Source organism: Paludibacter jiangxiensis, from assembly GCF_001618385.1.
In the GTDB taxonomy this organism is placed as follows: domain Bacteria; phylum Bacteroidota; class Bacteroidia; order Bacteroidales; family Paludibacteraceae; genus Microbacter; species Microbacter jiangxiensis.
In genome coordinates, this window is sequence record NZ_BDCR01000004.1 from 1 (window position 1) to 57,671 (window position 57,671).

Sequence of the window (57,671 nt, forward strand, 5' to 3'; positions counted from 1 at the left end):
CTGTTCCTGAAGCTGCTACGCTGACTGCTACCGATAATTGTGATGTAGCTCCCGTGGTAACTTACAAGGAAGTACGTACCGACGGCGTTTGCCCGAGCACATACACCCTGACTCGCACATGGACAGCAACCGACGCCTGCAGTAACAGTGCATCGAAGACACAGGTGATCAAGGTACAGGATACCACCGCTCCGGTTTTGAGCGAGGCTCCTGCTGACGCTACCGTGGAATGCAATGCCGTACCTGTAGCTGCAACACTAACAGCTACCGATAACTGCGACGCAGCTCCTGTGGTTACTTACAAGGAAGTGAGCACCGACGGCGCTTGCCCGAGCAATTACACCCTGACCCGCATCTGGACAGCCACCGACGCCTGCAGTAACAGTTCTTCAAAGACACAGGTAATCACCGTTCAGGACAAAAAAGCTCCGGTTTTGAGCGAAGCACCGACAGATATTACCGTAGAAAGCAATGCTGTTCCAACCGCGGCTACACTGACAGCGACAGACAATTGTGATGCAGCTCCAGTGGTAACTTACACAGAAGTAAGAACTGATGGCAATTGTCCAAATAATTACACACTAACACGCACTTGGACGGCCACCGACGCTTGCGGTAACAGTTCTTCAAAAACACAAATAATTAAAGTACAGGATACGGCAGCCCCTGTACTGAGTGATGCTCCTGCTGATGTTACCGTAGAATGCAACGTAATACCAGATGCAGCAACACTTACAGCTTCAGATTACAATAGCACGGTCATACCTGTAACTTACACAGAAGTAAGAACTAACGGCGTTTGCCCGAGTACCTACACTCTGACCCGCACATGGACAGCAACCGACGCTTGTGGAAACAGCTCTTCGAAAGTTCAGGTGATCAAGGTACAGGATACCACCGCTCCTATTTTGAGCGAAGCTCCTGCCGACGTTACTGTAGAATGCAATGCAGTACCTGTAGCTGCAACGCTGACAGCTACCGATAATTGTGACGTGGCTCCTGTGGTAACTTACAGTGAAGTACGTACCGATGGCGTTTGCCCGAGTACCTACACTCTGACTCGTACCTGGACAGCTACCGACGCTTGCGGAAACAGCGCATCGAAAGTTCAGGTGATCAAAGTTCAGGATACCACCGCTCCTATTTTGAGCGAAGCTCCTGCCGACGTTACCGTTGAATGCAATGCTGTTCCTGAAGCTGCTACGCTGACTGCTACCGATAATTGTGATGTAGCTCCCGTGGTAACTTACAAGGAAGTACGTACCGACGGCGTTTGCCCGAGCACATACTCCCTGACCCGCACATGGACAGCTACCGACGCTTGCGGTAACAGTGCATCGAAGACACAGGTTATCAAGGTTCAGGATACAAAAGCTCCTATTTTGAGCGAAGCTCCTGCCGACGTTACCGTGGAATGCAATGCCGTACCTGTGGCCGCAACGCTGACCGCTACCGATAATTGCGACGCAGCTCCTGTGGTTACTTACAAGGAAGTCCGTACAGACGGCGTTTGCCCAAGTACCTACACTCTGACTCGTACATGGACAGCTACCGATGCTTGCAACAACAGTGCATCGAAGACACAGGTGATCAAGGTACAGGATACCACCGCTCCGGTTTTGAGTTGTCCTCCATCTCAAACCGTATTTGTCGATGTGGATAAGAACTTTGCTACGGTTACCATTGCATCACCAACTGTAACCGACAATTGTGGTCAAGTTAAGTACAGCAACGATTTCAACCACACGATGAATGCCAGCGGTCAATATCCGATAGGAACAACCACCGTGACCTGGACGGCAACCGATGAATGTGGCAATACCACCTCGTGCAAACAAACAATAACAGTGGTGGATAATCAGAATCCGCTGTTTACAAAATGTTTCACAGGTCAGAATGTAAGCTTCACCTCTCAGAGTGGCGTTTACACCTACACCATTAAAGGTACAGGATGGGATGCAACTGCAACCGACAATGATGCTCTTGCTTCGTTGACATACGACATGACTGGCGCAACAACCGGTTCCGGAACGACTCTTGACAATGCGATACTTAATGTAGGCCTTACCAACATTAAATGGACAGCAACGGATAAATCCGGCAATACGACAGTTTGTGAATATGCGATCACGGTTATCTACGGCAATGTTCCGCCGATAGCAGTTGATGATAATGTATCAACTCCGGAAGACATAACCGCTACAGGTAATGTTCTCGCAAACGACACCGATCCGGACGTAACGAATGTCCTCACGGTAACAGGCTTTGTATGGAATGGTACCACTTATTCGCCGGGGACAGCCACTTCGGCAGAAGGGACGCTGACCCTCAATGCAAATGGCGGATTCACCTTCGTACCGACGTTGAATTACAACGGTACAGTTCCGGCTATCACTTACATGATAAGTGACGGCGTGGGCGGCACAGCTTCTGCAAAACTGATTATCACGGTAACGGCGGTCAATGACGCACCGGTAGCCAGACCTGACGTATACACCACACCGGAAGACACACCGGTAAGCGGTAATGTATTGGCAAATGACTCTGACGTGGATGGTGATCCGCTTTCGGTAGCCAACATCGTTGTAGGCGAAAAAGTCTACACAACGCCGGCTTCTGTCAACGTCTCTTCAACGGGTACTCTTGTGGCTGCTGCCAATGGAGCATTCACATTTACACCGGCTCTTAATTTCAACGGAAAAGTACCGACTGTCTTCTATCGTGCAACTGATGGTTCGGCTGTTGTTTCTTCAACACTCGACATTACGGTAACGGCAGCGAATGACAATCCTGTTGCCAATGCAGATGTGAAAAGTACACCGGAAGACACTCCGTTAAACGATAACGTACTGACCAATGATGCCGATGTGGATGGCGATCCGCTGACAGTGACCGGATTTACAATCGGAGGTACTGCTTATAGCGCCGGAGCTACAGCTACAATGACAGGTATTGGCACAATAATTATCAATACCAATGGTAGCTACACCTTTACTCCGATGGCTAACTACAATGGTTCTGTTCCTGTTATCACTTACAACATCAGCGATGGCAATGGTGGCACAGCTTCCGGCACGTTGACAATTACTGTCACCTCGGTTTCTGATCCTCCTGTTGCAGTCAATGACAATGTGACGATGATTCAGAATACAAGTACAACCATCAACGTATTGTCCAATGACAGCTTTGGCCCGGATGGACCATCCACCACTGCAATCACAGCCACAAGCGCGGCTCACGGAACGGTAACGGTAAATAACGGCGGAACGCCGAACAATCCGACAGACGACAAGATTGTTTACACTCCGACAACCGGATACACAGGTTCCGACTCGTTTACCTATACGATAGCTGCAAGCAACGGTCTGACATCGACGGCTACGGTAACCATTACGGTGAGACCATATACAGATATGATGACCTTCAACAAGAGGTCAACCTCACCGGTAAACAACGGAGATGGCACTGTTAACTGGAAATACACCATATCGGTAACCAACAAATTAACCACTGACTCAATTACCTCGATACATATTACCGATGACCTGAGCAGGGTAATTTTAAGTCCGATGGAATTCCGGGTGGTTGGTATTACGGCAACCGGCAAGTTGAAAGCAAACGGGCTCTTTGACGGCGTTACCCGCACCAACGTATTGCTCGATGGCAGTGCAGTGGCACCTAACAGCACGGAAGAGATCACCATTGAAGTGCACACCACATTGAACCGGTTCTTTGGAACAGTCTACAATCAGGCTGTGCTTGACGGATCGTCCAGGACTACCGGAGCCATCTCCAATGTCTTATCTGATGACCCATCGAACACTGAAGGTGCATTCCCGAGACCGACAAAGACGGAGATACCTGAGATTCTGATTATCCCGGATGCGTTTACGCCTAACCAGGATGGTCATAATGATAAATTCACAATCATTCACTCCTCACGAATCACTATCTCTCTGGAAGTCTTCAACCGTTGGGGTAATAAGGTTTACGAGAGCAACGATTATCAAAACGACTGGGACGGTAAGGGCAGCGGACATCTGTTGGGTCAGAATCTGCCAAGCGGAACATATTATTACATCATAGTGATCCGCAATACAGAAACGAATAAGGTTGAAAAACTAGCAAGCTATATCACATTGAGACGTTAACAGCAATACCGGCAAAGTGGAGTTGTCTTTTAGTAAACGAAAGCACTCCACGATACCGGGAAACGTTAACTATGAAAATGGCAGAGACAGGCATGAATAACCATTAAAATTTACGACAATGTTACATACTCTGACTTCCAAATTATCATTGATTCTTACCACAGGTTTGCTGCTGCTTTGCGGCACCCTGAAGGGTCAACAAGAGCCGATGTATTCTCAATACATGTTCAATATGATCCATATTAACCCGGCTTATACAGGTAATCGCGCAGTTGACAATATAACAGCCTTGTATCGGGCTCAGTGGATAGGTATTACCGGAGCACCCAGAACCGGGTCCATCACATGGGACAGACGCATTGAAGGCAGCAATGAAGGCATTGGCCTGCAGGTCTACAATGACCAAATGGGCATTGAAAAGACAACCGGCGTACAGGCATTCTATTCGCACCGTATTCCTTTCAACGACGCATTCCTGTCTTTGGGTGTAAGCGGAGGTCTTTTAAACTACAGGGCAAACCTTTCAGAAACCAATCCGCTGGATCAAACCGATCCACTGTTGCAAAACGATGTGAGCGGATGGTTGCCCACTGCCGGATTCGGGATGTTATTTGCCACCGAAAAATGGTATGTTGGTCTTTCTGTTCCGGCCTTGTTGCACACAAAAATAGAAGCCGAAAACCAGTTGAACCAAAAGAGTTTCGGAGCCAACAATCACTATTTTCTCACCGGCGGTTATCTCTTTACGCTTTCACCGGTCATCAAACTCAAACCGTCTGTTTTGATCAAGGCCGTAAAAGGGGCTACCGTTCAATACGATTTTAACCTCAACGGGTGGTTCCATGATATACTGGGTGTGGGAGTCAGTTACCGGACAGGCGATGCTTTCGTGGGCATGGTGGAATTTCAGGTACTTCCGCAACTGCGTATCGGATACTCATACGACTATACGATTTCCGATCTGAAAAGTTACAACAAAGGAACGCATGAAATTATGCTCAGACTCGAACTGGGTGGAGCCAGCAAAGAAGTTCAGTCTCCCAGATACTACTAACCGGCTCGTGTCATAATAATGCGTCCTAAAATAGGTGAAAGCCAAAGTAATACAGATCAAGTTTATAAACCAGATAATTAGCACAACTATGAAAACTATTACCCAAATATCCAACCGCATATTGACATCATTATTACTTTTGCTGGCGATGGGTAGTTTTACCTTGTTTGCCCAAAGCGGAATGAACATTACTGCAGATATCAGTCAGGGTGATGCGGCTTATGTGGCAAAAAAATATGTTTTAGCTGCCGGTTATTACGAAAAGAGTATTGCCAGGGGGAATGTTTTAACACCGGTATACTGGACAAAACTTGCTGACTGTTACTGGCAAACCAGATCGTACGATAAATGCAAAAAAGCATACGACCACCTACTCGCAAAAAATTCAGGTTCTCTTTCCAATACGGATCGTATCCGTTTGGCTGAGATTGCGGCACGCGCCCACCAATACAAGAAAGCAGGCGAATGGCTCAAAGGTATTCCGGGATTCGAACAAAAAGCCGAAGCTTTCATGGATGCCGGCAAACTGGCAGAAATGGAAAAAGACTCCGCCGACTGGCAAATGAGTTTTCCGGACATGAACACTCCCTACAGGGAATTTGCACCACTACTCAACAGCAATACATTATTATTCAGCAGCAACCGTCCTTACGCATCCAAAACAAGAGCTTTCGACTGGGACGGAGGAAACTATTCGCGCCTGTGGCAGGTAGATAAGAACACATTGAGCACTCAGCCGGTATCCTCATTAACCGGCAAACAAATTACTGACCTTTCAGCAATACCAACCAAATCTAAAGAGAAGAGGATAGCGGGCGTCTATGAAGGAGCAGATACAAAGGCTTCTGCGCCCGCTTTATCGGTAGCTTTTCCACGCAATTACCTGCAGGGAAATACTTTTGTGGGTTCTCTTGTGGAAGGGTTGGACAATGTGCCTTACAATGCAGGCGGTGTTTCAATCGACAAAAACAATACCATTTATTTCTCGGCCAACTATGACCACCCCGATGCGAATAAAATCAACCGTATCCGACTGATGCAGGGATCATACGACGGCAAAAAGATAACCAACATCAAGGCTTTGCCATTTGGCGATCCCAATCAGTATTCGGCAATGCATCCTGCGGTAAATCCGGAAGGAACATTGTTGGTATTCAGCAGTGATATGCCAAACGGAAAAGGTGGTTACGACCTGTATGTTAGCAAAAGAAACGACAGCTCTCAATCGTGGGGCGAACCCCAAAAACTGGATGTGATCAATACTGCCGGAAACGAAGTGTTCCCGTCCATTACCGAAGACGGCTACCTGTACTACAGCAGTGATGGACGTCCCGGTCTGGGAGGACTGGATATTTACCGCATCCCGTTGAAAGACCTTCTTGCCGGAAATGATAGTTCGGAACACCTGAGCTATCCTATCAACAGCAATACCGACGATTTCGGATGGACACAGGGAGCGAGCGCCTCAACAGGATTTTTCACCTCCGATCGTATCGGTGGCAACGACAATATCTTCGGATTCAACTACGAAAAGAAAATCTATTCTTCTCTGATAGAAGGTTATGTAAAAGACAAAAGAACGCTCCAGCCAATCAGCGACGTATCGGTTTTTGTTTTCGACCCGAAAGAACGAAAAGTATATGTGCTGAAAACGGATGCTAACGGTAAATACAGCATGGAAGTCAAACATCCGTCCGATATAATTGTGAAGGCTGTTGCCAATCCGTGCAATTACGCCATCGAAGGAGTGAAGCAAAACTGCAACTGCGACTGTCTCGCCATGCAGGTGGTTAACCCCTCGAAAGCTACAATGGTTCAGCCGGCACCACGCGATTTGCTGCTCGACAAGTTTGCCATCGGCATGAAATGGAAACTGGACAACATCCATTACGATTTCGACAAATGGAATATCCGCGCCGATGCACGTCCGATTCTTGACAGTCTGGTTACCATCATGAAAATCTATCCGATCGACATAGAACTCAGCGCCCACACAGACTGTCGCGGTTCCTACAGCTACAACGACACACTGTCTGACAAGCGGGCCAGATCGGCTGTTGCATACATTGTATCAAAGGGCATTAACCAAAATCGAATAATAGCAAAAGGTTATGGAGAACATCAACTGCTAAACCGTTGTGATAACGGCGTTTGGTGCAGTGAAGCAGATCATCAGCTTAATCGTCGAACAGAGATTAAGGTGTTAAGTTACAGCTCAGACAAAGAAACACCGGGAGCTTTCGACCCGAATAAATTCAAAGCGGGAGAACAGCTCGATCCAACTATACTTCCGGCCAATTTCTTCGAACAATGCAAGTAGAATTTTAATCAACAAAATGATCTGCGGAAGTTAGGGAGTGCTTCTCTTTGGGAAAAGAGAAGCCTCCTGTCTTTTACGGTACAGACCGGGCATTAGCCATCAATCCGGTTAAAACTTATAATTACGCTATTAAAAGGCACATCTCAATCGGAGAGCACCTCATACATAGTAAAAGTCAGAATAATGCCTTGTTTTAACAAGAAAACTTATTGCCATGAAGAATTTTTACCCCCAGATTAATTTCGTTCAAACTGAAACGGAATTAACAACCAGAATTACATCCTCATCTTCTGTTAACAAGCTTTTGGGCAAAACCTGTTTTTTGCGTACGTTGATTAGCTTGCTCCTGTGTTTTTATATAGGTACCTCATTTGGACAATCGGCAGGTGACTACAGATCTGTGAATTCGGGTAACTGGACAGATCTAAGTGCATGGCAGCGATATGACGGAACCAACTGGGTTACACCAACAGCAGCACAAGGATATCCCGGGCAATATGCAGGAACCGGAGCTGTAACAATTCAAAACGGGAATAATATAGTTTTGAATGTCGTCTTTGCTTCAACTCAGACTTTTACAAGTTTAACAATAGTAGGATTAGACAGTTCCAACTGGAGTGCATTAACTATAGATGGAACACTTGGAGATTCCAAAAATCAGTTGTTTCTGTACCTCAGCCAATTAACAATAAATAATTTCGGGAGGATTATATGGATTACCAATCCTGCAGCATTAATCATCCCACAAGCTGCTGTTCTTACAATTAACGGAGGGGAATTGCGGGGCAACGCAAGTAACGGATCTCAGCGTCTTGATCTTGGAGATAAAAATACAATATTTGCTACCAGTGCCACAGGAAATGGTCCCGGCACTTATACATTCGATCAGATTAATGCTGTTTCAACTTCATTAAATGCACTTCTTTCAGCACCATCGCCATTGTGCTATGGAGATAACATTGTTCTTACATCGGCCTATTCAATTCAGAGTAACATCGGAACCACCACACCCGGTGGATCCACACCCGGGATTGCATATTCATTATTGGAAGGCGGCACATTGTTAAGCAGCGGAACTTGGCCTTTTGCCAACCCATTACAAACCATAAATGCAATATCTGTCAACGCGTTATCTGGGAAAGCCCCCGGCACGTACACCTACACACTGAAAATAATCACCTATTTAGGTAGTGCAATCTTTTATAATTCCAAAGATATTACTGTCATCGTTCGGTCTTCCGGCACCTGGTTAGGTGTCACAAATACCGACTGGTTCACCGCGAGCAACTGGTGTGGAGGAGTTCCGACTTCATCCACAGATGTATATATTTCCACAGGTGTAACATATCAGCCAACTATAGTATATTCTTCATCTTTCCCGGATGGAGCTGTCTGCAAATCGCTTACTATCCATAATGGAGCAAAGGTAACCATTGCAGCAGGGTCCTCTTCAACGACCCCGGGAGGCTCTTTAAACGTGCAAAATACAATCACAAACAATGCCGGAGTTGACGGGTTGACCATAAAAAGCGCGGCCAATTGCCCCAATGGTACACTTATATTTCATAATGCGCCATCAGCTCCGGTATTGGCAACCGTTGAAATGTATAACAAAGCATATTACGATCCGGCAGGGCCAGCCGGATATAAATACAAATGGCAGTTCTTTGGAATTCCGCTGCAAGGTCCGGTTCCTCCTTTACCAACCTGCTACGGTTCATATGTACGTGAAAACGATGAATCGCAGCAAACTTCATCGCACACCGCAGTGTGGACCAACGCTTCTTCGCTGAGTTCGTTCAGAGGATATGAGATTACGCAGACGTCGCCTAAAACCCTTTATTTCCAGGGACAATTGACAAACAGCAATTATGCATATCCGATCACATGTAGTCCTTCTGGCGCGTATCCGGGCAATAATATTCTTGGAAACTCCTATACGGCAGCTATTAATATAAGCACAATGGGCTTCGGAGATAATACGGAACAGGCTGTATACTTGTATAATACCGGGTCTTTTGCAGACTGGCAATCAAATAGCGGAGGAACAGCTAATGGAACCAATCCCGGTCAGTACACTGTTTCTACTCCCGGCACTGCCGGCACTGGTGGAATTCCGGCAGAGATTCCTTCAATGCAGGGGTTTATGGTTAAGTGTACCGCAAATAGCACCTTCACGTTCAATTATTCGTGGGTGAAGAGCAATGCTACCGTTCAACGTGTCAAAGCTTTCAGAACAAATGAGCAACCCAAAATATTCACCATCATCGACGTACAAGGTAAGCGATATGGCGACCGCATGTGGATATTCACAGATCCTCTTTGTTCTCATACGTTTAACAACGGTTGGGACGGAAGAAAATTCCTGGGTTCAAGCCTGACTCCTCAACTGTATGCTGTAGAGCCGGATGGAAGCTACCAAATTGAAGCTGTTGATGATATAAACAATACTTGTCTGGGATTTAAACCCGGAGAGGATGCTTCATACACGCTGACATTTACCCATACAGCCAACACCTTTGACCATTATACCCAAGGTATCTATCTGGTTGATTTAGTTACCGACAAGGTCACCAATATTAGTCAAAGCGGGTCTCAGTATACATTTACAGTCTCTTCTTCCGACCCGGAGAATCGTTTCAAAATTATTACCGGAAAGACTTCGAAAATGAGTGCTTCAACTGTCTTACCAACCACATACAGTAGATCAGACATCAACGTATTTAACAATGGCAGAACAATAATCATAAATAACAATAGTAGTACATCCGGTCAATTATCGATTTATGACATGACGGGCAGGCTGGTAGAATATATTGATTTCGGAGCAATGGAGGAGAAGATTGTGAACACACAGCTTCCTTTTGGAGTTTATATTGCCAAAGCATCGACAAATACAATGAAAATCACAAAACGCCTGATCATAGGAAAATAGTACGAATTCAAATTGCAAATCATAACAGGAACATATAACATGGATTACTAATCAGGTGAATTTGAAACGGGGATTGATGATAAACCATGAAAAAAATCTTCCGATTCAAAATGAAAACGGAAAACTATAAATATAAAATCTACACTGTAATTCTGCTTCTATTATTATCCTTATCGACAATCGCCGGAGCTGAATACCGGGGAGATGTGCCGGGTTCTCTGCTTCCCCGTTTTTTTCATTCGTTGTTTGCCAGAAAATCCGGTTCGCCAACATCGTTTACCCATACGAATAGCATCTCTTATAATTTTGCATATCTTCAACAGGGGCATATCACAACCAAAGCCAGCAAAAACACCGACAGTAGTGGGGAACAAACCGATATATGGTCTGTTAAGACTACTTCCAAACATCATTTTACATCCAAAGGATTAAAAACAGAATCACCACAACAATCACACAATTATGTATATGCAATTGTTTCAACGAGACAGGACGATCATCTAAGTACTGCGTTGTTCGCATCAGCTATGGCTGTTTCTTTGTCTTCTTCCAAAGGTAGCACGGGTACTGAAAGTTCGGCTTCGTCAGGCATCACTTCTTTTCCTAAACCTTTTGACAAAGTCAACATATTAACATATGCTCAGTATGAAGGAGGAACTGACCCGGGTGGAGATCCCGACACGCCTCCCCTGGCAATTGGTGATGGCTTCGGTATATTGTTTCTGTTCTCCGTTTTGTATATGCTGCTTAAGAGAAAACAATTGTGCTTTCATAATGACGTAGCGCTTACTGACAAAAAAGAAAACACAACGCAACAGACTTAGACGACGAAGAAGTTGAAGTAAACCCCTAAATTCTCTGAAGAGGACTTTAATACAACACCCCAATCTGATTACTTTCAGGTTGGGGTGGTTTGGGTTTATACATGATAGAGATAAATTCTGTGCAATTAATTGAATTTGTTAACATAAAAGAGGCCTATTTCAAAGGGAATTTGTAGATTTGTACAACTTATAGAATGTTTTTGAACTAGGAGTTTTATCGTAATAAAGGATGCGTGATAGGCTCGTTTGATATTACTCGAAAGTTGTTATGTGATTTGATCATAGATTATTACGTTTAGGATGTGGAAGTAATAGAAAGTAATGACGATGTTGAATTATTATTATAAAGATACGATTAGAGGCTTCTGCGATAAGAATGTCGAAACGATTATTGGAGAAATTATACTCAATAATCAATTCGATTCTAGTTTTAATCAAAATAAGGCTTGGGAAAAACAAATTGAAATTCTAAAACCTATTGTAAGCGATTTCTCAGGAACAATCATATTCGAATTTTCTATTCCACGACTTGGTAAGCGAATTGATTGTGTATTAATAATAAACAATGTTGTGTTTGTTATTGAATTCAAGGTCGGTGAAAAAGAGTTTCTACATCACAACTTAATACAGGTCTGGGATTATGCATTAGATTTAAAGAATTTTCATCAACCGAGTCATGATGCATTTATAGTTCCAGTGCTCATTGCAACAGAATCGAATGGATCATTCCACGAGATAAGTTTTTCCACTCACAATGATAATCTTGCATATCCTTTAAAGACAAATAAGAAAGAGTTCAAACAGCTACTTGAAACAGTTATTAATCTATATAGTAACCATGAAATAATTAATAGTGGTGAGTATGCCTCAGGGAGTTATAAACCAACACCTACGATTATCGAAGCTGCTATTTCTTTGTACAATAGCCACAGGGTGGATGAAATTACCAGAAATGATTCAGGTGCTAAAAATTTGAGAACAACCACGTCTTATATTTCGGAGGTAATTGATCACGCTAAAGCTAAAAATAAGAAGGTTATCTGTTTTGTTACAGGTGTACCTGGAGCTGGAAAAACATTGGTTGGACTTAAGGTCGCAACAGAACATCTTGACAGATCAAATGGAAATTCTGCCGTATTTCTATCAGGCAATGGACCTTTAGTTGCAGTTTTGCAAGAAGCGCTTGTTCGTGACAAGGTAGAGAGAGATAAAGAGCTCAATATCCGAACAACTAAAGCAATTGCACGAAACAGTGTAAAAGCTTTTATCCAAATCATTCATCATTACAGAGATGCATATTTAGTTGACAAAAAAGCTCCTGATGATCACGTCGCTATTTTTGATGAAGCGCAACGTGCTTGGCATAAGGAACAAACGGTAGCTTTCATGAAGGCGAAGAAAGGTCAGGATAATTTTGATTCATCGGAGCCTGAATTTTTAATATCGTGTTTAGACCGACATCAAGATTGGGCAGTTGTAGTTTGTTTAGTTGGAGGTGGACAGGAAATTAATACAGGAGAAGCAGGTATTTCGGAATGGCTAAATGCCATTCAATGTAAATTTCCTAGTTGGGAGGTACATGTTTCACCAGAATTAAAAGACAAAGAATATAACGCATTTGATACTATAGAAGATTTAAAAGAAACATGTAATGTTTTTTTTAAAACAGACTTGCACTTATCAGTCTCTATGCGGTCATTTAGGGCGGAAAATCTTTCATTGTTTATTAAACAAATATTAGACATTGATATTATTGGAGCTCAGAAAACATTACAACAACTTTACAATCAATATCCAATCGTATTGACAAGAGATATTCAAAAGGCAAAAACTTGGATTAAAGAGAAGGCTAGAGGTTCAGAAAGATATGGCATAGTTGTTTCATCTCAAGCTCAGAGGCTAAAGCCTCTTGCAATTGATGTTCGTACGCCTGTTGATCCTGTTCATTGGTTCTTGAATGACAGAGATGATATTCGTTCTTCCTATTATTTAGAAGATGTAGCTACTGAATTTCAGGTGCAAGGGTTAGAATTAGACTGGGCTTGCGTTGCTTGGGACGGCGATTTGAGATTTTCGGATGCAGGTTGGCAAGGCTATTCCTTTGTGGGAAATAAATGGCAAAACATCCGAAAAGATGAACGAAAGAAATATCAGCTTAATGCTTATCGAGTACTATTAACTAGGGCTAGACAAGGAATGATAATTGTTATTCCAGAGGGAAACAAAGAGGATCATACAAGATTGCCAGAGTTCTATGATGAAACATTCAATTATTTCCAGAAAATTGGATTGCATGTAATATGAATTATGGATTAATAACCTGATTATTAGTAGTTATACGTGTTTGTAGTGTGCCTGTGGTCATTTAGTGCTAACCGATTTTCCTTCTAAGAAATCTAATCTTACGGTAGGAAATATTTTCCGATTATACTCAGTTTGCAGAATTATTGATTTTTGCTGTCTGCACATCACTTCCTTTTCCTTCGGAGAAAGTGCACAAAGTGCTGCTAATTTGACCTTGATGTGCAAAAATGTTGAAAAAAAGCAAGTAAGTCAGTGAACTATTTTCTCTGATTTCTGATTTTGTTTATTTACATTTGTGCGTTTTATTAACCTTTAAAAAATCATGAAGAAATTACTTTATTTATTAGTTGCATTTGTAGTTGGATATTACAATTGTGACGCGGCAAATCCTGTGCTGACGATAGAAGGCGGACAGGTTCAGGGCGTAAAAGCCGAAATTGAAGGAGTGACTGTTTATCGTGGAATTCCGTATGCAGCACCTCCCATTAAAAACCTCCGTTGGAAGGCTCCTCAGCCGGTTATTCCATGGCAGGGCGTGAAACTTGCAGATAAATTCGGGCATCCGGGTTATCAGGCCGTTCACTATCCCGGTGGTTATACTACAGAGTGGGGCTATGGTGATGAGTCGCCTTATAGCGAAGATTGCCTTTACCTGAATGTGTGGACAAAAGCTCCCGGTAACATTGGGAAAAAGCTTCCTGTGGCTCTGTGGATTCATGGTGGCGGTTACAGAGAAGGATGGGGTTCGGAACCTGAATTCGACGGACAGGAGTGGGCTAACAAAGATGTTGTGTTGGTTTCAATCAACTATCGTCTTGGCGTTTTCGGATTCCTGACACATCCCGAACTCTCGAAGGAAAGTCCTAACCACGTTTCAGGTAACTATGGTATCCTCGACCAGATAGAATCTCTCAAATGGATTAAGAAGAATATCGCACAGTTTGGCGGCGATCCAGATAACGTTACCATATTTGGTCAGAGCGCCGGTGCAGGTAGCGTAAAAACACTCTGCGAATCTCCGCTCGCAAGAGGCTTGTTCAAAAAAGCGATTATTATGAGTGGCGGTGGTATCACAACGACTCCGCCTCCGGCAGCAGCTCCGGGTGCACCTGCTACTATGGCTGCGTTTGCCCCTATAACTTTTGAACAGTCGGAACTCCAGACTAAGGAAATTATGGATTGGGCAGGGCTTACAAGCCTTGAAAAAATGCGCGCCGCTTCTACCGAAACCATTTATACGCTTGGAAGTCTGTATAACTCAGTGACCGGGAAACGTACCCGTATGGCTGCTATGCCTGTCGTTGATGGTTATGTTTCACTCCAGAGCTTTGATGCTGCTGCGGTTGACAACAAACTGGCGCAGGTTCCGTACATGATTGGTTACACGTTGAACGATATGGGTAGCATGGCTCCGGGTATTGCTGAGTTCTGTCTGAACCGCGAAAAATTGGGTGGTAAGGCGTTTGCGTATGAGTTTGCCCGTCCTTTGCCAACTGATGGCAGAAGTGACGTGCTTAAGGGCGCATTTCACTCTTCCGATCTTTGGTTTGTGTTCAAGTCTCTCAAGCATTGCTGGAGACCCTGGACGGCAGGTGATTGGGATCTTTCAGAAAAGATGCTGACTGCCTGGTCGAATTTTGCCAAATACGGTAATCCTAATGGAAATGCTGGTGGCAAGTGGGCTCCTTATACCAGGGAAAATCCGAAGTTCATGGTCTTTAAACTCGATGCAAGCGATAAAGAAAATTCAGGCATGGGCGAACCCTTAAAACCATAAGATTTCTGTTCTGTTCGACACTCCAATGAGGAGCAGAGCGGATGTCTAATCTTAACTTCAAATAATTACGGAGGCTGTTTCATTTTATGAGGCAGCCTCTGTTATTTTGTTCTGCCTGAACCGGCAAAATATTCGTTGAAAATAATGCCAACGATAATCAGTATTAAGCCGATAAAGGTGGTGGTGTATATGTGCTCTTTCAAAACCAGGTGTATGATAAAGAGTGAAGTGAATGGTGCTAAGTAACACAGTTGGTTGATAAGCACCGGATTGTTCGTTTTTTTTAGTGCAAGACTGAAAAAGATAAACGGTATGGCCATTTCAAAAGCTCCGATATACATGCTGGCAAGAAATCCGTTGGTTGAAGTAAGGTTTACCGGGACAAATAATGAAGCAATCAGCAGATAGACAGATCCGAACAGAAAGATGACAAAAAGATTCACCGTATTGTCGATATTTTGATTCATTTTATTGACAATCCAGAATCCGGCCCATAATAAAGCACTCAGGAAAGCCAAAAGCAGACCGGCAACAGGTATGGCTGATTGTTGGATTTGCCCTGAGCCTGCCGAAATGAGAATTACGCCTCCCAGTGACAGTGCCATGCCAATGTATTTTCTGCGCGGAATGGGCTGGTGGCTGACAATTGCTATCAGTATCAACAGCAAAATTGGCCACGAATAATTAATCGGTTGAGCAATTTGGGCCGGTAAGAGCGCATAGGCTTTAAATAGAACAAGATAATAGATTGCAGGATTCAATAGTCCGATCAGGGCATAAAGCAACCACTGTTTTGCGGAAAGTAATGTCAGCGAACCCCATTTTGATTGAAAGGTCATGACTATTGCCAGAATGACAAGTGCCGTACAACTGGCGATGAGCAACATTTCAAAATGCGTTTGCAGTCGCAATGCCAGTTTGAAGGCGGTGGCAACGGTTGACCAGCTTAGTACGGATAAACCGGCATATATCAGTGATTTATTTGAATCTTTCATTCTGTCTTATTGTTGTTGGTGTATTTGGAAAAAACAATTGCAAAAGACGGAAGAATTTTTTAGAAAAAGGCAAAAAATAATCCCAAAAAATACAAGAATCCTCTAAGGTGAGGTTTTTGGGTACGACGTGATTTTTTTGTAATTTTACTTACTGAAACAGATAAACCGGATATGGCTAAAAATAAGTTCTACGTGGTCTGGAAAGGCCGTCAAACGGGAGTGTTCGATAGTTGGGAAAGCTGCAAAGAGCAGGTTAACGGCTTTGAAGGTGCCCAGTACAAGGGCTACCCGACAGAGGCGGCTGCAAATGCAGCTTTTAAAATGAACTATTGGAAAGCTGTCGGTGCCAACCAGAAACAATCTGCGATTGCCGTTGGAGAAGGCGGAGCAAAACCAATTGTTCCAAGTTTGGCTGTAGATGCAGCTTGTAGCGGCAATCCCGGAAAAATGGAATATCGTGGCGTAGATACATCCACCGGAAGAGAAATTTTCAGACAAGGACCGTTTGAACTCGGAACGAACAATATTGGGGAATTTCTGGCTATAGTCCATGGTCTGGCTTTTCTCAAGAGCCAGAATAGCGATCTCCCGATTTACTCTGATAGTGTGAATGCTCTGGCCTGGGTGAAGGCAAAACATTGCAGAACAAAGCTGGAACGCTGCGCTAAAAATGAGGAATTGTTTCAATTGATAGAGAGAGCCGAAAACTGGTTGAAACAGAACTCTTTTTCTACCAAACTGCTGAAATGGCCAACGACAGAGTGGGGCGAAATACCGGCAGATTTCGGCCGTAAATAAAAATGGTTTACTTACCTTGCCATTGGTAAGCTCCGATATCCGGTGCATTTTCCCACAACCGGTAAATATCGTTCATGTCAAAGCAGAATGCGGGCAGACGGCTAATCTGTATATCTGCTTTTTTTCTGAGTAGCGATTCTTCCGTCGCACGGAAGTCATAATAGCCGTCCTTGTTAATGGTGCTTCTTACAAATAATTGGTCTCTGGTATTTCCCCACAGCACATTTTTGATGAAAGACGAATGCATCGGGTTTGACATCAGATAGCAATGGTCAAACGAATACTTCAGCGGCGTGTTGCGTGTTGTGTCGGAAATCATTATTTCGTTGGGCATCGATCCGGTAATGACGCAATTGATAAACTGCGCGCTGACAGGAGCCGGAACCGGAGCATGCTTGTCATTATTGCTGTTGAGTAACATTACCGAAGGCGTTGCGTCGCGTCTTTTTCCGGCATAAATATCGTTGTAATAGTTGGCAATGGTATTGTGAACAAACGCGTAATTTCCCCCCATTAAGATCAGGCAACCGCTTCTGCAATTGGAAATTTCGCTATTCCATAAAGTCAGATTGGCATTGTGTGAGGCAATTCCACACGAATCAAAATTTTGAATCTTGGTGTGGTTTATTACAACAGAAGGCGACAGTGTTGCAGACGGATTGGTGATGTGAATAGCTGTTTTTCCGCTATTCATGGTTACATAGTCAAGTGAAACGGAGCTTTGAGCACCTAACACCTGAATGCCGTTCCACTGTCCTGACAGATAATTATAAGGGACATTGTCAAAAAGTTTATCCAGACGATCACCCCGGAACAGAATTCTGGCTTTTTGCTCTCCCTCAGCTTTTAAGTTTCCAGCAATTTTCAGCGATGCATTTTTATGAAAGTAGAGCGTGCTGCCCGGTTTTATGGTAAGCGTTTTGTCTTTGTCAATGGCCAGATAATCGTAAATAAGATAGGGCTTCGACGCAGAAAGAGTGGTGTCGTTATGAATGGTTTTACTCCTGAAAATCTCAACATCCTGCCCGTAGGCCTGAAGTTGTATGCTCTGCCGGTTGCCGTTTGTGATACAGATAATAGAATCCTTTAGCAAAAGCGGATTGTCTTGTCTGGTCGGGTTTACGATAACGCTGACAAAAACATAAAGGCTGTCGTGAGCCCGTATTTCAACATTGGAAAGCTGATTGTTTGCCGGAATGGTGCCGTCTACTACCATGTGAAAACCTGTGGCGGCGCCATTGGCAAGCGTAATGGAGCTGATGGATACAGGCTTTGAATTGCGGTTGTAAATCACAAAGCCGCTTGTAGTGGAGCCGATGGTACTGAATACCGTGTCAAACGAAAGGGAATCTTTTGAAAAACTCAGCTTGTAATTCGGGTTGGAAGAAATGACTTCGTCGGAGCAGCTGTTTATCATGAAGCTGCATGCCGCTATGAGAAGTAATATGAGGAACCCGTTTTTCATTCCAGAGCTTTCTTTTTGCATTTAAAACGAGAAAACAGATGGCATATTATATCTGATAATCAGAAAAAACGTCATGAAATCAGATATTCTATCCAAAGCAAAAATGCGAACAGCAGGTTGGCTTGTCCGGTGCGGATCAGTAATTTGTTGTAAGCTTTTCCTTTGGCTTTCTTTAGTTGAAGAAACAACCCAATGCCCATTGCTACTACAGCATAACACAGACCGGCCGAATTGGCCAGATAGAGACAGGGGATGATTAGCATAAAGAGAGAGAAATATTCCCATTCGCCGAATTTTTTGCCGAAGCGGACGACGATACTGCGTTTCCCGGCTTTCTTATCCGAGTCGATGTCGCGAATGTTATTGATAGTGAGAATTCCCATGGAAATGAGCCCGCTCACCATTCCCAGCCAGAATGCTTTTTCTGAAAATTGTTCAATTTGCAGGTAGGTAGTTCCAAGTGTTGCAATCGGGCCGAAGAATGCCAGAACAAATAAATCGGCAATGCCCAGATAGCTAAGGGAGTAGGGGGTGGCGGTATAGAGCCAGGCGCAAAGCAGTGACACGCAGCCAATCATCAATATAGGTAGCCCGCCTACTAAGGTCAGATACATGCCGCACAATACAGCAATAGCAATATCAATGATGATTGCTTTTTTCATGGTTTGAGGAGAAACCTCCCCTTCGGCAATAGCGCGTTTCGGACCAAGCCGTCCTGCTTTGTCGAGTCCTTTTTTGAAATCGTAGTAATCGTTAATTAGGTTGCTGGCAATTTGGATAGTTAATGCGGCCAATAAGGTGACTAACGCAATGACCCAGTCGAACGTACGTTCTTCGGCAGCTACGATTAGTCCCACAAACACCGGTGCTGCGCCTGCACCAAGCGTGCCGGGGCGCACAATACGTATCCATTTCAATATTGAAGATTTCATTTTCTCAATTTACGATTTACAATTTACGATTTACAATTTGTGTCTCCAACCTGAAACGTTGAACATTAAACATTGAAACTTATTTCACTCCTTTGTACACTGTGGCAACGCCGAATGTCAACGGATGGTATTCTACGGCGGTAAAACCAGCCTCACGCATTAGTTTTGCAAAGCCTTCTCCGTAAGGAAATTCTTTCACGCTGTCGGGAAGATAAGTATAAGCCGATGAATGTTTGGAGAAAAGTTTGCCGATTTGTGGCAACACGTAGCAAAAGTACATGTCGAACAGCTTGCACATTAGTTTGCTTTTCGGACGTGAAAATTCCAGAATAATGGCTTCTCCACCGGGTTTCAGCACACGGTACATTTCAGAAAGACCTTTGTCCGGATGGAGAAAGTTGCGGATGCCAAACCCTACGGTGACAGCTTCGAAGCTTCCTTCTGTAAAGCTGAGGGCTTCGCAATCTTCCTGCGTTAGCGTCACCATCTCAGAGAGACCGAGTTTTTCCATTTTCTTTCGTCCGAAACTGAGCATTCCTTCCGAGATGTCGATGCCGAATACTTTTGCAGGAGCTTTTTTGCGAACCAGCGTAACAGCCAGATCGCCGGTACCGGTGGCAACATCGAGAAAAGAGCTGCCTTTGGGTGCCGTGATGAGACTTACTGCCTTATTGCGCCATAGATTGTCTATGCCGAGAGTGAGAAAATGGTTGAGGAAATCGTATCGCCATGCAATTGCATCGAACATGTCGCCTACGCCGGATTTATCAAGAGCCATGAACTTTAATTTGAAGATTTGAAAATTTGAAGATTTGAAAATGGAAAAACAATGATAGCGTGATTCTTTTGAAAGAATTGAATTGCTTAAATTGGCATATTTTCACATTCTCAAATTTAGTACAAAGATACGGTTTTGTCTTTGATTTATTGGCCGCAAAAATGCTAATTGTTGACAGAAAGCGGTCGGGCAGGAAATAATTCGTACCTTTGTACGCTCAAACAATTTCAAGACTGGAAGTTTCAGGAACCCAACTATTGAGGGTATAATGGAACTTTGAATTGAAGATTGTTGATACTAAACCGGAATTCCGGAGTACGGGATTTGGAACCTGAAACTTTGAAACTGAATATACTTTTATGGCATTACAATGTGGTATAGTGGGTTTGCCCAACGTGGGTAAATCAACTCTCTTTAATTGTTTGTCGAATGCAAAAGCGCAATCGGCGAACTTTCCTTTTTGTACAATTGAACCGAATGTGGGTGTTATTACAGTTCCCGATCATCGTCTTAATGAGCTTGCTGAAATTGTGAATCCACAACGTGTTGTGCCTACTACGGTTGAAATAGTAGACATTGCCGGTTTAGTGAAGGGTGCCAGCAAAGGCGAAGGTTTGGGTAATAAATTCCTCGCAAATATTCGCGAAACGGATGCTATTATTCACGTGTTGCGTTGTTTCGACGATGATAACGTAGTGCATGTAGACGGTAGTGTAAATCCTATTCGTGACAAAGAAATTATCGACGCCGAATTGCAGTTGAAAGACCTGGAAACGGTGGAAAGTCGCTTGGCAAGAGTGCAAAAACAGGCACAGACTGGTGGCGACAAACAGGCAAAACGTTTAGTGGATGTGCTTCTGCAGTACAAAGAAGTCCTCGAACAGGGAAAATCTGCCCGCGTAGTGACATTCGATAGCAAAGAAGACCAACGTTTGGCAAAAGACCTTTACCTGCTTACCAATAAACCGGTGTTATATGTGTGCAATGTGGATGAAGCATCAGCCGTGAGTGGCAACCAATATGTGGAACAGGTACGCGCAGCGGTGCAAGACGAATCGGCCGATATATTGGTAGTTGCTGCCAAGATTGAATCGGAGATTGCCGAACTGGAAACTTACGAAGAACGTCAGATGTTTCTCGAAGAGGTAGGCCTTACCGAATCGGGCGTGGCTCGCTTAATTCGGACAGCGTATCATTTGCTCGATCTGCAAACCTACTTTACCTGCGGTGTGCAGGAAGTTCGCGCATGGACATTCGGTCGTGGCTGGAAAGCTCCGCAGTGTGCCGGCGTTATCCACACCGATTTTGAAAAAGGATTTATTCGAGCAGAGGTTATCAAATACGACGATTACGTTCGTTTGGGATCGGAAGCAGCCTGTCGCGAAGCCGGAAAAATCGGCATTGAAGGAAAAGAATATGTTGTTCAGGATGGTGATATACTTCACTTCCGTTTCAACGTTTAATAAGATATTAATCGTGCTTATGGATGTTCGGGTGACCAGTCAGCTCCCGGACTTGATGCCGGGGAGGCCGTTTTGTTGCGGACTCTCCGGTTTTCTTTTGTTCAGCCGACATAGGAAATGATAATACATTTTTTTACTCAATAAGAATATTTTACCTTTGTGTGAAGATTAACATAATAAAGAGATGGTAAACTCAGATTTGGTAAAAGAGATGGTAAACTCAGATTTGGTAAAAGAGATGGTTTTGGCGGCAGGTGCAGACCTTTGTGGCATTGCATCGGTCGATCGATTTGATATAGCGCCGGAAGGTTTTCGACCAACGGATTTGTTCCCGGATACGAAGTCGGTCGTTGTTTTTGCAAAGAAAATACCCGAAAGCATTTTGCACTCCAAATCTCAGATTCCCTATTCGTTTATAGAAGACATGGCTTTGCAAAAAGTGTTGCAATTGTCGTTCGATATTGCAGTTAGTCTGGAACGGGAGAATGTCTCTGCACTTCCGGTTCCGTCCGAGCCTTACGAATACTGGGATAAGGAAACCATGACGGGCAAGGGGTTGTTGTCGTTGAAACATGCCGGATATCTGGCAGGTATGGGAGTGATTGGCCGCAATACATTGCTGTGTACGCCTGAGTATGGTAATTTGATAAAGCTCGGAGCTTTGCTGGTGAATGTTCCACTTGAGGCTGATCCTATAATGGAGAATAATATGTGCTCTGAAAAATGTAATGCCTGCATCACTAATTGTCCTTCGGGAGCATTACACGATGGGGGTGTTGACCAAAAGAAGTGTCGTACCTATTCGGAAGGATCTACAGTAAAAGGTGCTCCTATAACCGTTTGCTACAATTGCCGAAAAGTTTGTCCAAACAGATCAGGCTGGGAAACCGCTTGAAATATATTCTCAATGTTTGTGAATTTTATAATTAGATAGCAATCAAAGATATACATTTGCTAAAAAGAGCGATTGATAAAGCGAAAGACATTGAGCAAAGCGGGGGACGACCTCGCCCGGAGAACCGAAAAACAAGTGAGGGAGCGTCAGGAATCGTCCTTGTTTGAAGTTTTCGACGAAGGAGAAAATGAGTTTGGACGATTCCCGCTCACGAACGCCAGTTTTTCGAGTGATGCGGGCGGAGTCTTGATTTTTTTGCTTCCTTTTTGTATCAAGACAAAAAGGAAGTCAGGATCACAGGGGCGGAAGCCCCTTTAATAATGAGTATTATATTGAATATTAGATATTTATTTATTAAAAACTGCAAGCCGACTTTGTGAAGTAGGCGAAAGCAGTATACGTTATTGATAGTCTTGTTATTTATTGTTTATTTTGCGAAATACAGTACAAATCAAATTAGATACAGATGAAAACATTACTTGTAACTTTAATAGCTTTATTGCCCTTTATGGCTATGGCTCAGCAACATCCCGATGTGTACTCTACCCCGATGGGAGTGTTAGTCGTTACTCCGGTTAACCACGGCTCCGTCATGCTCAAAATCAAGGGGAAAGTGATTCATGTGGATCCGTATGAAAAAACGGTAGATTACAGCACTTTGCCCAAGGCTGATTTGGTTTTGATTACTCACGAGCACTCTGACCATTTTGACAAAAAAGCGCTTAAAAAGATCGTTACCCCAGATACGTACATCATTACTACTGACAGTGTGGCGGCTTCCGGCCTTCCAAATGCAACAGTCTTGAAGAATGATGAAAATGCAACCTGGAATGATATCGAAATTTTAGCTGTTCCCGCGTACAATATTGAGCACAAGCGTCCTGACGGGAAACCATTTCATGAAAAAGGCGTTGGAAACGGATATATCCTCTCTTTTAAGAGTTTCCGGGTATATATTGCCGGTGACACAGAAAATATTCCGGAGATGAGTCAGCTTGGTAAAATCAAGATTGCTTTTTTACCGAAAAACCTGCCTTATACTATGACGGACGAACAGTTTGTTGCGGCTGCAAAAATGATACATCCCAAAGTGTTGTACCCGTATCATTATTTTGAAATTGACCGCGATGCCTTGATTAAGCAATTGCCCAAAGATATTGAATTGAAATAAACATGTTTTGGCTTCGGTTGGTTGTTTTTTCTGTTGGTGTGTCACTTCTCGCTTCGTGTGGAACTGACGCAGGCCGGCATTCGTTTTGCTATTGGCAGCGTACTTTCAATATTACGAAAGAGGAAAAGACCACTTTACAGCAAACAGGAGCCAATCACTTGTATATCCGGTATTTTGATGTAGATTGGGACGAAGCCGGACAAGAGCCAAAGCCTGTCGGTACTTTAATTGTCGCTTCTGTTCCTCCGTGCAATTTTACGCCGTCTGTTTTTATTACCAACAAAGTTTTTGACCATGCTACTCACGCTGCTATCGATTCGTTGGCTGCACGGGTAAGCCGTCGTATTGCGATGGTGAATAGCCGTTTCCTTGCAGTGGCTATAAAGGACAGTCTTAGCGGAAATAAAACTGCTCCTGCGGTTGTGAGAGGCTGGACGGAAGTCCTTTTCGACTGCGACTGGACCGTTTCCACCAGAGACCGTTATTTCTATTTTCTGCGAAAAATGGAGGAATTTTTCCCTGAAAAAGAAAGGTCGGCAACGTTGCGTTTATGGCAGTTCAAACACCGCGATGTCAGCGGCATTCCACCGGTTAACCGTTGTCTTTTGATGTGCTATAACCTTTCCGATCCCCAAAAACAGACAACATCCAATTCTATCGGCAGTGCGAAAGAGCTGGAAAGCTATCTCACACAAAGTAACTATGCACATCATCTGGATATTGCACTGCCAATTTTCGGTTGGGGTGTGGTGTTTCCCCGTGGCAAATGGCTGGGCTTGATGAAAGATGCTGATGCGGCCGGATTCAGGCATGATAAGCTACATTATAAAGAGATAACTGCTAACCGTTTTATGCTGATGAAAGACACGGTTGTCGGGAAACATTATCTTCGTTACGGGGATGAAATCAGAATAGAACAAATCAGTGCTGCCGAAATAGAAAAAATGATAGAAGTTGTTAAAAAACAAGTATCTTTGCGGAGCAGCTCACGTTTAACCCTCTTTTCGTTAGATAGACAAAATGTTAACCGGTATGGAATGGAAGAAATCGGGCGTTTCTACACGCTTTTTGATCGTTAGCCTCTTTTTGATACTTCCTTTTTACTCGTCAGCTTGTGTGGTGATGGAATCTCCCGATACCTACAGGATGATGTTTTTTCAGGCCAGAACCGGGAACAGTTCCCCACTTCAGATTTTCAATTACTCACCAGCTCTTTATGCAAGTTATAACCCTGATCCGGAAGGTGTCGATCGGGTAAGAAATGCCAAAGAATGGCAGGCTGTTACCGGTAATGGCGTTGTACTCGAAGATATTCTTGCCATCCAGTACGAAACTTCTCCCGATTCGCTGCAGTTTGCTTACTCTCATAATAAGCTGCAAGTTGTCTTTGAAGACAATAGCTTTATTCAGTTTCTTCTCCGTCCATCTTCCAAACAATTGCTGGAATACCTGCTTTTTTCGAAACAGGCAGAAGCTACCGAGACTGCCTGGTCAGAAGGATTTGAGTCGTGGAACAGCGATGCCAATGAGATGGCAGTGGTGAAACAAAAGAAACTTGCATTGCTCATGATTGCAAAAAAACGATTGAGCACTGTAAAGAACGATTTTCTCAAAAAACGCTATGCTTATCAGTTGTGTCGCTTGTCTTACCAGCTTCAATGGCCGGCAGACGTCATGGCCACTTACGAACGTTATTTCAAAAAGTTCAATGGTAATGAGCTAATGAATGTCTGGAGCACTTTGTTTTATGCACAGTCGCTTAATGCCACAAAGAAGAAGGCAAAAGCAAACTACTACTATAGTCTTGTTTTTGATAACTGCGACAGTAAGAAATTGCGTGCACATCAGCTCTTTAATAGCGATGAAGCAACGTTTACGGCTGGATTGAAACAGGCCAAGACTGCTCACGAAAAGGCGGTGATGTGGGTGATGAGAGTGATTAATAATCCGGGGCCTGTGCTTAGTAGCTTGAAAACCATCAGTTCGCTTGATCCGAAATCCTCCTATATGACGTTTTTGCTGGCCCGCGAAATCAATAAACTGGAGGATTGGATTTGTACGCCTGCATTTACGGCGTATTCTCCTGCGGTATCGCCGCAATGGAATTTTTCGCAGGCAATGGCAAAAAACATGAAAACCGATCTGGAATACCTTGGGTCGTTCATGGACTTTGTAAAACAACAGCAACAGCAGGCGAGGGGAGAGCTCCATCAATACCTGACGCTCGGTCTGGCGCATCTTAGTCTGATAAGCGACAATACGAAAGAAGGCCTTGATTATCTGAATGCTATCGGTTTATCCGAAAACAGTTCTATTGAAATACAGAAGAATATTGAAACGGCCTGGGTCATGGCCAAAACCACCGATATAACCGACAACGTGTTCAAGGATCAGTTTGTGATTTATTGCCACAAGCTTCACCGGTTGGCCAAAAGCGACAATACGATCAACAAAACGCTCTATTCTCTATTGCTTGGTGTGGCAGGCGAATATGAAAAGCGCTTTGACTTTGCTACAGCCGGTTTGCTCACTATGAAAGCCGATCAGTATAAGCGTCGGTATGATGCTGCTTATGCGGAGGATTTTTCAATAACAGCAGATGATAACTATCAAAAGATAAGATATTTTGATAAGTGTGCCGGTATCGGAGATGTGGACAATCTGATCCGCCTTTTGTCGAAGCCGGATAAAAGCGATTTTGAAGATTATATTACCGAGCAACCCCTGGGAAGTGTAAATCTTTATCGCGATTTGCAGGGAACATTGGCATTCAGGCAAAACGATTTTAAAACGGCGTATTCGATTTTCAGGAAAATTGATCCTGCCTTTTGGCGTACAAGTTATGCTTACAAAGATTGTCTGAATGAAGATCCTTTTGTCCCTAAGGTTTTGTGTAAAAAAAGGAATTTTGCTTACCATTTCGATAAAACGAAATTTGTAAAACGCCTGCTCGATCTTCAGGATAAAACACATAAGAAAACGGGAGTTGCCGAGAATGCAATCCTTTTGGGAAATGCCTATTTCAATTGTTCTTATTATGGTAATTCGTGGATGATGGTGGAATATGGTTGGAGCAGAGCCGAGCCTGAATATCATTCGCCTACTGATAGTTTGGGCTATTTCAATCAGTTTTTAGCATTTAAGCTCCCTCCGGTCAGGGTGATCTCAAATCCTTTGAAAGACGATAACTATTATAATTGTAAACTGGCGGCTCGCTATTTCCATCTGGCAGCCGACGATCCCAAAGCAAGCACTGAGCAACGGGCTTATGCTTTGTTGATGCTGCACGAATGCAACTATTTGCCATGGGCAATGATTAATTATTCGTGGTATGACGATAAAAGGCCCAAATATCCGGCAGGAAAAGAGTTGCGCGAATTTTATGCTCACTACGCCGATACAAAAGTCTATCACGATTTTAAATGCCCGTTACTGGACGCTTTTATTGCAAACAAATAATCTAAAGTATAATTATCAACAAACGATCTAAACCAACTCAAACATGGAACGTTATAAGACAACGTCTGATTTATCAAACAAAAACTTACGTTTAACGCTTATTCTTGGAGGGGCAATAGTTATTATAGTCATTTTATTGGTCATTTTAATGTCGGGTGACGACAAAGAACCAGCCGTCAAAAACCTTGACAAAACACATGCCATTGCTGTTACTTACGAAACCAAACAGCTGTCTGACAGTACAGTTCTGTTAATTGAAAATCAAAATATTTATATCAAAGGAAAACTGATTAAAAGCATTGCCCGCATGGATACTTTACCCGCTTTGGGCGATTCAATACAAGCAGTTGAAGATAATGATGATTCCCAGACTATGGCAAGAATCCCCAAAGAATACGAATTTTTTGTAACTATAAAATAACGGCAGAATGAAGAAATCAAAATTTGTCAATCTGGTTTTGGTGGCCGGCCTTGTTGCTTCGTGTAGTCAGCATAAAGATCAGGATAAAAACAGCCGTTTATTTGTGCGAGGAGACAGCGCCAGTAGTTATTCGCAAACGCCCCGAACGCACGGGGGAGGCTTTTTTTATTGCAGCCCATATGGTATGTACTCGCCTTATCGAGGTTACAGTCATGGTGGCTATGAGTCGTCAGGGTTTTCGAGCAAAGCCTCCGCGCATATTTCACGCGGGGGATTCGGTTCTTCCGGTATTCATGTAGGAAGTTGAGGTTATGGAACGGATTAATTGCCCTGTAAGGAACGACTGGAAAAAGCGGGTGGAAGAACTTGGCTTTGGATTTCATACCATTGACGGAACCTATTGGGATGAATCGGCGTATTATCAGTTTTCCATGCGTGAAGTCAATGAACTGGAAGCCGCAACAGTAGAGCTTTTTGATCGTTGTCTGGATGCTGTTCAGTATGTCATTGATCATAAGCTTTACGACCTTTTTAAAATCGATCAGCGATTCGTTCCGTTGATTGAGTCGTCCTGGAATGAAGATGCTCCTTCTATTTATGGGCGTTTCGATCTGGTTTATGACGGCAGGCATGCTCCGAAAATGCTCGAATTTAATGCGGATACACCGACCTCTTTGTTTGAAGGAGGCGTTGTGCAGTGGTACTGGCTCGAGGATGTTAAACCCGGCACTGATCAGTTCAATTCTATTCACGAAAAGCTCGTTGGATACTGGAAAACTCTGATTCCATATCTGAATGAAGGAAAGCTGCATTTCAGTTGTCTCAAAGATAATCTCGAAGATTTGACAACGGTGGAATACTTACGCGATTGCGCTATTCAGGCCGGAATAGATACAGAATTCGTCTATCTCGAAGATATAGGTTGGAATCAATATTCATTGACTTTTGTCGATTTACAGGAGCAAAATATTACCAATTTATTCAAGTTGTATCCCTGGGAATGGCTCATCCGTGAGGCCTTTGCAGACAACCTGCTGATTGCACCGGAACGCACTGTCTGGATAGAGCCTGCGTGGAAAATGATTTTGTCCAATAAGGCGATTTTGCCTGTTTTATGGCAACTGTTTCCAAATCATCCCAATTTGCTTGAAGCTTACTTCGATAACTCGAAAATGGCGTTTGATTATGTCAAAAAGCCTTTTTTTTCACGCGAAGGAGAAAATGTTACTATTGTCAGAAACGGGAAAACCATTGCTCAAACGGCAGGCTTATATGGTTCTGAAGGATATATTTATCAGAAATATTGTGAGTTACCTAATTTTAAGCTCAACTATCCGGTAATCGGGTCATGGGTAATAGGTTGCGAACCGGCAGGTATGGGTATAAGGGAAACCAATACACTTATCACGGATAATTTGAGCAGATTTATTCCGCATATCATTAATTAATCACTACTATAAACTTCAAAAAATGGAAAAACGACGTACAATTGGTATTCATGAGAAACTACCGGTTCTGCAGAGCATGCCTCTCAGTCTTCAGCACCTGACTGCCATGTTTGGTGCCACAATTTTAGTCCCTATTTTGTTAGGTGTCGATCCCGCTATTGCTTTATTGATGAACGGTATCGGCACTTTACTTTATTCGTGGATCACTAAAGGCGGCATCCCGGCCTATCTGGGATCGAGTTTTGCATTTATTGCTCCAACCATGCTGATCATGGGTAGCTATGGAGGTTTTGCTCATGCTCAGTCCGGTTTTATCTTTTTCGGATTGTTTTTTGTTATTATCTCATTCGTGGTGAAAAAATGGGGCATCCGCTGGATTGACGTGGTGATGCCTCCTGCCGTTATGGGCGCGGTTGTTGCCATTATCGGTCTTGAACTGGCACCTGTTGCTGCACAACAAGCTGGTTTGGCTGCCGGTTCTACCGCTGTAGGCCAGGTGGTACAACCTTTTGTGGTGAATTCGAATGTGGTACTGGTTTCTATGTTTACTCTTTGCGTTGGGATTATAGGTTCTGTACTCTTCAGAGGTTTTTTGCAGGTTATTCCTATCCTGATTGCCGTTGTAGCCGGATATGTAATGGCCTTGTGTCTGGGTATGGTGGACACTACAGCAATTAGTAATGCTGCCTGGTTTGCATTGCCGAAATTCAGTGCTCCGGTTTTTGATACCAAAGCGATGATTATTATAGCACCGGCATGTATCGTAGTTTTGGCCGAACACATCAGCCACCTTATCGTTACAGGAGAAGTTACAGGTAACGATTTGATGGCCAATCCCGGCTTGCATCGTTCTTTATTGGGCGATGGTTTGAGCAACCTTTTTTCAGGTTTTGCCGGTTCTCCTCCGAATACCACTTATGGTGAAAATATTGGTGTGATGGCTATTACCCGTGTTTATTCAGTTTGGGTGATTCGTGGAGCAGCTTTGTTTGCAATTGCCTTTTCATGCGTGGGCAAGGTTTCAGCCGCCATTTCAACTATCCCTACAGCAGTTCTCGGCGGGATGACTATGTTGTTGTATGGTGTGATTGCCGTTCAGGGTTTCCGTATCTTTATCCAACAGAAAGTAGACTTCAGTAAGAACAGCAATATGGTTCTCGGAGCGATCACTTTTGTGGTGGGAGTATCGGGTGCAGCTATCAATATCGGCTCTGTTCAACTCAAGGGTATGGCCTTTGCAGCTATCGTGGGAGTCGTTCTTTCTATTCTTTTCTGGGGTTTCCGTAAACTCGGAATTATGAACCAGGAATCTTAATCGGTTCATTTTCTTTTTGTTCTGTAGAGATGATAATTTTTGCGAGAAAAAGATGCCGGAATGAGAACAATTATGACTTTCAGTATATATATTTGTGATGTCATGGAATTGGCCATTCCCTCTGAGGTTTATTGTTGAACTAAAAAAGGACGCTTATGGAAGAAACCTCACAGTTGCAGAAATATCGCTCTAAATGTCAGTTTCACACTGAGTAATTATTAATCCAACAAAGGAATAGAAAGAAGAAACTAAAAAATGAACATGGCTTTCTGCTGTTGCACTGGCAACTGGAACCCGTTATGTGACGGATCACCTGCTAAAGCCTGCTTCAAAAATTTAATTGAATGTCAATAAAAAACGAGGGTGTCCCGCAAGAGACATCCTCGTTTACATTTACAACACTTACTAGGGTATACTCTGGAGTTTTATTCTTCCAGGAGCTTCTTTGCATCAACAAACTGAGCTATTCCTTTGGCTACCTGTTTGGCTTCCCTCATGGCAAGCACTACGGTTTGCGGGGTATGTACAACGTCACCGCCTGCAAAAACGCCTTTTTTGGTGGTCATTCCATATGGACGCTCTTTGGTAATGACGTAACCGGTATCGTTAACTTCAATGCCTTCGGTGGTGGAGACAATGCGGTTCGCAGGCCGGGAACCGATTGCCAGTAATACCCGGTCGGCAGGAATGGTCTTTTCACCTTCCGGAGTATGAATCGTTATTTCGGACAACCGTTTTCTCTTCCCGATTAATTCAACGGTGGAAGTATTCCATAAAAATTGAACTCCTTCATCAACGGCTTCTTCATATTCGGTACGGAGTGCAGGCATGTCGGCCTCTGTTTTATGATAAAGCACAGATACGTTTTTAGCGCCCATGCGTATTGCAGTTCGGGCAGCATCCATGGCAACATTGCCGGCTCCTATTACAAAAACCTCGTCATGAACCCGTAGCGGTACGTCTTTGCGGTCGATACTCTCATTCTGATATAAGTTGACCATGCGCAGGAAATAAGACGATTGGACTACCCCAACCAAATCGGATCCGGGGATGGATAGCGATTTGGGGATGGCGGTACCGGTACCGATAAAGACGGCATCAAATCCACGGTCGAACATATCATCTACTGTTATGTCTTTGCCAACCATGCAGTGCGTGATGAATGTAACACCTAAACCTGCAATCTTCTCGATTTCTCGTTTTACCACACTCTTAGGTAAGCGGTATTTGGGAATTCCAAACATGAGTACGCCACCCAATTCCTGTTCGCCTTCGTAGATGACGACATTGAAACCCTGTCTGGCCAAATCACCGGCCACAGTTAATCCGGCAGGCCCTGAACCGATCACAGCTACTTTGCCTCTGTTCTTTTGAGGAAGTTTTTCGCGTATCAGCCCCATCTCTCCATCAAAATCCGCAATAAAGCGTTCCAGCTTGCCTACGCGGATACGTTGTTCTTTCTTGTTGAGGATGCAATGGCCCTCACACTGTTTTTCGTGCGGACATACGCGACCGCATATGGCAGGTAAATTACTTTTTTCATTGATGATTTGAAGCGCGTTTCCAACATTTCCCATTGAAAGTTGATGAATAAATCCCGGTATGTCATGCTCAATGGGACAACCTTTAACGCAAAGAGGGTTTTTGCAATTCAGGCAGCGTTTTGCTTCATCTATGGCTTCTTTGGCGGAAAATCCTTCGTTAATTTCTTCAAATTTCAGATCTTTCGATTCTTGCATACAGAATGATTAGGTGTGAATTCAAAATAAGAAAGTCTTATTTTGCTATATAGACGTTGCAAAAATACACACAAAATGCTATTCAGAGATTACAATTAATCATATTTACGTTTATTTTGAAATGTAACTTGTCGTAATTAACTAAAAGGCAAAATATAAACTTAAATTTCGAAGTGGATTTAAGGGAGGAAATAAAAAAAGCAACCCGAAAGAGTTGCTTTTTTGTTATTGTTATTTTTTTGGTCGGCTCTGCACTATGCGGGCTCCCGGGGGTACATCCTGATCAACCCAGATATTACCACCGATAATGGCACCTTTCCCGATAGTGATACGTCCAAGTATAGTAGAGTTGGAATAAATAATGACGTCGTCTTCCAGTATCGGGTGTCGTAGAATTCCCTTGATAGGTTTTCCGTTCTCGTCGAGCGGAAAGCTTTTTGCTCCAAGTGTCACACCCTGATACAATTTTACGTTATTCCCAATAATGGCCGTTTCTCCAATCACAACTCCGGTACCGTGGTCGATGGTGAAGCCGTTGCCGATGGTGGCTCCCGGGTGAATATCTATTCCTGTTTCGGAATGAGCCATTTCGGTGATAATGCGGGGAATAAGCGGTACTCCCAGTTCCAGTAGTTCGTGAGCAATGCGGTAATTGCTGATGGCGCGGATAGCCGGATAGCAAAAAATCACTTCGCCAAAGCTCTTGGAAGCAGGATCGCCGATATAAGTTGCTTCCACATCTGTTGCCAAACGTTCCCGTATGCAGGGAAGGTGTGTGATAAATTGAGTGGCAATGTCAATAGCTTTTGCTTTAGGCTCTTCAATGTCTGTGGAAAAGCAGAGTCCGGCCATGATTTGCTCAGTGAGTAAATGGTAGAGCTCTTCAACGCTAACTCCGATATGATATTTTATCGTGTGCCGGTCAATGGCCGAGCGTCCGAAATAGCCGGGGAATAAAATGGATCGTGTCAGTCGTACAATTTCTTCAAGTACATCAACAGAGGGTAGGAGAGTCCCTTCCTTCTGCTGATGGCTTAATGTTTTGAATTGCTTGTAGTCTGATAATTGACGGATTGCTTCCGTTATGACTTCAGATGAATTCATGCTGTTTGTTGCTTAATGTTGTCTTACATCCTGCAAGACAACGATTATTTGCCTGTTTTCTTTGCAGGAGCTGATGCTGATATTAGCTTGTTATATGCTCCTGGTTGTTTGAATAATTCCAATGCTTTTTTTACGATTGCGTTTTCGGTGTTCACAATGCGGTAGAAAGCATCTCTTTCCCATATGTCGTTTGCAATCATAGCTTTTATTTGTGTGGACAAATAAGGCTTTGATTTATCGAACTGCTCCTGACTGAAGGTGATTTTTTCCTTTGTGGCAGCACCTGCCAAATCGTCGAATAGTGATTGTGGAACGGAATATGATGTGGCGAAAGTATCGAAGGTTTTATATTGTTCGGTAATCGCATTTCTGTTCTTGTCGATGTATTGCATGGTGGTTTTGTTGACAACCCCTTTTGCTATGATTTTTCTGAGGTAATCGGTATAGTAGGTTGTGTCAAGAGGAACAAACACATCGGGCATAATGCCGCCACCGCCATAAACCGTACGAGCCAGTCGCAAAGTTTTGTATTTAAGTGAATCGGCAAAATGAATGCTGTCTGCGTGTTGGAACTCTCCGTGTTTGTATCTGTCCAAAATGTCTTTTTCATATTTGTCCAATCCGTCTTTGTATGATTTTTGGATACAACGTCCGGATGGAGTATAGTAACGGGCTGTAGTCAGGCGAATCATTGATCCGTCGGGCAAAATTACAGGGCGCTGCACCAACCCTTTGCCAAATGTACGGCGGCCAACTACCACACCTCTGTCCCAATCCTGCATGGCACCGGAGAAGATTTCACTGGCAGATGCAGAGTATTCATTGGTCAGGACGATGAGCCGACCGTTTGAAAATCCTCCCTTGCCGGTAGCATTGATTGATGTGCGTGGCTGTTTTACTCCTTTGGTATAAACAATCAGGTTTCCTTGTTGCAAGAACTCGTTTGCCAGATCCGTTGCCGCATTCATATATCCACCACCGTTATCCTGCAGGTCGATAATCAAATCTTTCATACCGGCTTTTTTGAGTTTTTCCAATGCCTCAAGATATTCGCGGTAAGTTGTAGCTCCAAAGCTGTTGATTTTAATGTATCCGACTTCTTTGTCGATCATGTAAGATGCGTCAACACTGTAAATTGGAATTTTATCTCGTGTGATGCTAAAATCAATCAGTTCGGGTACTCCGCGACGAAGCATTTTTACTCTTACGACAGTGCCTTTCGGTCCGCGTAACTTCTTCATGATAGCCGTGTTTTGCATTTTTACTCCGGCAATAAGCGTGTCTTCAATAAAAATCATGCGGTCGCCTGGCAGTACGCCAACCTTGGCTGCCGGACAGCCCGATATGGTTTGTATAACATAAAGCGTGTCTTCAAGCATCTGAAATTGAATGCCTACGCCAAAAAACGAACCTTCCAGCGGTTCGTTCATCCGTTCAACTTCGTCTTTTGGAATATATACCGAGTGCGGATCGAGATCTTTCAGCATTCCAACGATAGCACTTTCTGCCAGATTGTTCTCTTTTACAGAGTCGACATATAAACTGTTGATAGCATTGAGGGTGTAAACCAGTTTGGCAGATTGCTCATCCAACTTGAATTGTGCAAGAACTACGCTGGAAAATACGACCAATAGTAAGATAATGAAAGATTTATGCTTTGTCATAAAAATAAGGATTTGCAAAATTACAATAGTGCTGCATAGGTCATAAATATAACCATAATGTAAAACAAAAGTACAAAAAAATAGGAGAAAACAGACCTATGTGTTAGCAATCATCATAAGTCGGGCGTGAAAATGAAGCTGATTTTGAATAGTCACGGAAATCTTGCAACTTTGTATTCGTAAATAACAAAAACATTTCGCGCCTGTTTTTATGCTCTGTTGTTTAGAAACATCCTGCTTATAAGATTATTAAAGATGTCGGAAAATATTACTACTAAGATTTTGGAGACTTCATTTGCGAAAAATGATCTCAATAATCCGCTTTCAATGCCCGTGTACAATACTGCTGCCTATGAATTTGCTACGGCAGAAGAAATGGAGGCCGCATTTATCGGAAAATCGGCTTTTCATACTTACACCCGCATTTCGAACCCAACAGTTGAGTTTTTTGAAAAACGGGTACAACAAGCATCCGGAGCAATGGGTGTAACCGCCGTGTCTTCGGGGATGGCAGCTATCTCGAATGTTTTTATGACATTAGCTTTTAGTGGGGCAAATATTGTTACTACCTCCCATTTGTTTGGTAATACGTTTTCTGTTTTACAGTTTACACTGGCAAACTTCGGAGTAGAGGTTCGCTTTTGTGATTTGTTGAACCTTGATGAGGTGGAAAAAAATATTGATGAGAATACGGCTCTTGTATTTACGGAAGTAATTACCAATCCCCATCTTGAAGTGGTCGATCTGAAAGCTCTCTCGGACTTAACCCGAAAAAAACAGGTTCCTTTGGTGGTTGATACTACCGTAGTTCCCTGGTGTGCATTCAAATCGCGCGATTTCGGAGCAAACATCGAAGTTGTTTCCAGTACCAAATATATTTCGGGCGGAGCTACCAGCATCGGAGGATTGATTCTCGATCATGGTAACTTTGACTGGAGCCACTCCAAAAGGCTGACTTTTGAAGCGAATAAATTCGGTTCGATGGCATTTCATGCTAAGTTAAGGGGCGAGATCTTCAGAAATTTCGGAGCCTGCATGTCGCCGCAAACTGCATACCAACAAACTTTAGGGCTTGAGACTATGGAGTTGCGCTTTAATCAAGCCGCAAATACTGGTCTGGAATTGGCGCAATGGCTGGAAACTCTGCCGGAAGTGAAAAAGGTTAGCCATAACAGTCTGGAAAGTAATCCATTTTATGCCATCAGTGCAATGCAGTTCGGTAAAGTGGGGACGGCGATGTTTACTTTTGAGCTGGCAGACAAGGCTGCATGTTATGCTTTTATGAATAAGCTGAAGCTGATACGTCGAGCTACCAATTTGTTCGACAATAAATCACTCATCATCCATCCGTTGTCTACCATCTATGGCACGTTCTCGCCGGAAATGAAAGAGAAGGTTGGTATTTCAGATACCTTGCTGCGTTTTTCTACGGGTTTGGAACATGTGGAAGATTTGAAATCTGATATTCTTCAGGCGCTGAGATAGAATAAAAACAGAACGGTTAAGCAAATCATTGCTTAACCGTTTTATTTTGAAAGTAGTTATACAGATAAAAAAGCAGGCCTGTAAGCCGGGTTCTGTATCCCGCCGAAACGGGATGCCTGTCATTTATCTGGGAAGATTGTCACCAATCAACTCTTGCGGCCTACCCTCCGGCTTGGGCGAGCAACCCTCAAGCGCCGGTATACATGGCCTTACAACCCATAAGACGTACGGCCGCCGATGTTGCCATCAGCGCCGGTGGGCTCTTACCCCACCTTTTCACCCTTACCACAAACGAGTCGTGGCGGTTATTTTCTGTTACGCTACTCTGCCCTCACGAACAGCTTCCCGTTAGGAAATATGGTGCTCTGCGTTGCCCGGACTTTCCTCTTCTCCGCACAAACGGAAAAGCGACAAGCCGGCCTGCTTTTGTGCAAAGGTACGGCAAAATCTGTCAGCTATCAAGCGATAATTTTTTGGACTCCGGCATTAAGCTTAAAAAGCTAGGCAAAAAAGTAATCGTAAATTTGCACAAGCTGCTAAGTCAGATTGGGAACGGCCTTGCCCGGTGAGCCAAAAAACAAGAAAGGGAGCGGGCAAAATCGCCCTTGTTCGAAGTTTCCGACGAAAGGAGGAAACAAGTTTGGGTGATTTCCGCTTCCGAACGCCAGTTTTTTGAGCGAAGCGGGCATAGCCTTGAGTTTTTTGCTTACTTTTTGTTTCAAGACAAAAAGTAAGTCGGGGTTGTAGGGGTGGAAACCCCTTGCCAAATCCTTAGCTGTCAATGAGGGTGTTCGATATTGCCACTTTGTTAGCATCTGACAGTTTGAACTATCTAATAATCAAACTGATTTCTTTGATTTTAACATTTCGATATTTTGGTAGCAAATAACATTTAAGCGGACAATTTCAAATGTTAAATGAGGCAAAAGTCAACATAGTTTAGTAATTGCAGCGATACACATGTCGAAGTTTTTGCAGATATTTGTCAATGATTTTAAGTTAAAACAGAGTTGTTCAATCCTTTAATAAAACGATTATTGCTATGAAAATGAGATTAGTAAGTGTTATGTTTTTGTTGGCGGGGATGTTGGCGGTGAATGCGCAAAATGGAACTGCCAAAAAGAAAGAGATAATTGCCAATGGAGGTTTTATTCAAACTCCCATTACAAATGTTGCATATACTCCCACGCGGAGTGTTGCGGGTCTGCCAGATTTAACTGTGGCCGCAGAAAATTCGGTAAACGCGGTAGTTCACATCAAAGTGGAAACCAAGCAGAGAACCATGATGAGAGGAGATATGGATGACGATCCGTTTTTTAATTTCTTTTTCGGACCTAACGGTGGTGGTTCGCAACGTCAGCTTGAACCTCAGAAAGCATCAGGTTCGGGCGTAATTATTTCTACTGACGGTTACATCGTGACAAACAATCATGTGGTTAGTGAAGCGGATAATATTCAGGTTGTTTTGAATGACAAACGGACTTTTACAGCAACAGTAATTGGTACCGATCCGAATACGGATATTGCGCTTCTGAAGATAGAGGCCAAGGATCTGCCTACTCTTGTCTTTGGAAACTCGGATGACCTGAAGCTTGGAGAATGGGTGTTGGCTATCGGCAATCCGTTTAACCTTACCTCGACAGTGACAGCCGGTATTGTGAGTGCAAAAGCCCGTAATATCAATATTATTTCCTCAAAAACACCTATTGAATCATTTATTCAGACCGATGCTGCCATCAATCCGGGCAACAGTGGAGGTGCTTTGGTAAACACAAAAGGAGAGTTGATTGGTATAAATACAGCTATCGCGTCTCAAACAGGAAGCTATGCCGGTTATGGTTTTGCTGTTCCGGTAAGTATCGTGAGCAAAGTGGTGGCTGATATCAAACAATACGGTGCAGTACAACGTGCGCTGATGGGTGTTCAGATCAGAGATATTGATGACGACTTTGCAAAAGAAAAGAAAATTAAAGTGCTTGACGGTGTCTATGTTGCAGAAGTAAACGACCTTAGCGCTGCAAAAGATGCGGGAATTAAGGAAGGTGATATTATTACAAAGATAAACGGGGTTGCCGTAAAATCATCTGCTGAATTGCAGGAACAGGTAGGTCGTCATCGTCCGGGCGACAAGATTGATGTCTCTTTTGTTCGCGAAGGCAAAGATAAAACCGTGGCAGTGACATTGAAAAACCAGCAAGGTGATACAAAGGTTGTGAAGAATAAGGGCATGGAAGTGCTTGGCGCATCACTCGAAGAGGTGGGTGACGATTTGAAGCAGAAGTTGCGTATTTCCGGTGGGGTGCAGGTTGTTGGCTTGCAGAAGAATAGCTTGTTATCAGAGGCCGGAGTTCAGAAAGGTTTTGTTATCATCAAGATCAACAATAAACCTATTCGGAAGGTCACTGATCTGGAAGGTGCCGTGAAAGCAAATAATTCTGCCGACGAACAGGACAGAGCTCTGTTTATTACAGGTATTTATCCTAACGGGAAGGTTGCTTATTACGCAATAGACCCAACAAAAGACTAATTAGGTAAAGAGCCGGGCCTGAACTGATTGAAAGGAACGCAAGTTCAGGTTCGGTTTTGCGGGAATGCGAAGGGTTGTTGTCTGACGATAAGGAAATTGTAAATAGATTTATATTTATTCACTTTGCGATTTATTGCAACAACTTTTAGCAAGAAAAATTTGCATTTGGCTCAAAAAATGAGTAAATTTGCAAGCTTATTTTTCCGTCATAAAAATCAATGAGACAACTAAAAATTACCAAATCGATTACGAATCGCGAGAGTGCTTCGTTGGACAAGTATCTGCAAGAAATTGGACGCGAAGAACTTATTACCGTTGAAGAAGAAGTCGATTTAGCTCAGCGTATCCGGAGAGGCGATCGCCGTGCTTTGGAGAAGCTGACTCGTGCTAACCTGCGTTTCGTCGTTTCAGTTGCAAAACAGTACCAGAATCAGGGGCTTAGTTTGCCCGACCTGATTAACGAAGGGAATCTTGGCTTGATTAAAGCTGCAGAAAAATTCGATGAAACACGTGGGTTCAAATTTATTTCTTATGCTGTATGGTGGATTCGTCAATCCATTTTGCAGGCATTAGCGGAACAATCGCGTATTGTACGCTTACCGCTGAACCAGGTAGGTTCACTCAACAAAATCAACAAAGCGTTTTCTCGTTTCGAACAGGAAAACGAACGTCGTCCATCGGCCGAAGAGTTGGCTGATCAGTTAGAAATCCCGGTTGAAAAAATTGCTGAAACTCTCAAGGTGTCCGGCCGTCATATTTCGGTGGATGCTCCTTTTGTGGAAGGTGAAGACAACAGCTTGCTGGATGTGCTCATCAATGAAGATGCGCCTCACGCCGACCGTGGTTTGATTAACGAATCTCTTTCGATGGAAATTGACAGAGCCCTCTCTACGCTTAGCGAACGGGAAGGTGAAATAATTAAAATGTTCTTCGGAATAGGACGTGCTGAAATGACTTTGGAAGAAATCGGCGATGAATTCGGGTTAACCCGTGAACGTGTTCGCCAGATTAAAGAAAAAGCCATTCGCAGATTGCGTTCAAATTCAAGAAGTAAACTTTTGAAAAGTTTCTTAGGCTAACCACAGACTGATTTTTTACATTGACAAACAAGAGAGTAATTAATTGTTTGTCGCACTTTAAAACGGCTTTCTCTTTTGAGAAGGTCGTTTTTTTTGTTACGTTACTGAATGAATTATTGGTTCAAATCTTATACATTCTTATTAACTTTGCATCTGCAATTGTTAACAGGATTCTGTTTAGTGTTTCTTGCTTGCAATTATCTGATTTATAACCAAAACCATAACCAATCTCAACTTTGCTTCTCATGGATGTATCGCTTCTTTTACAGTGGTTCAAAAAACACGGAGATTCATTGCTTGCATCTTTGGCCGGGTTTATAATCATTTATCTCTTTACGAAGCATGGAGGAATAGGCATTTCGCCCGATTCTATTGCTTATACCAGTACCGCCAGAAATCTTATTGCGGGTAAGGGCTTCTTTATTTTTGGCGGGCATCCGTTGGTGGACTTTCCAGTGCTTTATCCTCTTTTCCTCTCCTTTGTCATGTTTGTGACCGGCCTCGATGTTATCGCATGTGCCCCGGTTTTGAATGGCCTGATGTTCTCGGTCGTGATTTTTTTGAGCGGTGTAATCATGGAACGGTTTATTCGTCGTTCGAAATGGTACAAAGGAATTCTTTTGGTGGCTATTGCAACGAGCCCTTCGCTGATAGAGGTTTACTCAATGTTATGGTCCGAGACTCTTTTTATTATTTTGTCCCTGCTTTTCTTCTTTTCTCTGCATCGGTATTACCGAAATCATTCGTTGAGATCATTGCTGATGCCGGCGGTAGTTGCTGCAATCGCTTTTGATACCCGATATGCCGGGATTACCTTCGTGGCGGCGGGTGAGCTATTGTTGTTCCTTGATAAACAATTGAAATGGAAGCAAAAAGTAAAGCATCTGGTTACATTCGGAGTGATCGGCTGTTCGCTTGTTACCATTAATCTTATTCATAATGCATTTGCAACCGGTCTTGTAACCGGCAAAAGACAAAAAGGAATCACGCCTTTGTCAGACAATATTGCCTATTCCGGCAATGTGCTTTCCGACTGGACTTCGCTGTGGGGAAATAGCCATGTTTTCTTTGTCTTAGTAGGGCTGTTGGTTATTGCATTGTTCGTGTGGTTGTTTGTTAAGAATTTGAAGAAGAAGCAAGATTATCATTCGTATGAGAATATTGTGATCGCCTTTTTTATTGTTTATGTCGGGTTTATCATTCTTTCTTCGACAATTTCACGATATGAAAAAATAAACAACCGCTTGCTTTCTGCTGCATTTCTTCCTTTCTTATGGGGAATTACTTATAAGGTTCCGGCGTGGATCAGAGCACTGAAAAGGAAACGCCATAAGTGGGGCGTCGGGCTCATTTTTACGGTAATAGCGGTGGCGGTATGTTCAAACTATTATTCAATTAATGCGGAGAATTATTCGTTTATGCGCGAATCGGGTATTCCCGGTTATACCGAAGATTGTTGGCGGCAATCTCCAACGGTAACGTTTCTTCAGCGTAACCGTATTTACTTTAATGCTGATTCGGTTGTCTATTCCAATCATAATCAGGCGGTTTATTTTTATACCAACTACGCGGTGGATGCAGTCCCCGAAAGAGCGTATAAGAATGATGTGAAGATGTTTAAGGACGAATCGCCCATCGTGCTTATCTGGTTTTATACAGATCCTAATCCGGAAATTCTTTCCCTGAGAGATATAAAAAAAAGCAAAAAACTGAAGGTGTTACACTCTTTTGATGACGGTACGATTTTCCTGTGTACCAATAAAGACACCACATCTACAGGTCCTCCAAAGATTAAAACCTCTTTTACTCATTTTCGGTAACGAATTTTAGCCCTCAGTATTTATTTAATATTGAGGGCTTTATTTTGTTTGAGAATGTCTTGAATATTAAAAAATACTAATAAGTTGTTTGCGGTGTTGTTGTCTTTCTAAATCATATATACCTTTGCGCTTATTAATAGAGCTATTAAATTATAGTATTAAATAGAAGTATTAGCGATGACACAAGAACAGGAAGCAGGATTAGAACAAAAAATATTGGAAACAGCAGAACAGTTGTTTCTGGAAAAAGGTTTTGCCATGACATCGACCACTGAAATTGCAAAAAAGGCAGGTTGTAATCAGGCATTGGTGCACTACTATTTCAGGACTAAGGAAAACTTATTCCAGTCGATTTTTGAGCAAAAGATAAAACTGGTTGTTGCGACCTATCAGGAAAGAGAAGCTCCGGGCCTTTCATTCGAAGAGAAATTGAAGATAAAGATTGAATCTCACTTTGAACTGATACGGGCGAACCCTCGTCTTCCATTTTTGGTAATGAATGAATTTACTACCAACCCGGATAGAATAGAGGCTTTTAAGAAGAAATTATCGGCTCTTCCCAATACGGCATTCCGACAGTTTGAAGAAGAATTGCAGGAAGAGATCAAAGCCGGGAGAATACGTGAAACAACGGTTATGGACGTGATTTTTAATGTTGTGTCGTTAAATGCAATGCTATTTCTGGCAGGCAATATTTTCAAATCGGTTGCCCAACTGGATGATAAGCAGTATGAACAAATGATAGAGCACCGCAAGCAGGAACACGTAAAGGTAATCCTCTCAAGCCTCAGACCATAAATAATCAATTATAGCATACTATATTATGAAGCAGAAATTTATCTTAATTGCAGGTTTAATCTGGGGAGCTTTTCAGCCGGTAATGGCTCAGCTTACGATAGAGAGTTGCCAGCAGAAAGCCAAGGAAAACTATCCGCTTATCAAGCAATATGATCTCATTCGGCAGACAGAAGAATATTCGCTTTCGAATGCAAACAAAGGATATTTACCTCAGTTTTCGTTGTCGGGAAAGGCAACCTATCAATCGGAGGTAACCCAATTGCCGATAAAGCTTCCGGGAATTACGGTGTCAAGTATGAGTAAGGATCAGTATCAGGCAACGGCTGAATTGAACCAACTGATATGGGACGGAGGTGTAATCAAATCCCAGAAAAATATTACCAAAGCATCATCGTCGGTGGATGCGCAAAAAAATGAGGTCGACCTCTATGCGTTGACTGATCGTGTCAACCAATTGTTCTTCGGTGTACTATCGCTTAACGAACAATTGGTGCAGAATGATTTGCTTCAAAAAGAATTGCAGACCAATTGCGAGAAAATTTCGGCCTATATGCAAGGAGGTATCGGAAATCAGGCAGATCTCGATGCAATAAGGGTAGAACAGCTCAAAGCAAAACAGAGAAGAACAGAAATGGCAGCTACTCAAAAGTCGTTTTGCGATATGCTGGCAGCTTTTATCGGAGAGCCGGTTACGAAACCCAATACGTTGATTAAACCGGAGAAAAACATGGTGGCCGATACCAATAACCGTCCGGAATTAAAACTGTTTGATGCTCAGAATTCTCTCTTCGATTCCCAAATCAGCTCGGTTAAAGCGGGCAATATGCCAAAACTCAACATGTTTGTGCAGGGTGGTGTCGGCCGGCCCGGATTGAATATGCTTAACAATGATTTCGCTCCGTTTTATATCGGGGGTGTTCGTCTTTCGTGGAATTTCGGGGGCTTCTACACGCAGAAAAATAACCTGCGAAAAATTGAGCTGAATAAACATAGCGTCAATGTCCAAAAAGAGACGTTCTTATTCAATAGTCAACTGAAGGCGATACAGCAGAAAAATGAGATAGCCAGAATTGGGGCCGTTATTACAGACGATGACGAAATTATCAGGCTGAGAACCAATATTAAAAATGCGTCGCAGGCAAAAGTTCTGAACGGTACCTTGTCTGTGAGTGATTTAATTCGAGATGTCAACGCAGAAAGTCAGGCGAAGCAGGATAAAGCGCTTCACGAAATACAACTCCTGCAGGCTATTTACAATCTGAAAGAAACAACTAATAACTAAGCGTATATTTTGCTTTTGAAATAAACAATAGAAAATAGAATAATATGGAAACTAAGAAGTTACTCTACATTCTTGTTGCAGCGAGTTCTTTGGCAACGGGACTCACATCGTGTCATGGCTCTAAAATTCAATCGGATGCTTCAGGAACGTTTGAGGCTACAGAAGTGATTGTTTCATCCGAAGCCAACGGAAAGATTCTCTCTTTCGCTGCGGAAGAAGGCAGCACTCTGGAAGCCGGTCAGGTTATCGGCACAATTGATAGCACCCAGCTTTACCTGAAGAAAAAACAGTTACTCGCAAGTGTGCAGGCCGTACAAAGCCGCCGCCCGGAAATCAGCAAACAGATAGCGTCACTCCAGCAGCAAATTGCAACGCAGAAAACAGAAAAGCACCGTTTTGAAAATCTGGTAAAGGCAGGCGCTGCAAATCAAAAACAGCTTGACGATATTAATTCAGGACTGGCTGTGCTGGAAAAACAGCTGGTTGCGCAACAGTCGTCGCTTTCCACTTCCGATCGAGGAATGATTGAAGATGCGGCTGCATTCAGGGCACAGATAGACCAGCTGAACGACCAGCTTGCAAAGTGCCGTGTTGTGAATCCTCTTTCAGGCACAGTGCTTACCAAATATGTGGAATCGAATGAAGTTACAGCTCAGGGCAAGCCTCTCTATAAAATAGCAGACACGGGTAATATGAAATTGCGTGCTTATGTAACAAATGGGCAGCTGTCAGAAATTAAACTGGGTCAGGTTGTGAAAGTTTATATTGATAAAGGGGATAACGACACCAAAGAATATTCCGGCAAGATTGAGTGGATTTCCGACAAAGCAGAATTTACACCCAAAACCATCCAGACAAAAGACGAGCGCGCAAATCTGGTGTATGCCGTAAAGATTGCCGTAAAAAACGACGGCCTGATTAAAATAGGAATGTACGGCGAAGTGAAATTCAACTAATTTGAAAATTTGAAGAGATTGAATTTTTCAAATTGATCTTTATGTCTTTACAAAACAATATACAAGCAATGATTCCTGTTCAGTGTCGATCGTTGAATAAAACCTATAAGAAGATACCCGCGTTGCAGGATGTCAGCTTTGAGGTTAATCCCGGGGAGCTCTTCGGTATTATCGGACCTGACGGAGCTGGAAAAACTACCTTGTTCCGCATTCTTACCACTCTTTTATTGCCGGCAAGTGGTTCTGCAACGGTGGATGGTTACGATGTGGTGAAGGACTACAAAGAAATTCGCAAGCGGGTAGGGTATATGCCGGGTCGGTTTTCTCTGTATCAGGATTTGAGCGTGGAAGAGAACCTTACTTTTTTTGCTTCTGTGTTCAATACCACCATTGAAGAGAATTACGACCTCATTAAGGACATCTATTGCCAGATTGAACCTTTTAAAAAACGCCGTGCCGGAGCATTGTCGGGCGGAATGAAGCAGAAACTGGCGTTAAGCTGTGCTTTGATTCACAGGCCATCGGTTTTATTTCTCGACGAACCGACTACAGGCGTCGACCCGGTATCCCGAAAAGAATTTTGGGAGATATTGAAGAAACTGAAGCAGGAAGGTATTACGATTCTTGTTTCGACACCTTACATGGATGAAGCGAGTCTTTGCGATCGTATCGCGCTCATTAATAATGGAAAAATACTCAAAATAGACACTCCTGAAAATATCACCAATCAGTTTGGTAAAATTCTGTGGACGTTGCAAAGTCGCAATATGCACACCCTTTTGATCGATTTGAGGGAGCATCCGGCAATTGGTAGCTGTTTTGCATTTGGTGATACACATCATGTTACAATTACGAATGAACAATTAAAGATGGATGATCTAAAAGCATATCTTGAAGGCAAAGGCCACGTTGACATTGTGATCAGACCTGCCGGGGCGACCATTGAAGATTGTTTTATGGATCTGCTGAAATAAAAATATTATGATAGACCAATCAATCAACGTGATTCAAGTCGACAATCTGGTGAAGCGGTTTGGCCATTTCACAGCAGTTGATCATATTACTTTTGATGTGAAACAAGGCGAAATATTTGGTTTCCTTGGGGCTAACGGAGCCGGTAAAACTACAGCCATGCGGATGCTCTGCGGACTGAGTAAACCCACCGAGGGTCATGGACGTGTGGCTGGCTTTGATATTGACCGTGAGGTAGAAAAGGTGAAAGCCAGTATCGGCTACATGAGCCAGAAGTTTTCGCTCTACAACGACCTGAAAGTATGGGAAAATATTCGCTTGTTTGCCGGTATTTACGGGATGCGCGATAAAGAGATTGCACAGAAGACGGATGCTTTATTACAGCGCCTCAATTTTACCTCCGAACGGAATACCCTGGTAAAAGAGCTTCCGCTTGGATGGAAACAGAAACTGGCTTTTTCGGTTTCTATATTTCATCAGCCGAAAGTTGTTTTTCTTGACGAACCCACAGGGGGCGTCGATCCGGTGACACGCCGCCAGTTTTGGGAGCTGATTTACGAAGCAACATCAGAGGGTATAACTGTTTTTGTAACAACGCACTATATGGATGAGGCGGAATATTGCAACCGTGTTTCCATAATGGTTGACGGTCAAATAAAGGCGCTTGATACCCCCGGTAATCTGAAACGGCAGTTTGAAGCTGATACTATGGATAGCGTTTTTCACCGGTTAGCCCGCAATGCCACGAGAAGCGATAATTAGCAATTAACAAAGAATAGTGAATAATGAATGCACTAAAAAACATATTCCAACCCATTCAGCGATTAATTAACCGAAGCGTTTTCCTTGTCTTTGTCAGGAAGGAATTCTACCATATTTTTCGTGACAAGCGAACAATGCTCATATTGCTGGGAATGCCTATCATTCAACTTATTCTGTTTGGTTTTGCTATTACCAACGAAGTGAAAAATGCCAAAGTTGTAGTGCTCGATCCTTCGAATGATGTTGCAACCCGGCGAATTGTCAATCAAATTGATGCAAGTCAGTACTTTACCGTTGTGCGCTATGTGAAAAGCCAACAGGAGCTGACACATGCTTTTCAGGATGGAAATATCAGTATGGCCGTCGTATTTGACGAACGGTTCAACGAGAACCTGCTCCATACCGGCAAAGCCCAGTTGCAATTGCTGACTGATGCTACCGATCCCAATATGGCTACGCAGTTGGTACAATATGCATCCTCCATTATTGGCGACTATCAGCAGGAGTTGATGGAGCAAAACAAGGTTCCGTATCAGATTCAACCGGAGGTAAAGTTGCTTTATAACCCTCAGATGAAAGCGGCCTACAACTTTGTGCCGGGAGTGTTGGGAATGATTCTGATGCTGATTTGTGCCATGATGACCTCAATTGCCATTGTGCGCGAAAAAGAGATGGGAACAATGGAGATTCTACTGGTGTCGCCCATGAAACCAATTTATATTATTCTGGCCAAGGCCGTTCCGTATTTCACTTTGTCGGCCATCAATCTTATCACAGTGTTATTGCTGGCGGTTTTCGTTCTTAATGTGCCGGTTGCCGGAAGTCTTATCTGGTTGTTTGTCGTGTCGCTGCTATTCATATTTGTCTCGCTTTCCATCGGGTTACTGGTGTCCACACTGGTGAGTTCTCAAATGGCTGCTATGCTGGCATCTGCTATGGGATTGATGCTGCCGGTTATCCTTTTGTCGGGGATGATTTACCCGATTGAAAATATGCCTGCGATCTTGCAAGGTATTTCCAATATAATACCGGCACGATGGTATATTTCGGCAGTAAAAGGCCTGATGATTAAAGGGGTGGGGATTGCCGCCGTGGGCAAAGAGGTGACAGTGCTTTTTGTTATGGTAGTCGTCCTGATCACTGTCAGCATGAAGAAGTTTAAAATCAGATTAGAATAATTGATATGCTACGTTTTTTAATCGAAAAAGAGTTCAAACAATTGTTGCGCAATCCCTTTTTGCCACGTATGATTGTGATGTTTCCCGTCATGGTTTTGCTGGTGTTTCCCTGGGCGGCCAACTTTGAAATCAGCAATATTAATCTCAGTATTGTCGATCACGATCATAGTAGTTTTTCTCAACGATTGACGCAGAAGATCGTTTCTTCGGGTTATTTCCGACTGACGGATGTTTCGCCCGGATATGATCAGGCATTAAAGAGTGTTGAAAAGAACAATGCCGACGTGGTTTTGGAAATACCTCCGCGGTTTGAAAAGGAACTGGAGCGGGATCAGCATGCCAAGCTGCTGGTGGCTGCCAATACGGTGAATGGAACGAAGGGCGGTCTGAGTACCGGTTATCTGGCCAATATCATCAATGGATTTGCATCCGATTTGCGCAAGGAATCGGGTCAAATAAGCAGGGCTTCAATTACTCCGACGATTGATATAGTTCCATACTATCGCTTCAATCCCAATCTCAACTACAAGGTGTTTATGGTTCCGGCACTGATGGTGATGGTGCTTACTATGTTGTGCGGTTTTATGCCGGCTCTCAATATTGTAAATGAAAAGGAAGCCGGAACCATGGAGCAGATCAACGTGACACCGGTTCCGAAGTTTACATTTATTGTCGCCAAGTTGTTGCCCTTCTGGATTATAGGCTCGTTGGTGATTACGGTGAGTTTTGGGGTGGCATGGCTCGTGTACGGACTGGTACCCGCCGGGCATTTCAGCACTATTTACCTTTTTGCAGCCATTTATGTGTTGGGCATCTCAGGATTCGGTCTGGTAATTTCCAACTATTCCGACACGATCCAACAAGCCATGTTTGTGATGTATTTCTTTATCATGGTGCTCATTATGCTGAGCGGATTATTTACTCCTGTTAGCAGTATGCCACAGTGGGCACAAACCATTACGGTATTTAACTCGTTGAAGTATTTTATGCAGGTAATGCGGCTTGTTTATCTGAAAGGAAGTGGTATTGCAGATATGTTGCCTCAGTTGGGCGCGCTTGTCGGTTTTGCTCTTGCCTTTAATACCTGGGCCGTATTAAGCTATAAAAAGAAGAATTGACCGGAGACGCGATTTTCGTTGAACATAGCTTGTGCCCCTTGAATTCAATCAGGAAATTTAAAACAATAAAGGAGTTGCGAAAGCAGCTCCTTTGTCGTTTTGTGTAAGAAAAACATTACTCAATTTCGTTCCATTCATTTTCTTCGTCACGCAGAAGGATGGCGTTGAAAATCAATTGTAATAGCAGCGTGAGAGGAACAAAGAACAGTGTGTTTATAAGAAAATAGCCGACTAAATGATGGTCTATTAACGGACAGGAAGTGCTAACCTCCAGCATGTTCTCAGCTAATACCAGCAAGGCCGGGTATAAGAAGATCAGGATACCGGTACCATAAAAGGTATATTCCCGGAGCGAATAATTCACATTGCGACAAATCATTGTCATTGCAAAAGGTACCAAAACATAGGGTAATTCAAGCAAAAAGGCATTCATACTCTTTTGTTATTCGATTAGAAAAATTAAAGGAACTCTCTTCTCGTTTGGCACATATTGAACGATGCTACTATAACGTTAACACCGCTCAATTATTATAGACATTAGACTCGCAAGGATAGAAAAAGTTTAAATGCAGAAAAAATATTAGTAGATATTTCTGTACGAAAGAAGTGGCAGCAAATGGAAGGGGAAAGTGAATCTGATAGATAGCATACAGGCGTGCTTATATCGCAGTCATTTTATAGCTCCGTCATTTAGGCCTTAGTTATAATGGTAAATGATTATTTATTAGGTATGTATTGGTATGATGGTTGGCGAAGCCAGACCCGAAGGGTAAACAAAAATTCCAAACCGACGGAAAGCTGTTTGAGTGAGTAGGCCAACTACAGAAAATTGTAAACGAGGAAAAGTTTCATGGCTGAACGAACGAGTTCTTTTATGTGATATATGTTTATTTTTTAAGGACACATAGAACTCGTGCCTCGTTTCCGTCACTGTTTTTGCTTACTTTTTGCGTCAAAAAGTAAGGCCTGCCGCAGGCAAAGAACAAATTTGTTTTTATGAAGTTATCTTCAATCTTTAATAATATAATCTCTAATTATCAGTCTATTATTTCCATTTTCTTCATCAGGAAAGAAGCGTTGAGCTTTTTACTGATGCCGTCCTTCAGCTTGTAATCAAAGAACAGCTGATCGTCCGTCAATTCCACTTCAAAACAATGGTTTGAAACGTAATCCGGATACTTTTGCTCCATATTGCCGATTACCAGGTCGTGGGTGGCGATGATTACCATTGTGTTCAGACTGATGAGTTTATCCAGCAGCCCTAAAGAGCCCGTCTGTTTGTCTTTGGTGTTGGTGCCGCGCAGTATTTCGTCGAGGATGACCAGCGTGCGGGGATTTTGCTCCACCTGTTCAATGATCTCTTTCAGGCGAACGAGCTCGGCATAGAAATAGGATTCGTGATTTGCGAGCGAATCCTGTATTTTGATGCTCGACAGAATGTTGCAGGGAGTAAACTCAAACTGTTTTGCAGGCACCGGCGCTCCGTTCATTGCCAGTATAAGGTTGACGGCCACGGTGCGCAGAAAGGTGCTTTTGCCGGCCATATTTGCGCCGGTAATGATCACCACCGAAGGAGTGCCCGAAATGGTGATGGAGTTATTGACACGACCTGCGGGCGGCAGCAGGGGATGCCCCATGTCGGAGGCAATTATCCTGAACTCATCTTGCGTAATAGCCGGATAAACAGTCTGTTCGCCATTGTTGAAAGCAAAAGTTGCCAGACTTACTAATTTGTCGATTTCGGTCATCGTTGAGAACCAACCGTTAACGTCTTGCTTGTACTTTGCTTTCCAACGCAACAGCCGGTAGTAAACATGAATGTCGAATAAGAAGAAAGCGTTGAGTAATGCTGCCAGCAATACGTTGTCCCGAATGTCGAACAAGGCCAGAACACGAAAAAGGGAATTAAGTGCACTACTGGCTTTTTGTTCTTTGCCAAACAATGCTTTTTGCAAGGTTTGGAGGTATTCCGATGCAAACTGTTCTTCCTCTATCAGACTGAACAAATGCTTAAATTTAGCGAAGGTTCCGGATATGTTTTCCAGTTGAGAATGTGCCTTGATAATACGTTTGCTTTGCTTGCCCACAACCAGTATCGAAACAAAAAGAGGAAAGCCTAACGAAGCCCAGGTAAGGATATTGAGCGCTGCAAGGGTCGTCCATACGATGTTGATGAATGCCAGCACGGTTGCGGTTCGTACCACGCCTGAATAGCTCTCATCCGGTTCGGCCAGCCACGATTGCAAAGCATTGGCTTCGTGTCCGTTTTCTTTATACGATTTGCCGTTTGCCTGAAAGTCCTGTATGAAATTGTTCTTTTGACAGAGTTCCCCGATGGCCGCCTGCTTGCGGAGTATATCAGCAGCATCGGTGTTTTGGGTACAAAGCGCTTTTGCCAATGCCGCTTTACCGCCACGGGTCGAACTTCTGTTGATATATTGATAAAGCGATCCTGTTCCGAAAAGGTCAAAATCGTTTGCCAGAAAAGGATTGATGGTAGCAAATTCGCTGCCGGTTTCCCTTTGCTGATAGTTATGATCCAGAAAGAGCAGTTCGTCTTTGTTCACCTGCACCTTATGTGTGAGGAACGTGATTTTGTCTTCGAGGCGGAGGTTGCGGTTGACGAGAATGGTAAATGCCACCAGAGAAAAAAGCGAAGCAATAATGGCCGGGGCGAGGTGACCGGCGGTAAAGAAAAGTATCAGAAAGCCCGCAAATCCCACAAAGGCAATAAGACGAGCCCATGATAACAGTCGGCTTTTTTTCTTCAGGAGTGCGAGGTCGTTTTCAAGAGAGACAATCCTCTCCGAGTAGTAAGTATGTGGATTCATTGCAAATGCGCGTTATTGTTTTTAGGTCTGCAAATAAACAAATAATTGTTGAGAAATGAATATGGAACGCAAATGACGCAAATCCACGCAAAAAATCTAAAAGACATGAACGATTCGCGTTATTTGCTTGCGATTGATAAATATGATTATCCGCAAGCGACCACTAAACACCGGAGGTGTTGTCCCAATAATAACGTCGGGATTTATCCCGGCGTGGAGGATCGTCGCATTTTTCACATAACGCTGTAAGCGTTTCCCTGCAAACGGGATACCGCTACGCGGTTCAGGGATGATCTTTGCGCCAGCACCCCGATGAATCGGGGCGTTACTCTTGGGTTACGCCTTTGGCGTAAGAAGACAGTTAGGCATGATGCCGATAATCATTAATAGATTCGTGTCTTTGAGTCTTTGTGTTGGAATCGTCTCAGATTCGGAATCTTGCTATATGTTAGAGACTTTATATGGAAATCTTCTTCCGAAATTTGGCAGTAAAGCAAAACATCACGACCTTTGCACACATAAAAGTAACACAATTATTTATCTATGGCAACGGCTAAAATTATTACCGAAAAAGGGGAGATGCAGGTTGAGTTTTTTGAACAAGACGCTCCCAAAACTGTAGCAAACTTTATTAAACTGGCTAAAAGCGGCTTTTACGACGGGTTGACTTTTCACCGCGTGATTCCTGATTTCGTGATTCAGGGCGGATGTCCCGACGGAACAGGTGCTGGTGGTCCCGGCTATACCATTCCCTGCGAATTAACAGGCAACAACCAGTACCACGACAGAGGCGTGTTGTCTATGGCTCATGCCGGACGCGATACAGGAGGTTCACAGTTTTTTATCTGCCATTCGCGCAAAAATACTTCTCACCTCGACCGCCATCACACCTGTTTTGGTAAGGTAGTGGAAGGTTTGGACGTGATCGACCAGATTCGTCGTGGCGATAAGATCCTGAAAATTGAAGTGTCGGAATAAGACTCTGATAACCCATTACAACAACAAAGTCCGGAAAGAATTCCTTCTCTCCGGACTTTTTTTATCCTTACTGCTTATCCGCCAAATAACTTGTTAATCTCTTACATCCGATTAGCATAACTCCGCCTTTAGGGCGAAGATTAAAGATCAATGACCAAGCGGGCTTTAGCCTTGAATATGCATTCACTGTTTTATTGTCACTTACGAATTGGTTTTTACCCCAAACCCCTGAAGGGGCTATAAATCTGCTATTTTTATTGGCGTAAAAGTCCCCTTTAGGGGATATAGGGGTAGGCAAATGAGATAGCTTTTCTGTTTATAAGTGGATCAATAATAGTATTCCTTTTTTAGACAGTCTCTTGTTTTCTCCTTCCCTCAAAACTCAAAAAGCAGCTTCGCCAGTTGCTGGCATTCTTTGAAATCTTCCAGCGCGAAATCAGGCCGTGGAAATAGAAAATAGTAAAAGCCGTTGCGCACGAAATCTTTCAGAAACGGTTTGCTGATGTCTGTTTCCTTCAATTTTAACTGGCGGAGGGCATAGGCGTTCAGTTTCTTTACCAGCACAGAGTCTTTGGCCGGATATTCAAACACCAGGTATTTCAGGGTGTGCTTTGCCGAATCGGTGTCATATCTGAATTCGAGCGATCCGACCTTGTTTTTGCCGGCGAACGACATGAATTTGACGCTTTTCTCCGTTTTTACTTTCCAGTTGTCGGGCAGCTTATAGTTGAGCCAGTCGCGCGTAAAATCACCGGCGTATAAACTGTAGCTCAATAGCACCAAACTCAATAGTAAGAGTGTTTTCTTGTTCTTCATAATCAGGATGCAAGATGAGTTTGTTCGGAACCCGTCTTGACTTTTATCTGCAATGTAATTTCGTTTCCAGCAAAAGTAGTAATATTTCTTCCAAACAAAAAAGCGATAGAAATAAACTATCGCTTTTCTGGTCTTTATTTATTAGAGAAGATTCTTGTTTTATGTCCGACGTAAGCGGAGCTGTACGCCTAACAAACTAGGCTTAATTAGGGTCGAAAACCATGCTGATTAGCGAAAATTACAGTTGTCGCTTAAGCTGAGGTCAAATATAGATTGATACGTGGATGTTTTCTTTATTGCAAAATTTCTTTGAATTTTTTTCTCATAAGGTTTTCTCTTTCTTGAAAAAAAACAATAAAATTATTAAAACTAAAGTCTATATTTGGTATTAAATGTTTTTCCATATAGTCCTTCTTTTGACCTTCAGTCCTAAATGTATCATTGAACCATACGTCGAAATCTTTATCGAGTTTTTCTATATTTGGGGTAGCTTCCAATAATTGTAAATTTCCAATATAATTATACCAATCCTGATAAATTGTAATGTCTTCTTCTTCTATTTTTCGTTTTCTAAGTTTGGATACAGAGAAGTGACTCTTTGGAAAAATATGGTCAATGTGAAATAAGTTGCGATAGTCTAAACTTGGATATAATAATGAAAGTACAGAGAAAGTAAAACCTTGTCCATATTTATAGTACAATAAATTTTCAATATCTTCGTCTGAAAATATCAAAGACTTATTAGTCCCTTTGAAGTTGTTAATTATTTCATCTAAAGGAAACCCATCATTAGTTTCTTGTAAGATTTTTCTAATTGGGCGAAGTACATTGTCTGGTTGTCCACTGAAAGCTCGTTTTATTAATGACAAAACAAGCCACTTCTTAATATTTGATTTTTCTTTTATATTCTTATTGGAAGAAATGAAATTATCCTGTGCATTTATTTTGTTCAGATAATAAGCAATAGGTATTATTGCATTATTCGAAGTTAGTGTTTCTCTATTAAAACCAAAACTTGCTACTAATCCAACAGCTATACGAATTGAGTTAGTGATTTGTTCCCAATTATTCTCAATTTTAAGCATATTTGCCTTGTTAAAATTGTCTACTTTGAAGGCAAAATCTTTAAAATCATTCAATACTAAACAGGCTTTCAATACAAAATCTTTATTAAAATTAAAGCCATCTCCGATATTATTTATCTGATCTACAAATGAAATAATTTCTTCTCGTGCATCTCGAGTATCCCATTGTGCAGTTGCGATTGATAAAAGTAAATCAGAGTAACTCAGTATAGTTCCTCCACTGTTAATTCTAATGAAAATATTTAATACTTTGTCTAAAATCTGACTTTTCTCTAAGTAATAACTTATAGAGCCTTGCTCGTGAATTATATTGTATAATTTAAATAAGGTTTTATTTGCTAATTTCCTGGCTTCTTTTGTGTACTCGTCAAACACAAATTCACTTAAATAATCGCTGACATCACCAGGCTCTTTTAAGTCTAAAATTTTTCCGACTGGAAACCAAAAATTATTAGCATCATTTACAATATCGTCTCTAGTTAAGAAGCTAAAATCATATTCTAATTCATTGTCATTGGATCCTCTAACTAAATTCAAATATAATTTACGTTTAGGATATGCTTGATCGTTATCCCATCGTTTGCGTGGTAATTTATAAGAGTAGGTTCCTTTTAAAGCAATATAAATTGAAGTTAATCTTTGCTGTCCATCCAGAACAGCAGTAATTTCTTCTTCACCTGTTATATTTGCTTTGGGATTGTGTGTATTGTCTCTTTCATGATAATTTCTGAGGAATTCGTAAAATTCATAGTCATGTACTTTATCTTTTTCAACTTTCCAAAATAAGAATGAACTAATCGGATAGTCACGCATAAGACTATCAAATAATCGTTCAATCTGATATGTGTCCCAAACAAATTCTCTTTGAATTGCAGGTAAGAGATATTTTCCTTTTTGAATGTCTTTCACGACATCCACGATTTTTAAAGCTGTTTCGTATGACATATTTTCTCGTTTTTCTATGAGTCGTATTTTATTTTACACGAAATGTGTCTACTGTAGAATCTGGTTTTATTGTAAATGTGGTTTGTTTAATAATTTGTAATTCTGTATTGCTCATCGACTTTGTATTGTGTTTTTGTTGAGAGTTTTGTAAAGAACTAAATCCAAATACTATTGTAAAACTTAAAGCTACCATAAAACATATAATTTGCATTATTGAGGGAATTCTAACATTCCCAGCATTAATTGAACAATCAATTTCACGGCTCTTTTCTGTGTTGGAAACAGTTTCATTTTGTGTATTCTTAGCAACCTTTTTCAGCGGTTGTAAAGAACCGGTCAAAGCCAATAATGTCCATATTCCAAAAAATACAGTTGCAATAAACAGTATCCATGCCCATAGCAAATAATCCTTAGCTGGATTATTTTCAAAATTGCTTATGATATCTTTTGAAAATGTAATTGTGATTGTTATAATAGCAGTAGATAAGGTGATTAGCTGTTTTGTGACATCAGCGGCAAAATCAAACGCTTTTTTTTCATTTTCTTTCATGGTCTAACAAAATGGCCATAGAGGGCAGATACTCATTCTGACAACACTAAATGCTATAATATCAATATTTTGAGTGATATTTCTTGATTTCGCATTGGTGATCATGTGGTTGACCAAAATGTTTAGATTTCTTTCTGCTTCTTGTCTGCGTGATTCTGAAAGAAGATCAGAAAATGTCATTCTGTCAACACCTGTGTCAATTAATTCTTTCAGACTATTCTCAACTGACACAGAAAAATCATAATTGAGGTGTCTTGATTCGCTTCTGGCAGACTCTAAAAGTCTTTGTTTAAGTTCTTGTTTTGTCATTGTGATTTGATTTATGTTATATTTTATTTGTTTCTCAAAAGTAAAGATTTTATTTTTATCAAAAAAGAAATGACAAAATATATTTTACACAAAAATATATTTTGTCATTGAGATTATATGAATAGAGAGCTATTCAGTAAAAGACGGAGGTAAGGTTGACTGATTTAAGCAAAAAATCAGAGCTTTAAAGTTTTAATGCAGAATGTCGTGGAGTATGGGTTTCAGGCCGCTGAAGAAGAACTCAACGGCAATCACCATCACAATAAGCCCCATCAGCCGCATCAATACGTTGTTGCCTGTTTCGCCAAGTAGTTTGATGATACGGGAAGAACTCAGCAGGATGAGGTACGACAGGATCATGACCAGCACAATGGCGGCGATAAGAATCAGCTTTTTCTCCAGTGTAACGGCCTGCTCCATCAGCACGATAGCATTGGTGATAGCGCCCGGTCCGCAAATAATGGGGATGGCCAAAGGCGTGATGGAAATGTCGTTGATGTAACTCTTTATTTCAGAGTCTTTTACTTTTACCTGTCCGAGCCGTGCCTGCAACAGGTCCATTCCCATAATGAAAAAGATAACGCCGCCCACAATTTTGAAGCTGTTGACCGAGATGCCGAAAAACTTAAAAAGCAGCTGTCCCGAAAAGGCGAAAAAGAGAATGCTGAGCAAGCCGACAAGCGATGCTTTTTGCGCAATTTTACCACGGCTGTGGGAGTCAAGCTCCGATGTCATGGTCATGAAAATAGGCATCGTCCCGATAGGATTTATCAGGGTAAAAAAGGAAGTCAGGCACAAAAGGCCAAATGTCATCTCGTCGTTCACGTTAATCTGGTTTTATGATGTTGTGTTAGTGGGTAAACATCTAATAATAAAATTGATATGGCTTTTTGGCCAATATAATATCACTCCTACGGAGCTCCAATGATTACGTCTCAATTATTTTCTACCATAATTTAGCTTCTCTGAAGCTAAAACAATGCTCCGATAGGAGTATTATTATGGTAAACATTGTCATTCGTTATGAATAAAGAGCTCCGTAGGAGTGATATTATAGAAGCCAATTATGCTATTTCTCAATGTCAAAGTTCAATCACCCGTTTTTCTGCCTGACTTTTGAAGGCGGCTTCGATAATCTGCATTACGCGGATGCCATCATCGGCAGTAA

42 protein-coding genes, 1 other RNA gene and 2 pseudogenes (1 of these 45 running past the window's edge) are annotated in these 57,671 nt (G+C 42.6%); 29 read left to right on the forward strand and 16 right to left on the reverse strand.

The annotated features are described in order from the left end of the window. The 7 genes from PJIAN_RS10220 to PJIAN_RS10250 all read left to right on the forward strand — a co-directional run. Positions 1-4,151, forward strand: a 4,151-nt coding sequence (locus tag PJIAN_RS10220) for an Ig-like domain-containing protein (protein ID WP_084252379.1), incomplete at its 5' end; no start/stop codon positions are given. 118 nt (positions 4,152-4,269) lie between these two features. After that, positions 4,270-5,205, forward strand: coding sequence for a PorP/SprF family type IX secretion system membrane protein (locus PJIAN_RS10225; protein ID WP_068704726.1), 936 nt, complete (start codon positions 4,270-4,272; stop codon positions 5,203-5,205). 88 nt (positions 5,206-5,293) lie between these two features. After that, complete coding sequence (locus tag PJIAN_RS10230) at positions 5,294-7,525, forward strand: OmpA family protein (RefSeq protein WP_084252380.1); 2,232 nt, start codon at positions 5,294-5,296, stop codon at positions 7,523-7,525. A 214-nt stretch (positions 7,526-7,739) separates the two neighbouring features. Then, positions 7,740-10,460 carry a T9SS type A sorting domain-containing protein gene (locus PJIAN_RS10235; protein ID WP_068704730.1) on the forward strand — a complete coding sequence of 907 codons (2,721 nt, stop codon included), beginning with the start codon at positions 7,740-7,742 and terminating at the stop codon, positions 10,458-10,460. Positions 10,461-10,570: 110 nt separating this feature from the next. Next, positions 10,571-11,284: a hypothetical protein gene (locus tag PJIAN_RS10240; RefSeq protein ID WP_153802545.1), complete on the forward strand. Its 714-nt coding sequence runs from the start codon at positions 10,571-10,573 to the stop codon at positions 11,282-11,284. A 327-nt stretch (positions 11,285-11,611) separates the two neighbouring features. Next, positions 11,612-13,588, forward strand: coding sequence for a DUF2075 domain-containing protein (locus PJIAN_RS10245; protein ID WP_068706399.1), 1,977 nt, complete (start codon positions 11,612-11,614; stop codon positions 13,586-13,588). Between the two features lie 322 nt (positions 13,589-13,910). Next, positions 13,911-15,365: a carboxylesterase/lipase family protein gene (locus PJIAN_RS10250; protein ID WP_068704734.1), complete on the forward strand. Its 1,455-nt coding sequence runs from the start codon at positions 13,911-13,913 to the stop codon at positions 15,363-15,365. Between the two features lie 101 nt (positions 15,366-15,466). Here PJIAN_RS10250 and PJIAN_RS10255 read toward each other — a convergent pair whose 3' ends face one another. After that, entirely contained in the window at positions 15,467-16,360 is an 894-nt protein-coding gene (locus PJIAN_RS10255; protein WP_068704735.1) for a DMT family transporter, read from the reverse strand. A gap of 171 nt (positions 16,361-16,531) precedes the next feature. Here PJIAN_RS10255 and PJIAN_RS10260 point away from each other — a divergent pair, with 171 nt between their 5' ends. Beyond that, positions 16,532-17,158 carry a ribonuclease H1 domain-containing protein gene (locus PJIAN_RS10260; protein ID WP_068704737.1) on the forward strand — a complete coding sequence of 209 codons (627 nt, stop codon included), beginning with the start codon at positions 16,532-16,534 and terminating at the stop codon, positions 17,156-17,158. Positions 17,159-17,165: 7 nt separating this feature from the next. On the opposite strand, the gene PJIAN_RS10265 is transcribed toward PJIAN_RS10260, so the two are convergent. The 3 genes from PJIAN_RS10265 to ubiE form a co-directional block, all read right to left on the reverse strand. Then, complete coding sequence (locus tag PJIAN_RS10265; RefSeq protein WP_153802546.1) at positions 17,166-18,623, reverse strand: hypothetical protein; 1,458 nt, start codon at positions 18,621-18,623, stop codon at positions 17,166-17,168. Between the two features lie 71 nt (positions 18,624-18,694). Next, positions 18,695-19,555 (reverse strand): 1,4-dihydroxy-2-naphthoate octaprenyltransferase, encoded by an 861-nt coding sequence (gene menA / locus PJIAN_RS10270; RefSeq protein WP_068704740.1) that lies wholly within the window; start codon positions 19,553-19,555, stop codon positions 18,695-18,697. A gap of 79 nt (positions 19,556-19,634) precedes the next feature. Further along, positions 19,635-20,333, reverse strand: a complete 699-nt coding sequence (ubiE, locus tag PJIAN_RS10275; RefSeq protein WP_068704742.1) for a bifunctional demethylmenaquinone methyltransferase/2-methoxy-6-polyprenyl-1,4-benzoquinol methylase UbiE — start codon at positions 20,331-20,333, stop codon at positions 19,635-19,637. Positions 20,334-20,692: 359 nt separating this feature from the next. On the opposite strand from ubiE, the gene ychF reads away from it, so the two are divergent. The 9 genes from ychF (at position 20,693) to uraA (ending at position 30,505) form a co-directional block, all read left to right on the forward strand. Next, positions 20,693-21,796 carry a redox-regulated ATPase YchF gene (ychF, locus tag PJIAN_RS10280; protein WP_068704744.1) on the forward strand — a complete coding sequence of 368 codons (1,104 nt, stop codon included), beginning with the start codon at positions 20,693-20,695 and terminating at the stop codon, positions 21,794-21,796. 184 nt (positions 21,797-21,980) lie between these two features. Next, positions 21,981-22,691: an epoxyqueuosine reductase gene (locus PJIAN_RS10285; protein ID WP_068704746.1), complete on the forward strand. Its 711-nt coding sequence runs from the start codon at positions 21,981-21,983 to the stop codon at positions 22,689-22,691. Between the two features lie 466 nt (positions 22,692-23,157). Then, positions 23,158-23,862, forward strand: coding sequence for an MBL fold metallo-hydrolase (locus PJIAN_RS10295; protein WP_084252381.1), 705 nt, complete (start codon positions 23,158-23,160; stop codon positions 23,860-23,862). 2 nt (positions 23,863-23,864) lie between these two features. Then, positions 23,865-24,941: a hypothetical protein gene (locus PJIAN_RS10300; protein ID WP_068704750.1), complete on the forward strand. Its 1,077-nt coding sequence runs from the start codon at positions 23,865-23,867 to the stop codon at positions 24,939-24,941. After that, positions 24,895-27,321 (forward strand): hypothetical protein, encoded by a 2,427-nt coding sequence (locus PJIAN_RS10305; RefSeq protein ID WP_153802547.1) that lies wholly within the window; start codon positions 24,895-24,897, stop codon positions 27,319-27,321. Before PJIAN_RS10300 ends, PJIAN_RS10305 begins: the two co-directional genes overlap by 47 nt. Positions 27,322-27,364: 43 nt before the next feature. Next, positions 27,365-27,742: a hypothetical protein gene (locus tag PJIAN_RS10310; protein WP_153802548.1), complete on the forward strand. Its 378-nt coding sequence runs from the start codon at positions 27,365-27,367 to the stop codon at positions 27,740-27,742. A 7-nt stretch (positions 27,743-27,749) separates the two neighbouring features. Then, on the forward strand, positions 27,750-28,049 hold the full coding sequence (locus tag PJIAN_RS10315; protein WP_068704756.1) for a hypothetical protein: 300 nt from the start codon (positions 27,750-27,752) through the stop codon (positions 28,047-28,049). Positions 28,050-28,053: 4 nt separating this feature from the next. After that, positions 28,054-29,190, forward strand: coding sequence for a glutathionylspermidine synthase family protein (locus tag PJIAN_RS10320; RefSeq protein ID WP_068704758.1), 1,137 nt, complete (start codon positions 28,054-28,056; stop codon positions 29,188-29,190). A gap of 22 nt (positions 29,191-29,212) precedes the next feature. Beyond that, the gene (gene uraA, locus PJIAN_RS10325) at positions 29,213-30,505 is read left to right on the forward strand and encodes a uracil permease (RefSeq protein ID WP_068704760.1); all 1,293 of its coding nucleotides are present in this window, start codon (positions 29,213-29,215) and stop codon (positions 30,503-30,505) included. Between the two features lie 425 nt (positions 30,506-30,930). On the opposite strand, the gene PJIAN_RS10330 is transcribed toward uraA, so the two are convergent. The 3 genes from PJIAN_RS10330 to PJIAN_RS10340 all read right to left on the reverse strand — a co-directional run bounded on the left by PJIAN_RS10330 (position 30,931) and on the right by PJIAN_RS10340 (position 35,012). Continuing rightward, positions 30,931-32,244, reverse strand: a complete 1,314-nt coding sequence (locus tag PJIAN_RS10330; RefSeq protein WP_068704762.1) for an NAD(P)-dependent oxidoreductase — start codon at positions 32,242-32,244, stop codon at positions 30,931-30,933. Between the two features lie 231 nt (positions 32,245-32,475). Then, on the reverse strand, positions 32,476-33,348 hold the full coding sequence (gene epsC, locus PJIAN_RS10335) for a serine O-acetyltransferase EpsC (RefSeq protein WP_068704764.1): 873 nt from the start codon (positions 33,346-33,348) through the stop codon (positions 32,476-32,478). Between the two features lie 44 nt (positions 33,349-33,392). Continuing rightward, the gene (locus PJIAN_RS10340) at positions 33,393-35,012 is read right to left on the reverse strand and encodes a S41 family peptidase (RefSeq protein WP_068704766.1); all 1,620 of its coding nucleotides are present in this window, start codon (positions 35,010-35,012) and stop codon (positions 33,393-33,395) included. Between the two features lie 255 nt (positions 35,013-35,267). Between PJIAN_RS10340 and PJIAN_RS10345 the strand changes: the two genes are divergently transcribed. Next, positions 35,268-36,497 (forward strand): PLP-dependent transferase, encoded by a 1,230-nt coding sequence (locus PJIAN_RS10345; RefSeq protein WP_068704768.1) that lies wholly within the window; start codon positions 35,268-35,270, stop codon positions 36,495-36,497. A gap of 65 nt (positions 36,498-36,562) precedes the next feature. Here the strand turns inward: PJIAN_RS10345 and rnpB are convergent. Further along, positions 36,563-36,924: RNase P RNA component class A (rnpB, locus tag PJIAN_RS10350), an RNA gene on the reverse strand. A 615-nt stretch (positions 36,925-37,539) separates the two neighbouring features. On the opposite strand from rnpB, the gene PJIAN_RS10360 reads away from it, so the two are divergent. From PJIAN_RS10360 to PJIAN_RS10405, 10 genes and pseudogenes are all read left to right on the forward strand, one after another. Then, a complete protein-coding gene (locus PJIAN_RS10360; protein ID WP_068704772.1) occupies positions 37,540-39,024 on the forward strand; it encodes a Do family serine endopeptidase in 1,485 nt (494 codons plus the stop codon). 218 nt (positions 39,025-39,242) lie between these two features. Next, a complete protein-coding gene (locus PJIAN_RS10365; RefSeq protein ID WP_068704774.1) occupies positions 39,243-40,103 on the forward strand; it encodes a sigma-70 family RNA polymerase sigma factor in 861 nt (286 codons plus the stop codon). Positions 40,104-40,348: 245 nt separating this feature from the next. Continuing rightward, positions 40,349-41,923 (forward strand): putative hexosyltransferase, encoded by a 1,575-nt coding sequence (locus tag PJIAN_RS10370; RefSeq protein WP_068704776.1) that lies wholly within the window; start codon positions 40,349-40,351, stop codon positions 41,921-41,923. A 177-nt stretch (positions 41,924-42,100) separates the two neighbouring features. Then, positions 42,101-42,721, forward strand: a complete 621-nt coding sequence (locus tag PJIAN_RS10375) for a TetR/AcrR family transcriptional regulator (protein WP_068704778.1) — start codon at positions 42,101-42,103, stop codon at positions 42,719-42,721. Between the two features lie 25 nt (positions 42,722-42,746). Next, positions 42,747-44,003: a TolC family protein gene (locus PJIAN_RS10380; RefSeq protein WP_068704779.1), complete on the forward strand. Its 1,257-nt coding sequence runs from the start codon at positions 42,747-42,749 to the stop codon at positions 44,001-44,003. A gap of 44 nt (positions 44,004-44,047) precedes the next feature. After that, a complete protein-coding gene (locus tag PJIAN_RS10385; protein ID WP_068704781.1) occupies positions 44,048-44,959 on the forward strand; it encodes an HlyD family secretion protein in 912 nt (303 codons plus the stop codon). A gap of 68 nt (positions 44,960-45,027) precedes the next feature. Beyond that, positions 45,028-45,705, forward strand: a pseudogene (locus PJIAN_RS10390) (ABC transporter ATP-binding protein); the annotation flags it as partial. 256 nt (positions 45,706-45,961) lie between these two features. Beyond that, positions 45,962-46,693, forward strand: a pseudogene (locus PJIAN_RS10395) (ABC transporter ATP-binding protein); the annotation flags it as partial. A gap of 23 nt (positions 46,694-46,716) precedes the next feature. After that, positions 46,717-47,871: an ABC transporter permease gene (locus tag PJIAN_RS10400; protein WP_068704783.1), complete on the forward strand. Its 1,155-nt coding sequence runs from the start codon at positions 46,717-46,719 to the stop codon at positions 47,869-47,871. Between the two features lie 5 nt (positions 47,872-47,876). Beyond that, complete coding sequence (locus PJIAN_RS10405) at positions 47,877-48,989, forward strand: ABC transporter permease (protein ID WP_068704785.1); 1,113 nt, start codon at positions 47,877-47,879, stop codon at positions 48,987-48,989. Positions 48,990-49,104: 115 nt separating this feature from the next. On the opposite strand, the gene PJIAN_RS10410 is transcribed toward PJIAN_RS10405, so the two are convergent. Together PJIAN_RS10410 and PJIAN_RS10415 are read right to left on the reverse strand one after the other, a co-directional pair. Continuing rightward, a complete protein-coding gene (locus PJIAN_RS10410) occupies positions 49,105-49,422 on the reverse strand; it encodes a hypothetical protein (RefSeq protein ID WP_068704787.1) in 318 nt (105 codons plus the stop codon). 604 nt (positions 49,423-50,026) lie between these two features. Then, positions 50,027-51,820 carry a MutS-related protein gene (locus PJIAN_RS10415; protein WP_068704789.1) on the reverse strand — a complete coding sequence of 598 codons (1,794 nt, stop codon included), beginning with the start codon at positions 51,818-51,820 and terminating at the stop codon, positions 50,027-50,029. Between the two features lie 543 nt (positions 51,821-52,363). On the opposite strand from PJIAN_RS10415, the gene PJIAN_RS10420 reads away from it, so the two are divergent. Next, positions 52,364-52,798, forward strand: coding sequence for a peptidylprolyl isomerase (locus tag PJIAN_RS10420; protein ID WP_068704791.1), 435 nt, complete (start codon positions 52,364-52,366; stop codon positions 52,796-52,798). 375 nt (positions 52,799-53,173) lie between these two features. Here the strand turns inward: PJIAN_RS10420 and PJIAN_RS10425 are convergent, their stop codons facing one another. The 6 genes from PJIAN_RS10425 to PJIAN_RS10450 all read right to left on the reverse strand — a co-directional run. After that, positions 53,174-53,614 (reverse strand): hypothetical protein, encoded by a 441-nt coding sequence (locus PJIAN_RS10425; protein WP_068704793.1) that lies wholly within the window; start codon positions 53,612-53,614, stop codon positions 53,174-53,176. A gap of 293 nt (positions 53,615-53,907) precedes the next feature. Then, complete coding sequence (locus PJIAN_RS10430; protein ID WP_068704795.1) at positions 53,908-55,644, reverse strand: DUF262 domain-containing protein; 1,737 nt, start codon at positions 55,642-55,644, stop codon at positions 53,908-53,910. A 28-nt stretch (positions 55,645-55,672) separates the two neighbouring features. Then, positions 55,673-56,194, reverse strand: coding sequence for a hypothetical protein (locus PJIAN_RS10435; RefSeq protein ID WP_068704797.1), 522 nt, complete (start codon positions 56,192-56,194; stop codon positions 55,673-55,675). A gap of 3 nt (positions 56,195-56,197) precedes the next feature. Beyond that, positions 56,198-56,503 (reverse strand): hypothetical protein, encoded by a 306-nt coding sequence (locus PJIAN_RS10440; protein WP_068704799.1) that lies wholly within the window; start codon positions 56,501-56,503, stop codon positions 56,198-56,200. Positions 56,504-56,695: 192 nt separating this feature from the next. Next, positions 56,696-57,328, reverse strand: a complete 633-nt coding sequence (locus tag PJIAN_RS10445) for a MarC family protein (RefSeq protein WP_068704801.1) — start codon at positions 57,326-57,328, stop codon at positions 56,696-56,698. 257 nt (positions 57,329-57,585) lie between these two features. Further along, positions 57,586-57,671: the end of a Gfo/Idh/MocA family oxidoreductase gene (locus PJIAN_RS10450; RefSeq protein WP_068704802.1), read on the reverse strand. 958 nt of this gene lie beyond the right edge of the window; the window shows 86 of its 1,044 coding nt (coding positions 959-1,044); its start codon lies beyond the right edge, outside the window; its stop codon occupies positions 57,586-57,588.

Bases quoted from the DNA above. Each gene is read 5' to 3' on its own strand.
- PJIAN_RS10225 (WP_068704726.1), top strand. From the start codon at position 4,270: ATGTTACATACTCTGACTTCCAAATTATCATTGATTCTTACCACAGGT.
- PJIAN_RS10230 (WP_084252380.1), top strand. From the start codon at position 5,294: ATGAAAACTATTACCCAAATATCCAACCGCATATTGACATCATTATTA.
- PJIAN_RS10235 (WP_068704730.1), top strand. From the start codon at position 7,740: ATGAAGAATTTTTACCCCCAGATTAATTTCGTTCAAACTGAAACGGAA.
- PJIAN_RS10240 (WP_153802545.1), top strand. From the start codon at position 10,571: ATGAAAACGGAAAACTATAAATATAAAATCTACACTGTAATTCTGCTT.
- PJIAN_RS10245 (WP_068706399.1), top strand. From the start codon at position 11,612: ATGTTGAATTATTATTATAAAGATACGATTAGAGGCTTCTGCGATAAG.
- PJIAN_RS10250 (WP_068704734.1), top strand. From the start codon at position 13,911: ATGAAGAAATTACTTTATTTATTAGTTGCATTTGTAGTTGGATATTAC.
- PJIAN_RS10255 (WP_068704735.1), bottom strand. From the start codon at position 16,360: ATGAAAGATTCAAATAAATCACTGATATATGCCGGTTTATCCGTACTA.
- PJIAN_RS10260 (WP_068704737.1), top strand. From the start codon at position 16,532: ATGGCTAAAAATAAGTTCTACGTGGTCTGGAAAGGCCGTCAAACGGGA.
- PJIAN_RS10265 (WP_153802546.1), bottom strand. From the start codon at position 18,623: ATGAAAAACGGGTTCCTCATATTACTTCTCATAGCGGCATGCAGCTTC.
- menA (WP_068704740.1), bottom strand. From the start codon at position 19,555: ATGAAATCTTCAATATTGAAATGGATACGTATTGTGCGCCCCGGCACG.
- ubiE (WP_068704742.1), bottom strand. From the start codon at position 20,333: ATGGCTCTTGATAAATCCGGCGTAGGCGACATGTTCGATGCAATTGCA.
- ychF (WP_068704744.1), top strand. From the start codon at position 20,693: ATGGCATTACAATGTGGTATAGTGGGTTTGCCCAACGTGGGTAAATCA.
- PJIAN_RS10285 (WP_068704746.1), top strand. From the start codon at position 21,981: ATGGTAAACTCAGATTTGGTAAAAGAGATGGTAAACTCAGATTTGGTA.
- PJIAN_RS10295 (WP_084252381.1), top strand. From the start codon at position 23,158: ATGAAAACATTACTTGTAACTTTAATAGCTTTATTGCCCTTTATGGCT.
- PJIAN_RS10300 (WP_068704750.1), top strand. From the start codon at position 23,865: ATGTTTTGGCTTCGGTTGGTTGTTTTTTCTGTTGGTGTGTCACTTCTC.
- PJIAN_RS10305 (WP_153802547.1), top strand. From the start codon at position 24,895: ATGGAATGGAAGAAATCGGGCGTTTCTACACGCTTTTTGATCGTTAGC.
- PJIAN_RS10310 (WP_153802548.1), top strand. From the start codon at position 27,365: ATGGAACGTTATAAGACAACGTCTGATTTATCAAACAAAAACTTACGT.
- PJIAN_RS10315 (WP_068704756.1), top strand. From the start codon at position 27,750: ATGAAGAAATCAAAATTTGTCAATCTGGTTTTGGTGGCCGGCCTTGTT.
- PJIAN_RS10320 (WP_068704758.1), top strand. From the start codon at position 28,054: ATGGAACGGATTAATTGCCCTGTAAGGAACGACTGGAAAAAGCGGGTG.
- uraA (WP_068704760.1), top strand. From the start codon at position 29,213: ATGGAAAAACGACGTACAATTGGTATTCATGAGAAACTACCGGTTCTG.
- PJIAN_RS10330 (WP_068704762.1), bottom strand. From the start codon at position 32,244: ATGCAAGAATCGAAAGATCTGAAATTTGAAGAAATTAACGAAGGATTT.
- epsC (WP_068704764.1), bottom strand. From the start codon at position 33,348: ATGAATTCATCTGAAGTCATAACGGAAGCAATCCGTCAATTATCAGAC.
- PJIAN_RS10340 (WP_068704766.1), bottom strand. From the start codon at position 35,012: ATGACAAAGCATAAATCTTTCATTATCTTACTATTGGTCGTATTTTCC.
- PJIAN_RS10345 (WP_068704768.1), top strand. From the start codon at position 35,268: ATGTCGGAAAATATTACTACTAAGATTTTGGAGACTTCATTTGCGAAA.
- PJIAN_RS10360 (WP_068704772.1), top strand. From the start codon at position 37,540: ATGAAAATGAGATTAGTAAGTGTTATGTTTTTGTTGGCGGGGATGTTG.
- PJIAN_RS10365 (WP_068704774.1), top strand. From the start codon at position 39,243: ATGAGACAACTAAAAATTACCAAATCGATTACGAATCGCGAGAGTGCT.
- PJIAN_RS10370 (WP_068704776.1), top strand. From the start codon at position 40,349: ATGGATGTATCGCTTCTTTTACAGTGGTTCAAAAAACACGGAGATTCA.
- PJIAN_RS10375 (WP_068704778.1), top strand. From the start codon at position 42,101: ATGACACAAGAACAGGAAGCAGGATTAGAACAAAAAATATTGGAAACA.
- PJIAN_RS10380 (WP_068704779.1), top strand. From the start codon at position 42,747: ATGAAGCAGAAATTTATCTTAATTGCAGGTTTAATCTGGGGAGCTTTT.
- PJIAN_RS10385 (WP_068704781.1), top strand. From the start codon at position 44,048: ATGGAAACTAAGAAGTTACTCTACATTCTTGTTGCAGCGAGTTCTTTG.
- PJIAN_RS10400 (WP_068704783.1), top strand. From the start codon at position 46,717: ATGAATGCACTAAAAAACATATTCCAACCCATTCAGCGATTAATTAAC.
- PJIAN_RS10405 (WP_068704785.1), top strand. From the start codon at position 47,877: ATGCTACGTTTTTTAATCGAAAAAGAGTTCAAACAATTGTTGCGCAAT.
- PJIAN_RS10410 (WP_068704787.1), bottom strand. From the start codon at position 49,422: ATGAATGCCTTTTTGCTTGAATTACCCTATGTTTTGGTACCTTTTGCA.
- PJIAN_RS10415 (WP_068704789.1), bottom strand. From the start codon at position 51,820: ATGAATCCACATACTTACTACTCGGAGAGGATTGTCTCTCTTGAAAAC.
- PJIAN_RS10420 (WP_068704791.1), top strand. From the start codon at position 52,364: ATGGCAACGGCTAAAATTATTACCGAAAAAGGGGAGATGCAGGTTGAG.
- PJIAN_RS10425 (WP_068704793.1), bottom strand. From the start codon at position 53,614: ATGAAGAACAAGAAAACACTCTTACTATTGAGTTTGGTGCTATTGAGC.
- PJIAN_RS10430 (WP_068704795.1), bottom strand. From the start codon at position 55,644: ATGTCATACGAAACAGCTTTAAAAATCGTGGATGTCGTGAAAGACATT.
- PJIAN_RS10435 (WP_068704797.1), bottom strand. From the start codon at position 56,194: ATGAAAGAAAATGAAAAAAAAGCGTTTGATTTTGCCGCTGATGTCACA.
- PJIAN_RS10440 (WP_068704799.1), bottom strand. From the start codon at position 56,503: ATGACAAAACAAGAACTTAAACAAAGACTTTTAGAGTCTGCCAGAAGC.